Raw genomic sequence first — 57,018 nt, forward strand, 5'->3', positions numbered from 1 at the left:
GTTCGGCACCGACGTCGCTTTGTTGGTCAATGCCTGCCTCGGCGCGGTCGGCATGGGGCCTTGGTGGCGGTAGCATCGGCCGCCAAACGTCGGCCGGACGCTCTCACTCTTTGACGCCGCGCCATGCGATTGCCCGAGATGCGGACACTTATCGCGTGGTCTTGGCAATGCAGTCAGATGAGGGGTGCTGGAGTCCAGTCACCGTCTACCCAAGGAGGTCAGCTCTTGGGTAGACGGCATTTGGAAACGGTCTGGCAGGGTTCCTTCTCCGTATCCCGATGTTAGGTTTAGCAAGCTCACTTTGAGCCAGCTGCTCAGCAAGTTTACAAATATTCAAACTCCGCGGCTGTTTCGAAAACGTCCAGCGGACCAACACCGTTCCGCGCGCCGCCGGATGAAGTTAGACAACGATTCTCAGTGGCAGGAAAAACTCGGCCGGTCCGCAGGCAGAGGATCAGATTGCGGCCGGAAAGCTCACTGTGCAGACAAGCCCGGGAGAATTGTCGGACAGGACGACCTCCCCGCCATGCAGATCCGTAATGGCTCTTACCAGGCTCAGGCCCAATCCGGTTCCCGGTGAACCGCGCGTTTTGTCGAGCCGGTAAAACCGTCGGAAAACCTTCGTCCGTTCCGCAGGCGGTATGCCCGGGCCATTGTCCGAAACGATCAGCTTCACCCATTCCGCGTCGCGGGAAAGCGTGATTTCGACAGCCGTTCCGGGAGGAGTGTGGCGAAACGCGTTGGTGAGAAGATTGACGCAAAGCTGCTTCACCAGATCCGCATCGCCGAAGATGAAGCCGGAATCTTGGCAGTCCAACGACAATCCATATCCTCCCTCCTCGGATATCGGCTTGAATGCATCGAATACGTCCAGGAGCAAGACTTGCAGGTCGATGCGCCGGAAATTTGCTTTCCTGTCCCGGGACTGGATCTGCGCGATCCGCAGGAGGGCGTCGAAGGTGGCTGAAACGCTGGACAGTTCCGCCAAGGCGGCTTCGATGGCGGGGTGGCGGGTCTGCTGCTGGGAAGAATTCAGCACTTCGTCGAGCATCAGGAAAACGCGGCCGAGGGGAGTCTTCAAATCATGTGCAATATCGGTCGTGACCTGCTTCAGAGCCGTCACGCTTGATTCCAGTTGACCGATGGCGACGTTGAACTCTGTCGACAAATGGTCGATTTCGTCCATGTGAGGAGATACTGGCAGCCTTCGCGACAGCTCGCCGTTACCTATGGCATGCGCGATCTGGATCAGACGACTGACGCGTCGACGCAGGCGCACCGAGACCAGAATGGCTCCGCCCATCCCGAGGATAAACGTGATCCCGGTCGCCCATGCGAAGCTGGTCGTCACGGTTCTCGTAAGCTTTTCGGTGTCATTGTAGCTGACGCCCACCGTCAGGTCGTAGGGGCCGAGCTCCCGGCGATAAAGCTTGTAGGCGATTGCGTTCTTGTCTGCCTGGGAAGGGAGCAGGCCCGAAAAGCCCTTGGCGGGCGTAGGAAACTCCGTGTTTCCCGCCAAAAGCTTGCCGGCCCCGTCTCTTAGATTGTAGATAGTCTCCTGGCCCCGGATCGCCGGCCCGTGGTTTTTGATCATTGCCACGGCTGCATCGATGCCCCCGGCTTCGAAGGTCAGCGAGATCTCGCGAAATCTCTCCAGCACGCTCGCATTCAAGCGCTCGTCCAGGAAGTTCAGGACCATGCGGTGGGCAATGACGTTGGCGCTCAGATTGGCCAGCGTAAACAGCAGCATGTAAACTGCCGCATGCTTGAGGGCCGTGCTCCTGAGAAAAAAACTACTGCCTGGCATGAAGCGAGTATCCGGCACCTCGCAACGTGTGAAGGAGTGGCCTGCTGTACGGCTTGTCAATTTTCGCACGCAGGCGGCTGATGTGCGTCTCGACCACGGTGCTTTGCGGATCGAAGTTGAAGTTCCAGATCCGCTCCAGGAGCATCGTTTTGGTCAGAATTCTTCCCTCATTGCGCATCAGCAGTTCCAGCAAAGAGAACTCACGGGGGAGTAGTTCTATAGACTGCCCGCCCCTTTCCGCCGTGCGACGCACAAGATCGATCTCAAGATCGGCGACTTTCAAACGGGTCTTTTCCTGCGACAGCGGTGGCCGGCGCCTCAGTGCGCCGATACGCGCCATCAGCTCCGAGAATGCAAAGGGTTTGACGAGATAATCGTCCGCCCCGGCGTCAAGGCCCTCCACTCTGTCATCGATGCCGTTCATTGCGGTCAGGAACAACACGGGCACGGGGATACCGGCTGACCGCAGCGCCTTGACCAGACTAAGCCCGTCCAGGCCAGCGACCATCCTGTCGACGATCATCACCTCATAGGAGGAGTCCAGTCCGAGCGCGAACGCGTCACGGCCATCCGTTACGTGGTCCACCGCATGTCCCGCGGACGTGAGACCCGTCGTAATATAGGAGGCAGTTTTTCCGTCATCCTCAAGCAGAAGAATTTTCATATCAACTCTCTCGGTTGCGCAGCCGGCCCGCATGTAAGCTGCATTGCAGGACTATTCCATGATTGGTCGACAGTTATGGACATAAAAGCTGAGAAACTTCGTTCACAAATTTGTAATATGCGAGTGGAGCCGTTGAAAGCTGGCTGTCTTAACTATTGAACTGCCGCTTCACATTTACCTTTGATTTGGCGCCGCGCTGCAGCCTCCCGATCGTTTCCCGTGCGGTCGAATTTGGCGCTGGTCCGCATCGGGCGGACGAGCGACGGTAATTGAGGGGAAGAGGCGGCCCGGTCTGCAGCAGGGTGAAGACTGGGCGAGCAACTCGCCCAGTCTTTGGTTTAGAAGCTGCGTTGGAGGCGAAGCATACCCCCCCAGGAACTGCCCTTGTCCGGTGCGAAACCATCCGTGTAAACGAGTTCCGGTGTAAACTCGAGGTCTTCGACGATTTCGAACTCCACGTTCGCGACGGCGGCAAAATTCTTACGCTGGTCGTAAGAGAGCTGCGTGTTGAATGTCGACTTTTCCGACAGGGGCGCGGAGAAACCGCCCCAGATCGCGTAGTCGCCTTCCCAGGTGGCGTAGCGGTTCGAGCCGTACCGGGCCCTGACCTCCCTACGGTCACCGTCCGTGCTCCACCCTCCCATCAGGAAGGCGGAGAAGCCTCCGAACTCGCCGTCAAGCCGGGCCTTGATTGCGCCTTCGTTCATCGACTCGTCGTAGCCGCCTATGACTTTTATCCCAAACTGCCCCATCGTGTAGCCGGCACCGAGTACGAAGTCGGGGAGATAGCCTTTGCCGGTGCCGTTGTCGTCTTCGAGGGCAATGACGCCCGTCAGACCGTTGCCCCCATCGTAGTTGTAGGCGATGTAGTTGGTCTGGAACGGTCCGTATTTGGTGAACCAGTCGCTCATCACGTTGCCCGCATAGTCGCCGAAGACAGTGAAGTTCGACTCGCCCGCACCGAGTTGGAAGCCGGCGAAATCGATATACCCGAAATAGAACCACGTCTGAGGCGTCGAACCGGTGCCCGAGGAGGCGAAGTACGGACCGCCATAGCCGCCATGGTAATCGAAGCGGATTTCAGCATAGGTCTTCAAAGCGCCGTATTCGGTATCCGAAGCGGTTGAGAAGCCCAGGAGTGCGCGGGAGCGCGCGTCAAAGGAATCGCCGTAGCCATCACGATCGGAGTCGCGGCCGAGAGCTTCGCCGGCTCTAGTTTCGGCGCGGATGTAACCGCTGATACGGAGGCAAGTTTCCGTACCTGGGATATAGAAATAGCCTTTGCCGAATGCATCGCACACCCGGACATATTCCATTGGCTCCGGCTCAGCCGCGACGACGGCATCCGCTGCATATGCGTAAGTGGAAGTTGACGCTGCAAGGGCTGCTAGCGCGGCGAGTTGGATCGATTTCATTTTTCACCTCAATAGAACGACTCCCCGCGTTGCCGGGGCCGCCCCAATTGGCTCGCCTAGATTCTCAGCACGTTTTCATGAAATTTACAGCCGTGTAAGGTTATGATTGCCGATCCGAACGTTGCATTTCAGTCACACCGAAAAGAGGCGGTCACAGTTATGTAACGATCTCGCAATAATAGTTGATATCGCAATCTGTGCCGCTTATATGTGAGTATTAACTTGTCATATAATATTAGATGGACACGACTTTACTTATTTGTAATGATTGCGAAAGGCAGGAGATATTCTTGTGATTTAGCTTATCCCCGTTGCGATGACGCAATGTCACAACGAGGATAAAACGATGAAAGCTACGATCGCCATTGCGGCTGTTCTCATTACCGTTATCGGCACGCCTGCACTTGCAAGAAACGGAGTGACTTCAACGACTTTGCTCGGCAGAATCGTCGCCGGTCACGGCATGCCGGGCGATACGGCGCGATCCAAGTCCGACCCCGATGTAACCTTCCGTGTGCTCGACAATGGAAAGGTCGAGCGGACCAACAGCCGGCTTGGTACCGTCTTTATTACCAATCCCAGGGCGGAATGGAGCCGGACGTCGCTCAGCCGTTGAGCGTTCGGTTGCGTAGCAGGGGCAGCACCTGAGAGGGTGGGTGGTGCGATCATAAGCGCTGCTCACCCGGCGGGGCGAACGCTCTTGAAAAATGATGCGAGATCCGGCTCCTCCCAGATCGCTTCGGCCGGGTCTCGAATTGTCTGAGGAGGCGAAGATTCAGTCGGTGAACTCGGCGACCACCCCTGGCTTGACCATCGCCGCCAGTTCCTCCGCGTCCCAGTTCGTCAGGCGAACGCAGCCGTGTGACTGAGCTTTATCGATCAAGGACGGCTCGGGTGTCCCATGGATTCCATAGGTGGGCTCCGTCAGATCGATCCAGACGGTTCCCACCGGATTATTGGGCCCCTTGGGAAGGGTCAGCGCCTTGTCGTTGCCGCCCTGCTTGAAATTGACGTCGGGGTCGTATTCGTAAGGCGGCATGCGCGCGACCCCTTTGACCTTGTGGGTGCCCGTGGGGGAGGGGGACGCTTCGCTGCCGATGGAGGCGGGATACGCAGCGAGCGGCGAACCATCTTCGGCGAATGCCAGAACTTGCCCCGTTCGCTTGCGCACTTCTATCCTTTTGACCGCGCCTTCCTTCGCGACGCCGGGCTTTGCAACCCAAACCGTCTCCCCGACGGTAAATGACGACGCCGGATTCAACGTCTTGAGGAGGTCGATGTCCATGTGAAACCGCTCGGACAATCTCTCCTCGACGCTTGTGTAGCCGAGATGATCCATCTTGGCCTGCTCGGAATAGTCGTGGGGGATCGCATCGACGAGATCCTTGGCGTCGTCTTCCGTGATGACATAGGACTGAATGGCAGGCTGGTCCTGCGGGAGCCGGCTGACGACCTCGGGGTCCAGCTTTCCATCGACGGGAAGACGGTGCATGGCTTCGAAACCCGCAACGGCCTTGGAGACGTTCTCGCCGTAGTAGCCGTCGATCACCCCGGGAGAGGATCCCGCGCGGTCCAGGAGAACCTGGAGATGGATGATGGCGGGATCCGGGTGAGGCGGTTCCTTCGGCGGCCGTTCCGGCCCGATTGTGGCAATCGGAGCATTATTGATCGCTTGCGGCTGCAGTTCTTGAGCACTGGCGGTCGAGTGGAGGCCCAATGACAGGGCGGTTGCGATAAAGATGATGTTCTTCATGAACATCAAATGGACAGCCCGCCCGACTTGTTCCGCCGGTTGATTTCCTTGCTCTCGGAGGTGGATGCGGCGTGCGTGTTGCACGCCGCAAGGGCGCTAGGCCGTCAGAGCGCCGCTTTGATCTTCTCGGCGGCCTCAGGCGAGACCCACTTGATCCAGAGGTCCTCGTTCTCTTCGAGGAAGCGCTTCGCACCTTCTTCACCACTGGCCTGATTGTCGGTCATCCAGGCCATGAGCCGGCTGACGGTATCGTTGCTCCAGGAGCGCTTGGTCAGATAGTCCATGACCTCGGGGCCGACCCGCTCGGAGAAGGGCTTGGCGACCAGCGTCACGATCGTATCGACCGGCCATGCGTTCGGCTGGGGGTCGGGGCAATCGACCACGGTGTTGCAGCGCTTCCATTCGGCCGCGTCGTGCGGCACGCCGGGGTCCAGCTTGACCATCTTGTATTTGCCGAGCAGGGCGGTCGGAGACCAGTAATAGGTAAGAAGACCCTCCTTGCGTTCATAGGCCTTGGCGATGGCGCCATCCAGGCCGGCGGCAGAGCCGGTGTCAACCAGGGTGAAGCCCGCTTTCTCGCCGTCGAACGCGTTGAAAAGCTGCGTCGTCACCACCGTGCCGCCCCAGCCCTGCGGTCCGTTCAGGATCGCGCCCTTGCTGGGGTCTTCGGGGGCAGGAAAGAGCTCAGGCTGCTTCAGCGCGTCGCCGATCGTCTTGATGTCAGGGTGTGCGTCGGCGAGATACTGGGGGATCCACCATCCCTGGACGCCGCCGTCCGGCAGCGGGGAGCCGACTGTGATGATACGACCGTCGTCCTGGCCCTTCTTGACGACATCGGGCAGGAGGTCGATCCATGCTTCCGGCGCGATATCGGGTTGGCCCTTCTCGGCCATGGAGGTGATCGTCGGCACGGTGTCGCCGATCGTGATCTCGGCACTGCAGCCGTAGCCTTCGTTGAGAATGAACTTGTCCAGGTTGGAGAGGACCTCGGCACTCTGCCAGTTCATGCTGGCGATAGTGACGCTCCCGCACTCGGCCGCATTCGATACCGATGCACCTGCGATAAGGCCAAGCATCAGACATGTCGATGCAAGCAGCTTCGTCATTGCACTGTTCCCTCTTCTTTTGGCGGCGCGTTATCGAAAGAGCAGGGTGCCGCGTATCCCGCTCCTTACCCCTCGTTTCCCCGCCTTGCGCTATCCGGAGTAGCCATGCCGGGCGAAGAAGCGGTCAAGCTCTCTTTGCTCCGGCACCTGACCGGTGAAGATCTCGACATATTCCGGGATACGCTTCATCCGCACGGATATATCTTCCTTCGTCTGCATCGAGATATAGCCGATCTGCACGAGATAGATCGTGCGCGCACGCACATCGGCCCGCGCCTCGTCATGCCCGAACCGCAGGAACATGCGCGTGAGCGCATCGAGCCGCTGCTGATCGGCGCGCTGGACTTCCGCAAGAATTTCAGGCGACTGCAGGGCCCAGCTTCGCACCGCGAACTCGAACTGCGAGTCGAACAGGCTGCCATCAAGCCAGCAATCGAAAACGTTGAGCATCGCTTCGGCAATCGTCTCCGCATAGGCCTCGGACTGCCTTACCAGGTTGCCGGTATTCTTTTCGCGCCAGCGCGAGACGAGCCTGTCGAGCAGTTCCTCGCGGTCCTTAAAGAACCAGTAGAAGCTCGTCCGCGAAAGATTGAGCTTCTTCGCAAGCGGCTGGATCTTCACCGCGTCGATGCCAGACTCGAGCAGGGATTCGTAGGCCGCTCCAAGCCAGACATCCGGGGAACCGCGCCAGCCGCTGTCGCTCGTGATCTGCTCCATCGTCGCTGTTTAGCAAATCGAAGGATACCTCGCAAGAAAAATGTACATCAGTGTCTCTTGCCGTGACTGCAATGCCTGATTTGTTGACACATGTGTACATTTTCACCTACGCTGCCGACACATCCAAGCCGGAGCCCCGCAGATGCCGAACGATCCTCTCCTTCAACCATACCAGCTGAAGCACCTGACGCTGCGCAACCGCATCATCGTGACGGCACACGAGCCGGCCTATCCGGAGGACGGCATGCCGAAGGAGCGCTATCGCGCCTATACGGTGGAGCGCGCGCGGGGCGGCGTGGCAATGACGATGACCGCCGGTTCGGCGGCGGTCTCGAAGGACAGCCCGCCGGTCTTCAACAATCTGCTCGCCTACAGGGACGAGATCGTGCCGTGGATAAGAGAGATGACCGATGCCGTGCACGAGGAGGGGGCGGCGATCATGATCCAACTCACGCATCTCGGCCGGCGCACGCGGTGGGACAAGGGCGATTGGCTTCCGGTCGTCGCTCCCTCTCATCACCGCGAAGCGGCGCATCGCGCCTTCCCCAAGAAGATCGAAGACTGGGACATCGAAAGGATAATCAAGGATTTCGCCGATGCGGCCGAGCGCATGAAGGCCGGCGGCATGGACGGCGTCGAACTGGAGGCCTATGGCCACCTCATCGACCAGTTCGCCTCGCCATTGACCAACGAACTCGACGGCCCTTACGGAGGCTCGCTGGACAACCGCATGCGCTTCTGTTTCGACGTTCTGAGGGCGATCCGGGCGCGGGTCGGAGACGAGTTCATCCTGGGCGTGCGATACACAGCCGATGAATGCCTCCCCGGCGGGACGGACAAGGCGGAAGGCCTGGAAATCTCGAGACGCCTGAAGGAAAGCGGGCTTATCGACTATCTGAACGTCATCCGCGGCCATATCGATACCGACCCCGGCCTGACGGATGTGATCCCGATCCAGGGCATGGCCAATTCGCCGCATCTCGATTTCGCCGGCGAGATACGCGCAGCCACGAACTTCCCAACCTTCCACGCCGCGAAGATCCCGGACGTCGCGACCGCCCGCCACGCGATCGCATCCGGCAAGGTCGACATGGTCGGGATGACACGCGCCCACATGACCGATCCGCACATCGTCCGCAAGATCATCGAGAGGCGGGAGGACGACATTCGCCCCTGCGTCGGGGCGAACTACTGTCTCGACCGCATCTATCAAGGCGGTGCAGCCTACTGCATCCATAATGCCGCGACCGGACGCGAGCTGACGATGCCGCACACGATCGCCAAGGCAGACCGCCGCAGGAAGGTGGTCGTCATCGGGTCCGGCCCCGCCGGTCTCGAGGCGGCGCGCGTGGCCGGGGAGCGTGGCCACGAAGTGGTCGTTTTCGAGGCGGCCGGCGATCCCGGCGGCCAGATCCGCCTCACCGCACAGAGCCCGCGCCGCCGCGAAATGATCAGCATCATCGACTGGCGTATGAGCCAATGCGAAAAGCTGGGCGTCACCTTCCATTTCAATACATGGGCGGAAGCGGAGACCATTGAGGCGGAAAAACCCGACGTCGTCATCGTCGCCACAGGCGGTCTTCCGCATTCGGAGGTGCTGTCGAGGGGCAACGAACTCGTCGTCTCTGCCTGGGATATCATTTCGGGCGATGCCAAGCCGGGCAGCAACGTCCTGATCTTCGATGACGCCGGCGACCATGCCGCTCTGCAGGCTGCCGAATTTCTCGCCAATTCCGGTGCCAGGGTCGAAATCATGACGCCCGACCGCTCCTTCGCGCCGGAAGTCATGGCGATGAACCTCGTGCCCTACATGCGATCTTTGCAGAAACTGGATGTCACCTTTACCGTGACCTACCGGCTGGAAGCGGTCGAGAAGAGCGGCAATCAACTGATCGCTCATGTGGGCAGCGATTACGGCGGCGTCTCCAAACAGCGGACGTTCGACCAGGTGGTCGTCAATCACGGGACCATCCCGCTCGACGAACTCTATTTCGAGCTGAAGCCCTTCTCCAGCAACCTGGGTGAGATCGCGCACGACCAGCTGATCGCCGGGCAGCCGCAATCCGTCGTGCGCAACCCCGAGGGCAAGTTCCAGCTTTTCCGCATCGGCGATGCGGTTGCCGCGCGCAACACGCATGCAGCAATCTACGACGCGCTTCGGCTTCTCAAGGATATCTGACGCCGGGCAAGTTCGCAGGCCTTTCGGCCTTCCGCTTCGCCCTTGTCGCGTTGCCACGCCCAGAGATACCGGATAACGGAAGATAGAGCCGTTGGCAGGGATATCAGCCATCGGTGTCCGGTCCGTCTGCGATAAGGCGGTCCAGCTCGGGCAGGATGATATCGACCAGCTCCTTCGGGGCTTCGCCCGCAGCATAGACCCGCCGGGGATCGGCCCGGCTTTTCATTGCCTCGAACTCGTCGTAGGTCATGAGAACGTAGCGCGGTTTGCGGTGCTGCGTGATGGCGACCGGCTGACGGTCGGCCGCCATGGTGACGGTCTTGATGTTGCGCAGCAGGTCGACGGTGCTGAATTTCTGCATCGGCCGCCTCCTTGGTAAAGACGATTTATACGAATGATTTGACTATTTGTAAGCCTAACAGGACTTGAAGCTTCCTGGGTGGGCCGAAAGGGGGAGTGCCCCCTCTGCAAAGCCGGTATTTGGGTCGGGACGCCAATCGCACGGAATGACGGCGATCAAGTCTTCGTCGTCCTGACCGGGATAGCGACCGAGAGTCGCATTGAGCGCTGTTATGAGACCGTAGCCGTTGATCTGGCGCTCGTAGTCCGATGAAAATCGCATGCTTCATCTCCGCTACATATCATTCGCCGGCTCCCGGCTGATCTTGCGGGGCCCCGGCACGACCTTAACGTCACAGCGAATTTCGGCTTCCTTTCCAGTCTGTTAGCAGCCGCATCGGGGGGCTGCAATCTGTCCTGCCTCTCATCTCTGCGCTTGACACAGGGAGGAGAGGAGATCAGCGCCGCGTCCGCGGCGCGGGAAGAGTTCTTTAACCCAAGGACTTGGGCTGGCTGGATCCCTGCGGCGAGCACAGGAATGCGGTATCAGCAAGCTTGCCTGAGTATCTGGTCGACCCGGTCTTAAATTCGTCGCGAGCTAGTCCTTGTTCCGGAACGCCGCCTCTCCGGCGTCCGATACCTCGACCCACTTCTTGTCCGGCTCGGCGTCTTTGACGTAACTGTCGTGCCAGTTCCACCACTTGTAGGTGGGCGTCTGAGGGTAGCCTTCGGGTGAGTCTTCCCAGACTTCCTGGCGGCCGAGCGGCGTAATGTCGAGATAGTTCCACGTGCTGCCCATCTGCTCGTCGCCGCGATTGTTGATGAAATAGGTACGGAACACGCGGTCGCCGTCGCGATAGAACACGTTCGTGCCGTGCCACTCGTCCACTCCAAAGTCAGCGTCGAAGCTGTCTGTCACCGTGAACCAGGGCATCTGCCAGCCCATGCGCGCCTTCAGCCGGGCTATATCCGCCTGGGGTGCCCGCGAGACGAAAACGAGGGTTGTGTCACGGGCGTTCAGGTGGGCGAGGTGTGCCACCTGATCGGCCACCATGGAGCAGCCCCTGCATGCGTGGTCGGGCCAGCCGAATACGCCCGGTTCGAAGAAAGCGCGATAGACGATCAGCTGACGACGGTCATCGAACAGGTCGACGAGGGTGACCTTGCCCGCTGGTCCCTCGAACGCATACTCCTTCTCCACCGCCATCCACGGCATTCGCCGGCGCTCGGCGGCCAGCGCGTCGCGCGCTCGGGTCAGGGCCTTTTCCTTGATGAGCAGCTGCTGGCGCGCGGCCTCCCAAGCCTGTGGCGAGACGACGGGTGGCGTGTGCATTGGTTTCGTCATGGCTTGGCACCTCCAGTTTGTGCGCTTGACAATCTATGTGCATTGGCGCGCCCCTTTGACGCGAAACCCGACCGCGGCCCATTCTCTGGCTGTCGGGCACGAAGTAGTTTGGCACCGGAAAGCCGATGGCGGGAGTAACAAGTGTGGCGCCATTCGATTGGCGCTGGTGGTGGCCTGCGTGGCTTCCGACATATCGCGTGAGGTCGGCTGGGACGTGTCGCTCGAGCGGAACTGACCTAGATTACGCAGGTGCACTGGAAGAACGTGGCCGCGAATGATCGTATTCCTGGACTTCGAAGCATCGTCTCTGAGCAAGAAAAGCTTTCCCATAGAGGTCGCCTGGGTCTTCGAGGACGGCCGCTCGCGTTCCTATCTGATACGGCCGGCACCGGATTGGACAGACTGGTCCGCCGAGGCCGAGGCAGTCCACGGCATATCGAGGGATCTGCTTCGGGCAGACGGGCTCTCTGTCGCGTTCGTCGCCGAAGAGATGATCCGTGACCTAGCCGGGCACCAGCTTTATGCCAGCGCACCCTCCTGGGACGGAAAGTGGCTGAGCGTGCTGCTGAGAGCTGCCGGGCTGCCAAGGCATGCTCTACGACTGGCAAAGTCCGACGAAGCCTTCCTCGATGCGGCACGGCGCAGGATGGGCGAGAGGTTTTCGGATCAGGAGGTATCGGACCTGGTCCGCGGCGTCATCGGCGTAACCGGGCCGCCGCCCGTCCATAGAGCGCTCCCTGATGCGTGCCTGGAACTGGATCGGTTGAGACTGGTCAGCAAGGCGGCAGCGGAGCGTGCCGGATCGCCGTAGATCGTGGTCACGTTCCCAGTCTGCGGCGCCGCGGAGCGGCTTTACATTTCTTTACATTCGCCCGGAACGGTCGAAACGTTGCCCGCTTACCTTCCTCCATCGCAGCAGGTGCTGCGGAGCAAAGGAGACTGGCAATGGAAAACGAAGACAAGGACCTGTCGGGGTCGGGCGCCGGCAAGGCCGTTTCGAAAGGATGGGGACGGCACGCGGCGATCGGCGGCCTCGCAGCCGTCGCCGCCGTCAGCGCGGTCGGATTTGCAGCCGCGCGTAGCGACGATTTCGGCTTCGGCATGGGCCGTTTCGGCATGGGCGGCCATGTGATGCACGCGCATATGGGAGGTGGTGGCTTTATGGAACACCGGATCGGCAGCATCCTCGACGAGCTCGATGCGACACCCGAACAGGAAGACAAGCTTTGGGACATCATCGACAATGCCCGCGCCGAAATCAGACCGACTTTCCGGGACTTCCGCGAGACGCGCGAAGAGGTTATCGAACTCCTGGGCGCGCCGGGCATCGACCGGGCCGCCGCCGAGAAACTTCGCAGCGAACGCATTGCAGCCATTGACGAGGCCTCGCGCAAGATGACGGCCGCGCTGCTCGACGCGGCCGAAGTGCTGACGCCGGAGCAGCGCGTCAAGCTCGTCAAGCATTTGAAGGAGCGCAGGGGCCACGGCCGGTGGTAAATATGAGTCGGGCGGAAGATTGAACGGAGCGCATGGATGGCGGAAAGGGTCTTGATTGTTGACGATGACACGCGCCTCTCCGCCATGCTCTCCGATTATCTCTCCGGAAGCGGCTACACCGTCGATACTGCGGCGACGGCCACGGCGGGCATCGCCGAACTCGGGCGCCGCAACCCTGACGTCGTTATCCTCGACGTCATGCTGCCGGATTACGATGGCTTCGAGACCTGCCGACGCATACGTGCGGTATCGGACGTCCCCATATTGATGCTCACTGCCAAAGGCGAGGAGACGGATCGCATCGTCGGGCTGGAGCTCGGGGCCGACGATTATCTGCCCAAGCCCTTCAATCCGCGCGAGCTTCTGGCGCGGTTGAAGGCGATCCTGCGCCGCCGAAACGGGAGCGCCACGGTTACGCGGACCCTTCGCTTCGGACGGCTGGAGATCGATCCCGGTTCCCGCTCCGTCAGAATCGACGGCCGCGAATGTGCACTGACCAGCTACCAGTTCGACCTGCTTGTGACGCTCGCCGAAAATGCAGGCCGTACGCTCTCGCGCGAACAATTGATGGACGCGGTCAAGGGCGAGGAGCTGGACGCTTTCGACCGCTCCATCGATGTCCACATCTCGCGCATCAGGGCGGCCATCGAGAGCGACCCCAAACATCCGAGGCGCATCATTACCGTGCGCGGCGCCGGCTATGTCTTTGCCCGCTATCAGGACGATACGAGATAGAGCGATGCGCAGCCGGCTGTTTCTGAAAATCTATCTGACGCTGCTCGCGAGCCTTGCCGCGGTCGCCGTCGCGAGCGCCGCATTCGTATGGCTGGGGCAGGGCGAGGAGGAGTCCGGGTGGCAGAGCCAGCGTGCCCGGTTCGTCGCCGCGCTGATTCCGCCCGACATGGACAGCGGATCGGTCGAGGCGACGCTTGAGCGGTTTTCAAGGGCCTTCGGCGCTGACATCGCCGTATATGACCCGCGGGGCAGGCTGATCGCGAGCGCAGGCCGCCCGCTCCCGCGCGACATTCTCGACAAGTCCTGGCGCCACGGCAGAGGCAACTTTCACACCATGGTGACCGAACTGCCTGACGGCCGCGCCGTGGCTGCGCGTATGGAGCGGCCTTTGCGCCCGTCGGGCCGCAATCCGCTCGCCTACCTGGCACTGATCGCCGCCGTCATCGGGGTCGCCGCCTATCCGGTGGTGCGTCACCTTACCCGCCGCCTGGAGCGGTTGCGTGCGGGCGTGGATGCCTGGGGCAGGGGCGATTTCGTGGCTCGCGTGCCGGAAGACGGCAGCGACGAGGTGGCGGCGGTGGCCAAGAGCTTCAACAGGGCCGCCGACCATGTCGAGCGGCTGATCAAGTCACACCGGGCTCTGCTCGCAAATGCCAGTCATGAGTTGCGCTCTCCGCTCGCGCGGCTGCGCATGGCGATCGATCTCTACGAACAGGCACCGAACGCGAACCGAAAGGAGGAAGTCATCCGCAACCTTTCCGAGCTGGACGTGCTGATCGAGGAAATCCTGCTGGCGAGCAGGCTTGACCACGTCGAGGAACTCGATGCGCTGGAGTCTGTGGACCTTCTGGCTCTGGTCTCGGAAGAGGGCGCACGCAACGGTGTGGAGGTTTCCGGAACGCCTGCGACGGTCGAAGGCGATGCGCGGCTGCTCCGCAGACTTGTGCGCAATCTCCTGCAGAACGCGCTGCACCACGGCGGTCCACCTGTCACAGCCACCGTCGCGCAGGCCGACGGTGCTGCGATACTCCGGGTCCGCGATCACGGGACCGGTATAGCGAATAGCGAGGGCGACCGCGTTTTCGAGCCATTCTACCGCCCGTCGGGTCGCAGCGAGGCTGCGGGCGGCTGGGGCCTGGGGCTGGCGCTGGTGCGCCAGATCGCCGAACGCCACGGCGGCACCGTGCGTTACGAATCTCCGCCCGGCGGCGGCGCCTGTTTCGTCGTGACGCTGCCTGCGTACCAACGGACGCCTTTGAGAGCCGAGGGAGGGTAGCCTACCGCACCCAAGCGCGGGAGAAATCGTCAGGTTGTCATATCTAACATTACACAACCTAAAGATGTGAAAATCAGATAACGCAGGTTATGGAACTAGCGACCACGGTTTGCACAAACTCTTGCAGTCAGCCGATGGTTCTGGCTCCTCAATACATAACTGCATTGAGCGTGACGTAGACAGGCGAACCCGCCTTGAACTGTGTGCTGCCACGCGCGACCAGCCAGCCATCCGCACGCTCCAGGCGCGCAACGATCCGCAGCGTTGGCGAATCAGCCAGGCTAACGGACGGAGACAAGGAAAATGCTATCGACTTTGACCTGCCGTCGCTTTCGATCCGCGTTTCCGCAGCGCGTCGTCGCGCTTTGTCCTGAATGGCGGGATCCTCGAGGTAAATCTCAAGATAGCCTTCCGGGACCGCGCCGTCCTCGAACGTGACTGCGCCGCGAATCTCTCCCGGTTGCGCAACGACTGGTCCGGCGACCGCGGCGACAGCCGCAGCTCCGACGGTCATCAAAACTGTGCGGCGGTCGGTCGGGCGCTTCATCACACACTCTCCCTGGATGTCCAGCTGAACCTGTACGGCAGCGGCATTACCGCTCTGCTTGCGCGTCCGAAAGGACGCACCATGCTGCAGATGGGGCGCCTGAAAGCGCCCCATCTGCTATCGGGTCAGATAATAATGAAGTCCGCCGCCGAAAGCCTCAGGTTTGTGCTCAGCTGCGCATATTGAATCGCCGCGATCTCTCCGGTGCCGTCGGCGTCATAGGACAAGACGCCGCTATCGGCATCGTAGATGATGCGGTCGTCGGCATCATGAGCGACGCCTCCCGCACTCCCATAAAATGCACCCAGGGCGAGAGCGCCCTCGCCACCCACGCTCTCAAAGATGAGATTGTCCAGCAGGATCGTGTCGTCGATGACGTTGAAGTCCTTGATCCAGTCGATATTGCCGTTCCCAAGCGCCGTCGAGAAACGGAATGTATCCTCTCCCGCGCCGCCGATGAGGGTGTCGGCAGCCAGACCGCCATCCAGCAGATCGCTGCCTCCCCCGCCAATGAGCGTGTCCGATCCCGCAACACCCGGTTGGGCCGGCGCAGGGGGAAACTCGACCGATACGTTCAACTCATATGTCGAACCTGCGGGGACGGCTTCCGCCCAGCCATCGCCAGGCGCCGTAGGTGACCAGCTGCCTTCCAGTATGTAATAGGTTCCGGTCTCCTGAGTCACGAATACCAGGCTTGAATCCCGGTTGCTCGTGGAGCCGGGATCGCCGCCGCCGTCATCGTTCTGAGCAACGATGTTGCCGGCGCTGTCGAGCAGCCTGACCCAACTGTCATGGACATTCGGATCGGCAATGCCGTCAATGTCGATCGTAATGACCGTGCCGGCCGCCAGGTTGATTTTATAGTATCCGCCCTGGCCGTTGCCGGTGGCGTTGACGGTCGTATGAAGGATCGTCGTCGAATCGAAGATATCGCGGTCGCTGGTGAGGGAAAAGTTGTTTGAGATGTCGAACGCGGCTGCGATCGAGTTGTTCGCCGCATCCGGCCCCAGCGTGGCGTAGCCGCTTCCCATGCCCGGGCGAGGCGGCGCGTCTCCCTGATAGGCAAAATCGCCGAGCAGGGTGTCGTCACCCCGGCCGCCGTCGATCGTGTCGTTCCCCCCTTGGCCAGTCAACACATTGGCTGCGCCGTTGCCCGTCAGTCGGTCGCCAAATCCCGAACCGGCAAGATTTTCGATGGAGATATATGTATCTCCGCCGGACTTGCCTCCAGCGAGACTAAGCCTCACACCGCTCGTCGCGTCAGAGTAGTCCGCCGTGTCGCTGCCGGCGCCGCCGTTCAATCTGTCGGCGCCGCCGCCGCCGGTCATCGTATCGTCGCCGGCTCCCCCGGAGAGCTCATTGGCCAGCGCATTGCCGATGAGATGGTCATCGAATGACGAACCGACGGCATTTTCAAAGCCGACGAGAATATCGTGCCGGATAACTGCGCCTCGCCCGACGATTTGCGCAGGACCATCACCGTCGCCACCGTTGGCCGTGCCGTTGGCAAGATCGATCGTCACGCCGTCCGGGCTGCCCGCGTAGACGACCGTATCAATGCCGGAACCACCATCCAGGTAGTCCTGCCCGGAGCCACCGATGAGCGTGTCGTTGCCGGCTTCGCCATACAGGATGTCGCCATCGTTGCCGCCGTCCAGGATGTCATCGCCGCCGCCGCCATTGAAATAATCCCCGCCGCCCTGGCCCCAGAAATGATTTGCGGCGGATGTGCCGATGAAGCGGTCGATGCGGTCATCGGAACCGATCAGATTTTCGATGCTGTAGAAAGTGTCGCCCGAGGCGGTGCCGCCGCTGGCGACATTCGTTGCGAGGTTGACGAGCAGTTGGAAAGGGCTTTCCTTGCTAAAATCGACAGTATCGACGCCTGCACCGCCCCTGAATATATCCACTCCGTCCTGGCCGATCAGCGTATCGTCACCGGCGCCCCCGTCGAGAATATCGTTGCCTTGGCCGCCGAGGATGGTGTCATTGCCGCCACCGCCGTAGAGCGTGTCGTTGCCATCATCGCTTTCGGTCTGGTCCTCAAGATCCTCGACATCGATCGTGTTGTTGATGTCGCGGCTGGCGAGCGAGTCGCGGCCGCCGATGATCAGGTCGTCTCCTCCCTGGCCGAAAATCGTGTCGTCGCCGGCGCCGCCGTCGAGCGTATCATTTCCGTTGCCGCCGAAGATGATGCTGGTCATCGTGTTGTCGCCGGCGCTGGGCGGGGTCTCGCCGCCGCCGCCCGGCTGGGTCGTCGCCTCGTCGGCGTAGATGATGTTTTCGACGTTGGCGATTTTCCTGATTTTCAGGTGCCTGGATAGGAGGATGACCGTGTCGTTGCCGCCATTGGCCTCCTCACGAACGATGTCCCCCAGGGAATCGACGAAATAGATATCGTCGCCGCCGTTGCCGGCCATGCGGTCGCCGCCGCTGCGGCCGTCCAGGGTATTGGCGCCGTCATTGCCGATCAGGATGTCGTCAAACCTGCTGCCGATCCCGTTCTCGATGTAATAGTCGGCTCCATCCGCATTGTGTCCGGCGAAGATCGACACGTTATTGCTATGACCGTTGACACTCGAGAACTGTCCGGCGCGCAAGTCGAGGATCGTACCCGCGGTCGAGCCGGAGAAGTCGATCGTGTCGGTGCCGCCGGTGTCATGAATCGCGAAGCCGATGTCATGCTGCATGCCCGAGGAGGTCAACTGGTAGCCGTACTGGGTGCTCCCGAAGCCGTAGACATTGTCCCCTGTGTTAAGGTCTATGTGCTGATAGGTGCGCACTCCATTCTCGTCGACGGTTGAGAAAAAGCGGCGTATGACCGCCTCGATGTCGGCCATAAGCGGCGTCGAGGCAGACCAGCGGCTGGTTTCCCCGACGTCGATCCCATCGAAATAGGACATGACGCTGTATTGCTGGCGATCATAAGTCCAGGTCGCATTGTTCAGATAGTTGATCTGCACGCCGCCGGGACCGCTGTAGTTGTAGAGCCCAGGATGGTTCAGCCCGAACTCATGGCCGAACTCATGGATGAAGGAATCGAAGACATAACCGCCGATATCCGTCTTATTGGGTTCCGTGTCGTGGAAACGCTGACCGATGCTGACATAACGGTTGCTCGAATAGGCGCTGCCATCGTCCTCCTCGCCGAGCTCGGGGCTGACGACCTCCATCCAGTCCGTCGTGCCGTCGAACGGTGCGTCGTCGACGATCTCGAATTTTAGAGGGGTGACAGACGCCCACATCTGCAGGGCGCCGATTGCGGCGGCCTTGTACTCGGGGTGATCGTTGAGCTCGTAAACGTTGATCCTCAGCGTTCCCGCAGCCAGTTCTGGCGTGAGACTGCGGGGCAACGCCCCAAGGTAGTCAAGAAAGGACTCATAGTCCTCGCTCTTGCCATAAGGGTTATCCGGCGTCTGATCGTTGACCCACCAATTGTCGCTGGTCTGGCTAGGGTTCGGCATCGTAAGCTTCCCTCTCTGACGATTGTGCGCATTTACGGCTGTGCCGTTCTGCAGCTGCCAATTTTCCACCCGCACGCATGGCGTGCGCCTGCCCGTCAGCCCCACCCGAAATAGAGATTGGAAACTTCGACTTGTCACCCCCACAAAGACGGGGGTGACGTCAGGTTAGCTAGCCGGCTCGGCGGTCAGTGCAGACCGGTAGCCGCTGCACTCTGCGATGCACGCCGCCAGCCCTGTGTGCGGGCAAGAAGAAGTCGCGATGCAAACGCGTGAAGAAGTTTTGCCGCCACATTGGTGTAGAAGATCATCATCCCCATTGCGGCCGCCGGCGCTATGTCGCCCGCGTCGTCCATGTTCAGGATGGCAACCGAGGCAAGCTTGGTGTCCGTGGCATAGAGGAACACGACTGCCGAGACCGTCGTCATGGCATTGACGAAGAGATAGATCGCGATCTCCAGTACGGCGGGGAGGCAAACCGGCAATGTGACCCGGAAGAAGAGCTTGTAGAACGGTATCTTCAGAGAGTCCGCAACAGCTTCGAATTCCGGGTCCAACTGCTTCAGCGCAGTGAGCGCCGTCAGATGGGCGACGGTGTAAAAATGCGTAACCGTACAGAGCACCAGGATGGTCATCGTGCCGTAGATGCCGTGAAGCGGGTTCGTGGCGTTGTTGAAGAAGAAGATATAGGCAAGACCCAGCACCATGCCCGGCACGGCCATCGGGAGCATGGCGAGCATATGAAATGTCGCCCGGCCGAGTGCGAAGCCCTTGGTCTTTTCGACCATGTAGGCGCCGGTGAACACGATCAGCGAGCCGATCACGGCCGTCATGAGGGCGAGCCGGATCGAGTTGTAATAGGCGTCCCAGCCGCCGCCGTCCATGAGATCGAAGGCATAGTTTCGCAGCGACAGACTGAGATCATAGGGCCAGAACTTCACGAGCGCTGCGACCTGGCACATGCCGATCATGCCGAGCACGAAGACTGCGACCAGCGTGCAGAAAGCAAAGCATGCCGCATCGAAGCCGCGCCGCGGTTTCGGCTCATAGGGCACCGCGCGCGCAGAGAGCAAGGCCACCTGCCGGCGTTGTGTCATACGATCCACCGCGAAGGCCAGAAATGCCGGAACGAGCAGAATGACCGAGACGACGGCGCCCATCTCGAAATTCTGCTGGCCGATAACCTGTTTGTAGATGTCGACGGCAAGCATGCCATATTGACCACCGATGACCTTTGGCAGCCCGAAATCGGTTATGACCAGCGTGAAAACGACGAAAGCGGCGGAGATCAGTCCGTATCGGGCACCGGGCACGGTCACCGTCCGGAAGGTCCGCCACTTGCTTGCGCGAAGCGACGTCGCCGCCTCGTAATGACGGGCATCTGCGACCGAGAGAGCCGTGGAAATGATCAGAAAGGCGTGCGGCAGCGTGAAGAATACCGAGCCCACGACGATGCCGAGGGGGCCATAGATCGACTGGCCGAGCAACAGATCCTTGAAGACGCCCTGGTTGCCGAAGAGGTACACCAGCGCGATGCCGGGCAAGAGAGACGGTACGAGGATCGGGATCGTGACTATCAGCTTGAACAGCCCCTTCCCCGGCATCCGGCTCCTGTTCAGGGCATAGGCGAGCCCGAAGGCGACGACGAGCGTGACTGCGGTGCTGATGAGCGCCATCGTCACCGAATTCTTGATCGAACGGACGAGTGAAGGCGTTGAAAAATACTCGGCGAAGTTGGAAAGACCGATCGAGCGCGAGGGCCGCAACATCACCCGGCGGAAATTGTTGCTGTCATATTCCTGCCACTCGGTACCGCGCACCAGCTGCGAACCGGCAAGGAAGTGCGCCTCATCGCTCGTGCCGCGGATGCGATATCTGACCGGGCTGCGGAAGCTGAAATCAGGGAAAAGCTTCGCCGCCTGCAGCCGCCCATCGGCGCTGGCCTTGAGGTCGCTTTCCGGGAAGGCGCCGACCGTGGCATTGAGCGCCGCAGCGGTAACGGGATCGCTCCACTCCTGCCCGCTTTGGTCGCTCACCTGGAACTCGAACTGGTGAAGATCGAACGTGTAGGTGGAGAACGACTTCGACAGCATCACGAAAAGCGGTAGCGCAAGCGCAACAACCAGATAGACGCCGACGACGAGCATGACTGCGCGTTTGAGCCAGCCATCGCCGGAAATCTGCTGGCGAACGGCTCGGCCGGGCGGAAGAATATCGACAGCAAGCGTCATTCGCGTCAGGCCTTCGCAAAAAGGAGCAGGCGTTCCTGCGGGATTTCGACCTGGATGGCGCTGCCGATCTCGATGCTCAGCCGGCGAACGGCGTTTGTCGAGAAGTCCGCCACCAGCGCCTTCTCTTTCAGGCGCGGGGCTGAGAGCCGTGTGCGCCAGAACATGCCGAGAAATTCCATATCCTCCACATGCGCGTCGATGAGATTGTCCGCATTCCCCACGGCATCGAGCCCGGTCGCCCTATGGGCGGCGGCACCGTGCGGGATGATGTCGGCCGGCCGGACCGCGGCTACGGCCGCGGCACCTGGGGGCAGCCGGTGCTCGGCACAGGCAAATCGCGTGTGCCCGATCTCGACTTGCGCCCCCGTCACGACCGTTGCGGGGAACTGGTTGGTCTCGCCGATGAAATCGGCGACGAAGAGTGTCTTCGGGTGGCGATAGATCTCGGTCGGCGTACCTACCTGTTCGATGCCGCCATGGTTCATGACGACGATGCGGTCGGCCATGGAGAGGGCCTCTTCCTGATCATGCGTGACCATGATCGTTGTGACGCCGAGCTTGCGCTGCAGCTCCTTGATCTCGTGTCTCAGATGAACGCGTACCTTGGCGTCGAGCGCCGACAGGGGCTCATCGAGAAGCAGCAGCCCCGGCGAGATCGCCATGGCGCGGGCAAGTGCCACGCGCTGCTGCTGTCCGCCGGACAGCTGAGCCGGGTATTTCCGGCCCTGGCTGCTCAAACCGACGAGTTTCAGAAGCTCAGAGACTCGTGAGACGATTTCGCGCCGCGGGCGGCCGATATTCTCCAGCCCGAAGGCGATGTTCTTCTCGACGGTAAGATTCGGGAATAGCGCGTAGGACTGAAAGACGATGCCATAGTCGCGCTGCGCCGGCGGCAGCCTCGAAATATCCTGCCCGCCTTGGCAAATGGTGCCTCGAGACTGAATGTCCAGGCCGGCGATGGCCCTGAGCAGCGTGGTCTTTCCGCAGCCGGAAGGCCCGAGAAAACAGATGAATTCGCCCTCCTTCACCTGGAGGTCGATGTCGCGGAGCGCGACGAAATCGCCATAGGCTTTCCAGAGTCCGCCGATTTCAAGGAATGGCCGTCTTTCGATCCGACGGGTAGCGGATGCGGGCATGGCCGGCTCCGCGGGGGCTGTTGCATGTTTCATCCGCAAGCTCCTGGGCAATAAGCATTTGATGAGGCTTGACGGGAACGCTCGTGGCTAAGCGCCGAACGTTCCCGCGATATCCATGCGGATCAGGACTTGGGCTCGGATTTCGCGTCGTAGCGCTTCTGCCATTCCTTCAGAATGCGGGCGCGGTTGTTTGCGGCCCATTCGAAGTCGTTCTTGATCATCTTGTCGGCGACGTTGTCGGGAAGATTCTCGATCGGCTTGGCGACCCCGGGATAAGCCACGACGGCATAGCCGACATTGTACATCTCGTTGGCTTCCTTGCTAATCGACCAGTCGACCAGCGTTTTCGCCGCATCGAGATTGGCTGTCCCGGCGATGATCGCCGTGGCCTCGGCTTCCCAACCCGATCCCTCAGAAGGAAAAATGATATCGATGGGCGCGCCCGACGTTTTGGCCTTGGCGCCCGGGAACTCGAAGGACACGCCGATGACGGTTTCGCCTGATGCCGCCATCTTGCAAGGCTTTGAGCCCGAATGGGTATAGGCGGCGATGTTCTCGTGCAGGGCGTCCATGAAAGACCAGGCTTCCTCTTCGCCGAACGTCTGAAGCCAGGCGGAGACATCGAGGAAGCCAGTGCCGGAAGAATTGGGATTGGGCATAACGACGTGGCCCTTGTATTCGGGCTTCGTGAGATCCTTCCAGCTGGTTGGTGGCGTCAGGCCAAGCTTCTCGGCCTCCACCGTATTGTAACAGAGAGCCGCCACATAGGCGTCCATCCCCACCCAGCTCGGCGGCTTGTCGCTATCCACGAATCTCGGGTCGAGCGCCTCTACGTTCTTCGGAGAATAAGGTTCGAGCATGCCCTCTGACTTCAGCAGCAGCAGCGATGTCGCAGCCACTCCCCAGACCACGTCGGCCTGCGGATTGTCTTTCTCCGCCAGAAGCTTGGCCGTCATGACCCCGGTGGAGTCGCGGACCCAGTTGATCGTGATGTCGGGGTGGGCCTTCTCGAAGGTCTCCTTGTAACGGTCGAGGTCGACCGCTTCGATGGACGTGTAGACCGTTAGCTCGGTTTCGGCGTAGGCGGCGGAAGATGTGACGATGAGGGCAGTCGCTGCGCCCAGGAATATCTTTGAAAACGGCATGCTAATTCCCCTTTTTGTTGGCATTCGAATTGGCAAGCTCTTTTGGCGGTAACGGCGACTTGCGCGCCTGGAAATCCGCCTTGCCTGGGAAATCTGCGGGGGATAGATCGATAAGTAAAATCTATTTATTTTATAGAAGCATTGCCCCATCTTATATTGCGTCGCAATGCTCTCGAAATTGAAAAGAGCGGCCACAGGACCGCTCCTTCCTCTTTTATCGGAGCACCGGGTCCCTTACGGCCAGGGCAGCGAAAAAGTCTTGACGTTGGTGAAGCTTTTCATCGCCTCGATCACGCCTTCCTTATAGCCGTTTCCGGAGTCCTTGATCCCGCCGAAGGGCGACATTTCAATGCGATAGCCGGGCACTTCCCAGATGTTGACCGTTCCGACCTTCAGTCCGGCTATGTACTTCTGCATCCTGCGGTAATCATTGGTGCAGACACCGGAGGAGAGGCCGAAGGCCGTGGAGTTCGACAGGGCGATCGTTGCGTCGTCGTCGTCGGGAACCCGCACGACCGGTATGATCGGGCCGAAGGTCTCCTCCAGCACGAGGTCCGACTGATGCGGCACCCGATCGACGACGATCGGTGGCAGGAGTGCGCCGCTGCGCCCCGGGTGATAGAGAATGTCGGCCCCCTCCTCCGCCGCACGCATCACCCTCTGCTCGAAAAGTGCCGCCGCCTTTTTATGAATGACGGTCCCGAGGTCGGTAGAGCGATCCATCGGATCCCCGAAACGCAAGCGTTTCGCCCGTTCGAGGACCATCGGCACGAAACGGTCCGCAACGCTTTCCTGGCAGAGAATGCGCTTGACCGCCGTGCAGCGCTGGCCCGAGTTCTTCGTCGCCCCCGCGACCGCCAGGTCGGCCGCCATGGCGAGGTCGTCGTCGGACAGGTCGTTGAGGATGATCAACGGGTCGTTGCCGCCGAGTTCGAGTACCTGGCGCTTGTAGTGCGCGTTGGCGGCGATAAGTTTCCCGACAGGAACGCTGCCTGTGAAGGTGACGAGATCGACATGCGGATTGGTGATCATTTCCATGCCGATATCGGCAGGCCAGCCGGTGACGACCGAAAGCATTTCCGGCGGCAGGCCAGCTTCGTAAAGAATGTCGGCGAGCAGCAGCGCCGTCATCGGCGTGAGCTCGGTCGGCTTCACCACCACACAGTTGTTGGTGGCAATCGCCGGCGCGACCTTGTGCGCCACCATGTTCAACGGGTGATTGAACGGGGTGATCGCGGAAATTGCGGTCAGGGGCTCGCGCATCGTAAAAATCTTGCGCGCCTTTCCGTGGGGCGTGAGGTCGCAGGAGAAGATTTCGCCGTCGTCGCGGATGCACATCTGGCCGGCAAGCGTAAAGACGTCGAAGGCGCGCCCGACTTCATAGAGCGAGTCCGCTTTCGAGATGCCGAGTTCCAGCGTGATGACGTCGGAAATCTCCTCCTTGCGGGCGGCCAGCGCCTCCGCGGTCGCCAGCAGGATTTTCTGCCGCTCGTAACGCGTGAGCTTCGCCTGATAGGCGGCCGCGATCGCAAATGCTTCTCTTGCGTGCTCGGCGCGGCCGGCGGGCACGGTGCCGACGACAGTGTCGTTCCAGGGATAGCGGACTTCTATGCGGTCGTCCGTGTCGATAAGGCGCCCGGCTATTCGCATCGGTTCGTGGCGCACTGCGATTGTGACCTCCGCCTTCGTCATAGCGCTCCCTCCGCACCGGCCTCGGCCGCCGCCGTTACCGCATAGAAAAACGCATCGAAGTTGCGAAGACGGGGAGCATTCGGGACTTCGGGCAGAGCGCGGTTGACGATGAAGGGAACCTCCTGCTCGGTCAGCCCTCCATGGGAGCGCAACGGTTCGTCGAGGGCGGCCAGGTCGTGCCGGTGCTCGCTGGTGCCGAGCGTCTTGTTTTCGGATGAAACGAGGACGATGTCGCCGATGCGGTCTTCCGGCAGCTCGAAGCGCCGGCACGCTTCCTTGCGGTCGAGCACGACGTCGACGCCCTGGATCGCTTTCAGCCTTGCCATGACCTGGCTGCGGTCGCATGCGTCCGGAAGATAGGCGGTAGCGAAGGACCCGAGCGCGCCGTGATGCACGACATAGGGGTCGGTGATCGGCAGGATGACACGGGCCGCATCCTTGCCGAGCCATTCGTCGAGCAGGTCCTGAACATAGATGACGTCGGGTGAGCCGTCCTCCTTGTGCTTCGGTTTCATGCCGTGATCGGCGGTGACGACGATGGCTGCTCCGAGCCCGTCCAGTTCCGCGAGATATCGGTCGAACATTTCGTAGAAGGAATTGGCTTCCGGAACGCCGGGAGCATATTTGTGCTGAATATAGTCGGTCGTCGTCAGATACATGATGTCGGGACGAAACTCCCTGAGCAGCTTGACGCCCGCAGCGAAGACGAATTCCGAAAGCGCCGCCGAATAGACCTCGGGCACCGGCCGGCCGAGCCAGGCAGAAGCATCGTCGATACCGTGCTCCGCGCGGGTCGTCTTGTCCGATTTTTCGGACGAGAAGCAGACGGCGCGCTCTTCGTCGAAACGGAGCCCTTTTCCGAGCAGCGCCCGCAGCTTGTCCTTCGCGGTAACGACGACGACCCGGGCACCCGCATCATAGAACGCCTGGAAAATGGTGGGGGCGCGCAGGAACTTGGGATCATTCATCATCACCTCTTCGCCCGTCGCTGGCTCATAGAGGTAATTCCCGCAAATCCCGTGCACCGCCGGCGGGCTGCCGGTTGCGATCGAGAGATTGTTGGGATTGGTAAAGCTCGGGATGACGCTGTGCGCCAGCCGCACGGCGCCCCGTTCCCGGATGCGCGTCAGCGCGGGCATCAGCCCGGCGTCGATCGCCGCATCGAGATAGGCGGGCTCGCATCCGTCGAGGCAGATCGCAATTGCGGGCACGCGGGGCCACGGATAGCGGCGGCCATTCACCGTCACCGAAATCTTGGACATCTGGTTCATCTGCTGTGCTCCTGGAGGTGATCGTTCAGGCGGCGAGGCGGGCGCGCTCGGCAAGGGCGAGCGCCGGCGGGGTGGCGGTGTCGACCCCCATCTCCGCAAGGCTCGCGGCGGCGGCAGCCACCACCTTGCGCATCACATGGGCATCCATCTGGCCGATGCAGCCGATCCGGAAGCTGTCGACGACGGTGAGTTTTCCGGGATAGATGATGAAGCCCCTCACCTTCATCAATTCGTAGAAACGCGCGAAATTGAAGTTCGGATGGGCGGGGCTGAAGAAGGTCACGATAATGGGCGAGAGCCATTCGTCGCCGAGCAATGTCTCGAAGCCGAGCTGGCGCATGCCGGCGACCATGACGTCGCGGTTGCTCGCGTAGCGCGCGCCGCGTCCGGCAACACCGCCTTCCTTGCGATGCAGCCGCAGCGCCTCGAGAAAGGCGGCGACGACATGGGTCGGCGGAGTAAAGCGCCATTGGCCCGTCTTGTTCATGTAGGACCATTGCGCATGGACGTCGAGACTCAAGGAATGGCTGCGATCCTTCGCCGCCTCCAGTTCCGACTTGCGCGCGATGACGAAGCCGAAACCCGGAACGCCCTCGATGCATTTATTGGCGGAGGAAACGATCGCCTCGTAGCGGAAATCATCGACACCGGCGGGCACTGCTCCGAAGGCACTCATGCTGTCGACCAGCAGCTTGCGGTTGCGGCTGTAGACTGCCTCGGAAATTTCCTTGAGAGGATTGAGAATGCCCGAACTCGTCTCGCAATGGACGACCACAACATGGGTAATTGCCGGATCTGCATCGAGAGCGGCCGCTACCTCGCTGCCGCGCGGGGGCATATAGTCGCCCTTGTCGATCGCGACGTGAGCACGGCCGAGATATTTGAGCGTCTGGGCGATGCGCTGACCGTAGGCCCCGTTCATCAGCACGAGAACCTTGCCGTCGCGGGGAATGAAGCTGCCGAGCATGGCTTCCACTGAGAAGGAGCCGCTGCCCTGCATGGGGACGCAATCGTATTCGTCGCTCTCGGCTCCCGCGATCGCAAGCAGTTCACGGCGCAATTCGGCCGTCATGCCCCGGAAGTCAGCGTCCCAGGAACCCCAGTCGCGCAGCATCGCCTCCTTTACGGAAAAGGCGGTGGTCAGCGGCCCAGGCGTCAGCAGGTACGGCTCGCCCAACCTCGGCGCTTCGAGAGCGTCATTCGTCTTTGCATCTGCGGACATCTGGTTTCTCTCCTTTGAGAACTGCCGGGACATGGGCGAGGATGGCGATCCCCGATGTATCTGTAAAATCGATATTTCATATCCATTCATAGATTTGACTTATTATGCTTTGACGAGTGCGAGCCGGCTCTCGAGCAGATCCCCTCGCTGCTTCAAGATCGGGTAGGCAAGCGTGGCCAGGAGGGAGTTCACCTCCTTCAGCGCCCGCGCGACTTCGAGGTGCATGTTGCTGGACTCGACGCTTTCCGGGCGCCCGGCCCGCAATCTCGCCAGATGCCGCTCGTGACTTTCGCGTACGAGCGCGCGTACCCGCTCCTTCTCCCGGACGAGCTGCCGCGCCATCGCCGGGTCATCCGACACCAGCAGGTTGAATGCGAGACGCATGTTGTCGCGCACGCTGGCGTGAAGCAGCTTGAGCTCGGTCCAGCCCTCATCGGAGAACCTGTTGCCGTTCTCCAGCTTGTCGCGGGCGATTTCGACCAGCGTCTTGGATACGATGTCGCCGGCATGTTCGAGATTGATGGCGATGTCGATGAGTTCTACACCCCGCCGCGACTGACGCTCGTCGAGCACGCCGCGATGGATTGCGGCTAGATAGAGCTTGATGTCGCGGTGGGCGCGGTTGACATAGCCGTCGAGCCGGCGGATTTCCTCGATCTTCTCCGGTCTCGGATGTTCCAGAAGCTCCATCACCGGACAAAGCATCCGCTCGACCACCTCGCCCATGAACAGCACTTCGCGTGTTGCAGCAGCGAGTGCCGCGTCCGGGCTCGCGAGCAGAGTCTGGTCCAGCGCGCTGATTCTTCGGGCAAGTGTGTCGCTGTGTTCGGAGCTCCCGAATTCAGATTTGACGAGCGAAGTAACGGCGCCGGCGGCAAGCTGCGAAAGCGGCAGGCAAAAGATCAGTAGGCAGGCGTTGAAGGCCAGATGAAAGTGAACGAGCTGCTCCGCCGGCGTCGCGCCAAGATGTTGAAGCTGGGCTGACAAGGGGCCGATCAGCGGCAAGGCCATCGCGGCGCCGAAAGCCCGGAAAAGGAGGTTGCCTGTCGCGACGCGACGCGCCTCGGCCGAGAGCCCGCGCGTCAGCCACACCGCGATCATCCCGCTGCCGAGATTGGCGCCGAGGATCAGTGGCAGGCCAGCCTCGATCGGCAAAAGTCCCTGAGCGGCGAAACCCAGGATGAGGATCAGGACCGCGACGCTGGAATGCACGATCCAGGTGAAGAGCACCGCCGCCGCGAAGGCCGTCACCCGGTCTTGCGCGAGATAGCCGACGATGGCGGGCAATACGTCGCTCTGCTTCAACGGCAAGGTGGCTTCGCCGATCAGCTTCAGCGACATAAGGACGAGGGCGATGCCGAGCAGCATGCGGCCGAGTTCGCGAGGCTTGTCGTTTCTGCCCTTCAGGTAAAGCAGCCCGCCGGCCGCAAGCAGGAGCGGCGACAGCCAGCCCAGGTCGAAGGAGAGAATACGAACCACCAGCGCCGAGCCGAAATCCGCTCCCAGCAGGACGGCAAGGCTCGTGTTCAGCGTCAGGTAGCCGCCTGCCGAAAGACCGGAGGCAAGCATCGCCACGGCGGTCGAGCTTTGCAGCAGGACTGCAAGGGTCGTGCCGCCCGCGGCGGCATAAAGGCGGCGCTCACCTCCCCTTGCCAGCACACGCTTCAACGACGTGCCATAGGCGTTCTCGACGCCGCTGCGGACGAGATGCACCGCGTAAAGCAGCAGCACGGTCGCGCCGGCGAGATGCAGCGAGAGGGTAACAAGAGTCATTTTCAATCGCTCCGGAAACCAATCCGAAGACCGTCACTTTTCCCTTTACATAAATCAAATCGTTCGTTTCTATCGTTTAATCAGATCAGCTTATGATTGGGAGAGGCCATGCGTTACGTCCAGCTTCGCGCGTTCCACAATGTTGCGGTGTGCGGAGGCTTCTCCCGTGCGGCAGAGGCGCTGTTCCTCACGCAGCCGGCCGTGTCGGATCAGGTGCGCAAGCTGGAAGAGGAATATGACGTGCTCCTCTTCAACCGGAACAAGAAGCAGGTGACGCTGACCCAGGCGGGCCACCAGCTGCTGGAGATCACCCGGCGCATGTTCGACACCGAGCAGCAGGCGCTCGATCTGCTTTCGGAATCACGCGCATTGCGGGCCGGGACGCTTCGCATCGTCGCCGACGCCGCCCACCATCTGCTTCACATCCTCGCGGCCTTTCGTCAGAAATATCCATCGGTTCAAATCTCACTGAGGGCCGGCAATACGGAAACGGTCATCACCAGCCTTTATTCCTACGAGGCCGACATCGGCGTGCTCGGCGAGGTTCCCGAAAGCCGGGAGTTCGACATCGTCAAGCTGAACTCGACGCCGATCATTGCTTTCGCGTCGACCGAACATCCGATCGCCCGCAGAAGCACTGTCAGTCTCGAGGAACTCTCGGGCCAGCCGCTGGTGATGCGCGAGCGCGGTTCGAAGACGCGGCAGAAGCTCGAGGATTTCGCGGCCGCCGCTGGCGTCGTCCTGAAGCCGGCGATCGAAGCGGAAGGCCGGGAGGCCGTGAGGGAGATCGTCGCGGCCGGCGCCGGGGTAGGCTTCGTCTCAGCCGCGGAATTCGGCCGGGATGGACGTCTCGCGCCGATCGAGATCGTCGGCGCCGAAATGCTGATGGACGAGGCGTTGATCTGCCTGAAGGAGCGCAGCGGCGGAAAGCTCGTGCGCGCCTTCTTCGAGATTGCCCGCTCGCTGGCGGAGAGGTGAATGGAGCTGCCCGCTTCAGGCGGCGGCTCGCGGCTCCCCGGCATCCGCCCGCACGCGCTCGGACTTCGGATCGTAGGGGCACTTCAGGTGAGCGGTTGCCGGATGGCGTTCACCGGCAAGATCGATCTCGAAACGCCCGCTGTCGATGAACTCCCGGTCGACCCCTTCACGATCCTCGATGAGACCGAGTGCGACCGAGCGGCCAAGCGTGTGGCCATAGGCGGCCGAGCGGACTTCGCCGACAGGTTTGCCGTCACGCAGGATGAGTTCGCCGCCCCAAAGCATTGGCTCGGGATCATCCAAGGTGAACTGCACGACGCGCCTGACAGGGATGCCGACCTGCTTTGCCCGCATCAAAGCCTCGCGGCCGATGAAGCCGCCGGGCTTGTCGAACGATACGGCGAAGGCGAGCCCCGCTTCGTAAGGATTGATGTCGGGCGTCAATTCGCGGCTCCAGGCGCGAAAACCTTTCTCGATGCGGAGCGCCTCGAGAGCGTAATAGCCGCAATCGACAAGCCCGAGATCGCGCCCCGCCTGGTGCAGCGCCTCGTAGACGCCCACGGCAAATTCACTGGGCACGATCAGTTCCCAGCCGAGCTCGCCGACATAGGTCATTCGGTTGGCGAAAGCCGTCGCATAGCCGATATCGATCTCGCGGATGGTCGCAAAGGGAAAGCCTGCATTCGAGAGGTCGGCGGAGGTGATCCGCCCGAGTATGTCGCGCGCATTCGGTCCCATCAGCGCCAGCACCGCGTAAGCCGAGGTCACGTCCGTGAGGGTGACGTGCGCGTCCGGTGGTGTGTTCCTGCGGATCCAGTCGGCGTCGTGCACCGCCTGCGCGGATCCGGTAACGATGAGGAACCGGTCGACGGCGAGCCGCATCACGGTCAGGTCGCTTTCATAGCCGCCCCTTTCGTTGAGCATGCCCGTATAGACCGAGCGGCCGATCTCGACGTCGACGTTCGCGGCGCAGATGCGGTTGAGCGCCTTGGCTGCGTCGCGCCCCTGCACAAGCAATTTGGCAAATGAAGTTTGATCAAATATGCCAGCAGCTTGTCGCGTAGCGTTCATCTCCCGCTTGACCGCGTCATGCCAGTTCTGCCGACCGAAGGCATAGTCCGTTTCCGGTCTTTGGCCGGCCTCGGCAAACCAGTTCGCGCGCTCCCAACCCATCTTCGAACCGAAGCATGCACCCTTGGAGGCAAGCCGGTCGTAGAGCGGCGAGCGCCGGAATGGACGCGCTGTGTGCAGCTCGCGGTTCGGCCATGGCATGGCATAGTGCAGTCCGAGCGTTTCCTTCACCCGGTCGTGCAGCCAGCGCGGATTGTTGTTGAAGCTCGCGAAGCGGCGAATGTCGACCGGCCAGAGATCCATTGTCGGCGCACCGTTGACGATCCACTCGGCAAGAGCCCGCCCGGCGCCGCCGGCGCTGGCGATGCCCATGGAATTGAACCCTGCGCCGACATAGAAATTTCGCAGTTCCGGTGCTTCGCCGAGAATGAAATTATTGTCCGGCGTGAAGCTCTCCGGGCCGTTGTAGAATTTCCTGACCTCGGTCGTTTCGAGCTGCGGCACGCGCACGAGCGCGTTCTGCATCAGGATCTCGAACTGGTCCCAGTCATCGGCCAGCAAGGCGAATTCGAAATCGTCCGGAATGCCGTCCATGCCCCATGGCTTGGCTTCCGGCTCGAAGCCGCCCATGACGAGACCGCCGACTTCCTCCTTAAAATAGATGTAGCCGTCCGGGTCGCGCAGCACCGGCAGATCCGGATGCACCCCCTCGATCTTGCCGGTAACGATATACATGTGCTCGGCCGAGTGCAGAGGGACCGTCACGCCGCACATCAGCCCGACCTTGCGCGCCCACTGACCGGCGCAATTGACGACGATTTCGGCGGCGATATCCCCCCGATCGGTCTCGACGCCACGGACCGTTCCGTCCTTAACCGTGATGCCCGTCACGCGCACGCGCTCGATAATGCGGGCGCCGCGGTTGCGCGCCCCCTTCGCCAGCGACTGGGTGAGGTCCGTCGGATTGGCCTTGCCGTCGCCGGGGAGCCAGACGGCTCCTACGAGATCGTCAATCGCCATCACCGGCCAGAGATCGGCGGCTTCCCGCGGTGAGATCACCTCGACGGCAACCCCTTGCGCCCGCGCCGAGGCTGCGGTCCGCTTCAGCACGGTCATGCGATCGGTCGTGCGCGCCACGGCGAGCGAACCGCAATTCTTCCAGCCCGTCGCAAGGCCCGTCTCTGCCTCCAGTTCGCTGTAGAGCTGCGTCGAATATCGGATGAGGCCGGTCATGTTGGCATGGCTGCGCAACTGTCCGACGAGGCCGGCTGCATGCCAGGTGGTCCCGCCACTGAGTTGCCCCTGCTCCAGCAGGACCACGTCGGTCCAGCCGAGCTTTGTGAGATGATAGGCGACCGAGCAGCCTATGATGCCGCCGCCGACGATGACGACCTGCGCCTGTGTTGGAAATTCCTGCGTCATGAACCGACCTCCCAATGCACTGATGCCAGCATAGTCAGGAAGTCACAGAAAGCAACATTTTATGCAACAAAATGCAACATTATCCCGTGGCGACAACGACGCGCGGTCCCTTCCGCTCGAGTGCTTCCGAGATCGTCGGAGGTGGCGGCGCGTCCACGATTACACCGGCCGCCTGATGGAACCCGGGTATTCGAAGGGGCGTCAGCCGCCCGAATTTCGAGCTGTCGAGGACGAAGTAGGCCTTGCTGGCCATGGCGATCATGCGCGAGCGCTGCTCGGCGCCATTGCGGGTGAAGTCCGTAACCTCGCCGTCAGGAGAAAGCCCTCCCCCGCCGAGAAAGGCGACATCCACTCGGAAGCGGCCGATTGCTTCTAGCGCGTCGAGGCCGACGGCCGCCTCCTCGGCAGGGTCGATCTCGCCGCCCAGCATGTGCACACGGACTTGCGGCTGGCGGCACATGTGCAGCGCTATCGCGAGGCCGGTGGTGCAGACGGTCAGGTCACGCAGGCCGCTCAATGCATGCGCGACGGCCAGCGTCGTCGTGCCGGAGTCGAGGAAGACAACCATGCCGTCCTTCACCAGTTCGGCCGCTTTGCGCCCGATCGCCGCCTTTGCAGCAGCGTTTTCCCCGCTTCGCTGGACCAGCGCCGGCTCGGTTGCTTCGAACAGGGTGGCGCCGCCATGCACGACGTCGAGCTGGCCGCGATCCGCCAGCAGCTTCATGTCCCGGCGGATCGTTTCGCGCGAGACCTCGAAATAGGCGGCAAGCTCGGCAATGCTCACGGAGCCTTCGGAAGCGACGCGCCTCAGTATTTCTTCGTGGCGGCGGGGCGCGAGCGCCCGGGAGTTCGGCAGTTTGGACATGCGGACAATGTTGCAATATTTGTGTTGCGCCGCAAGAGATGTCGTGACGCGTGCGATGCAAAACGACTGAGCGCAGGTGAGCGATTTGCAATCTGCGAGGTTTTGTGGCTCCTTGAGCGGGCGCGGCGACTGGCGTTAGGCGGCCTGAACGACGGTCACGGCAATCATATGGAAGACGTCGGCCACGCTGCAGCCGCGCGAAAGGTCGTTGGCGGGCCGTGAAAGTCCTTGGAGGATCGGGCCGATCGCCGTCGCGCCGCCGATCCGCTGGGCGATCTTGTAGCCGATATTGGCCGCGTCCAGGTTCGGGAACACGAAGACGTTGGCCTCCCCGCGCAGCTCAGAATGCGGCGCCTTGGTCAGACAGACGGATTCTACGAAAGCGCTGTCGAACTGCAATTCGCCGTCGATGAGGAGATCGGGCTCGGCACGCCGCACCATGCCGGTCGCCTCGACGACTTTCGAAACACACTCGTGAGCGGCGCTGCCGCCTGTCGAGAAAGAAAGCATCGCGACTTTCGCCCGTGCTCCGGCAAGACTTTCAAAGGACTTGGCCGACATGCGCGCGATATCGGCGAGGCCGGCGGCGTCCGGGTCCACGACCAACCCGCAGTCGGCAAAGACGAAGGCGCCCTTCCTGGCGTGATGGGGCTCGCAGAGCATCATGAGAAAGAAGCTGGAGACGAGTCCGACGCCGGGCGCCCTGCCGATCACCTGCAAGGCGGCGCGAACCGTGTCGGCGGTCGTTGCGACCGCGCCGCCGACAGTTCCATCGGCCATTCCTTCGCGCACCATCATCGCGGCGAAGGTCAGCGGTGAGAGCACGGCCGCCCGGGCCGCGGCCGCATCGACGCCTTTGCTCCTTCTGAGCTCGATATAGGCGGCCTCGAAACGACCGGTAAGCGGAGAGGATGCCGGGTCCTCGATCCGGAATTCTTCCGGGCCGGCACCAAGGGCTGCGAGCCTCCGGACGATCACTTCGCGGTGTCCGACGAGCGTAATCTCCGCCAGGCCTTCCCGCCTCGCCTGCACGGCGCCGGCGACGATCCGCTGGTCCTCACCTTCGGGAAGAACGATATGCCGCGGCGCTTTCCTTGCGGCGTCGATGATGCGATCGAGAGGTTTCATCAACTGTGTCCCAGATAGTACATGCCCGCGAGAATGAAGACGGCGATGAACAGCGTTTCGGCGACAACCAGCGCGACCGCATCTCCGCCCACTTCCAGGACGCGGCGCAGCGACGTCTTCATGCCGACGGCGACGATCCCGGCCAGCAGCGCCCATCGCGAGACCTCCATGCCGATCTCGCTTGCGAGCACCGGCACCAGACCCGCGGAATTGAAGCCCGCCAGAACGAGGAACGCCAGGACGAACCCGGGCACGAGCGGCGCGCGCTTTCCGATTGATACGCCCTCCTGCGGGACGCCGCGCAGAATGAGGGAGAAGACGAGGACGACCGGCGCCAGCATCGACACGCGGATGAGCTTGACGAGCGTGGCGGTCTCGCCTGCCTCCGGCGAGACCGAAAAGCCGGCACCCACGACCTGGGCGACATCATGGATCGTGCCGCCGAAAAAGATGCCGGTGGCCTGCCCGCCAAGCCCGAGATGCTCGGCGACGATCGGATAACCGATCATCGCGAGCGTGCTGAGCACGGTCACGGACAGCACGGTAAAGATCAGGTTGCGCTCGGAAAACTCGTTGCGAGGCAGCACGGCGGCGATTGCCATTGCGGCCGAGGCGCCGCAAATGGCAACCGCCCCGCTGGTGAGAAGGGCGAGACGCCAGCCCCGGCCAAGCAGGCGGGCGACCGCAAGTCCGAAAACGATGGTTGCCGCGATCGCCGAGACGAGCAGCAGAATGGTGCCGGCGCCGAGGCCGATCAGAAGATCGACGCTGATGCGCATACCAAGCAGCGCCACACCGATCCTCAGAACCAGCTTTGCCGAAAGCTCGATGCCCGCGACGCAACGCCCTTCTTCCGCCAGGAAGTGGAAGGCGATCCCGAGCAGCAGCGCCATCAGCATCGCCGGTGCCCCGTAATGCTCCGACAGGAACTGGGCAGCCATGGCGACGGCGGCCGTCACCAGAAGACCGGGGCCATAGGTTGACAGGACGAGCGACAGGGATTGTTTCCGCCGCTCGGATTTGGAGATCGCATCCATCGTTTATTCCCGTTGAATGAGCCCGGCGGCGAGCGGCCGCCGAGCGGGTCGCGAGAGCTTCTTACATGGGTCGCTGGGAGCGCATGTCGGCGCGATCGATACCGGCCACAGCAACCGGCTTCTTCATCGCATCCCGACGGAAAGGCTCGCCGAGTTCCTGGTTTAGGATGACTTCGAGGAAGGTCGTGATCCCTTTGGCCTGGTCCTCGATCGCCTTGGCAAGGGCCTCGGTGAGTGCGGCCGGCGTCTTGACGGTCACGCCCTTGAGGCCGCAACCATCCGCCACCTTGGCGTAGCTCAGGTTCGGATTGAGCTCCGTACCGACGAAGTTGTTGTCGTACCAGAGCGTCGTGTTCCGCTTCTCCGCTCCCCACTGGTAGTTGCGGAATATCACCATGGTTATGGCCGGCCAACCCTCGCGGCCGATCGACGTCATCTCGTTCATGGAGATCCCGAAGGCGCCGTCGCCGGCAAAGCCGACCACCGGCACGTCCGGGCAGCCGATCTTGGCGCCGACGATCGACGGAAAACCGTAGCCGCAGGGACCGAACATGCCCGGCGCCAGATACTTGCGACCCTGTTCGAAGCTCGGATAGGCGTTGCCGATCGCGCAATTGTTGCCGATGTCGGTGGAGATGATCGCTTCCTTGGGGAGTACGGCCTGGATCGCCCGCCAGACCTGGCGGGGCGACATGCGATCGGGCTCGCGCTGACGTGCACCGACGTTCCATTCCGTGCCGGGGTCGTCGTCCTCGTGGTCCATCGATGAGAGCTGCTGCAGCCAGGCCGAGCGCGTCTGGTGGATCAGCGCCTTTCGCTCCTCACGGCTCGCATCGCCGGCGGTGGGCGCAAGCTGCTGAAGGATCTGCTGCGCCACCTGTTTCGCGTCGCCGCAAATGCCGACCGTCACCTTCTTGGTCAGGCCGATCCGGTCGGCGTTGATGTCGACCTGGATGATTGACGCATTCTTCGGCCAATAGTCGATTCCATAGGCCGGCAGCGTCGAGAACGGATTGAGCCGTGTACCCAGTGCCAGCACGACGTCCGCCTTGCTGATCAATTCCATTGCCGCCTTCGAACCGTTGTAGCCCAAGGGTCCGACTGACAGCCGATGGCTGCCGGGAAACGCGTCGTTGTGCTGATAGCCGCAGCATACCGGCGCATCCAGCCGCTCGGCGAGCGCCATGGATTCCTGGATGGCGTTGCCGATGACGACACCGGCACCGTTGAGAATGACCGGAAACTTCGCTTCCGAAAGCAGCCGGGCGGCTTGGGCGATGGCCGCAGGTCCGCCTGCCGGGCGCTCGAAGCGGACGATGCGCGGCAGATCCACGTCGATCACATGAGTCCAAAAATCCCGCGGGATGTTGATCTGCGCCGGTGCGCAACCCCGCCATGCCTTCTCGATGACCCGGTTCAGGACTTCGGGAATGCGGCTTGGATCGCGCACCTCCTCCTGATAGCAGACCATCTCCTCGAACATCGCCATCTGGTCGACTTCCTGGAAGCCGCCCTGCCCTATCGTCTTGTTGGCGGCCTGCGGCGTGACCATGAGCAGCGGCGTGTGATTCCAGTAGGCCGTCTTCATCGCGGTGATGAAACCGGTCACACCTGGTCCGTTCTGGCCGATCGCCATCGACATCGTGCCGGTCGCGCGGCTGAAGCCGTCGGCCATCATGCCGGCATTGGTCTCGTGGGCACAGTCCCAGAAGCGGATCCCCGCCTTCGGGAACAGGTCCGATACGGGCATCATCGCCGAACCGATGATCCCGAACGCATGCTCGATGCCGTGCATCTGCAGGACTTTGACGAAGGCTTCTTCTGTGGTCATTTTCATGGCTGTTTCCTTTAGCTTGTGTGAGCGGTTGATGTGCGCAACGGCTTGTGCGGCAGCACGGAACTCGTTTCCGAAACCGGACGTATGAGCATCGACGAAACCATTGAAACAAGAGCGGCAAACACGACGTAGGCGGCCAGTAACCAAGGCGCGCCGTTGCCGTAGCTGATGAGGTAGGTCGCGATGATCGGAGTGATGCCGCTGGCGAAGATGCCGGAGAACTGGTAGACGAAGGAAATTCCGGTATAGCGCACCTTCACGTCGAACAGATCCGAGAACAGTGCGGCTTCGGGGCCGTAGCACATTGCGTAGATGATGCCGAACGGGACGATCAGAGAGAGCGCAATCAGCGGCAGGCTCCCACTTTCCATCAGCATGAAGGCGGGGAACGTGACCAACGCCAGCAGCAGGCTGCCGACTGCATAGGTTTTCGGTCGGCCCCAACGATCCGACAACCTGCCGAAGAACGGAATTGCCACGACCATGACAAGTGCAGAAAGGCTGACGAGCCATAATGCTGTGGTGCGGTCCACCTGCACATATTTGGACAGATAGACGATCGAGAAGACGGCGAATACGTTGAAGAAAACTCCGTCAATGTAGCGCGCGCCCATGCCGAGCAGTATGTTGCGGGGATAGGTGCGAACGAGGTCCACAAACGGGATCTTGAGCTCCTGCTGCTCTTCCTTGACAGCGGCGAAATCCGGCGTTTCGGCTACCTTGAGCCGGATGTAGAGGCCCACGATGATAAGCACGACCGAGCCGACGAAAGCACTGCGCCAACCCCAGGACATGAAGGCTTCATCGGGGAGAAGGCTCAGGAGTGCGACGACCCCTGATGACAGGCACAAGCCGATTGCAAGACCGATTTGCGGGATCGACGCATAGTAGCCGCGCTTGTTTTCAGGCGCGAATTCATAAGCCATGAGAACCGCGCCGCCCCATTCGCCGCCGATGCCGATGCCTTGTGCGATCCGCAGGATGAGCAGCAGTATGGGAGCTGCTACGCCGATCTGATCGTAGGTCGGCAGCACGCCGATCAGAACGGTTGCGACCCCCATGATCAGAATGGTGAGCACGAGCATCTGTTTGCGGCCGAGTTTGTCTCCGAAATGCCCGAATATGATGCCGCCGAGCGGACGGGCAACGAAGCCGACTGCAAAGGTTGCATAGGCCAGCACTATTGAAACGATCGGGTCGTGCGCCGGGAAGTAAAGTTGATTGAAAACGATGCCGGCAATCACGCCGTACAAGAAGAAGTCATACCATTCGATCGTCGCGCCTATCAAAGATGCGAATACGACACGCCTCACTTCACGTTCCCTTACGTTCCTCGCGGTATTCAACATGGTCTCCTCCCCAATGTTGGATTCAGTTCAGAATTAAGTCGGACAGTTTTTCTCCGATCATGATTGCCGGCAGGTTCGTGTTTCCCGACACGATGCTCGGCATCACGGAACAGTCCGCGATCCAAAGACGGTCAAAGCCTCGCACCCGCAGGTCCGGGCCGACCACTGCGCCCTTGTCGTCGCCCTGACCCATTCGGCAGGTGCTCGTGGGATGGAAGATCGTCGCACCGCTCTGGCGCGCGAAATCGAGAATATCTTCCTCGCTCTCCAATGCCTCGCCCGGCAGTTCTTCGCTCGTCACGAACCGGTGCAGCGGACCTACACTCGCGATGCGGCGGGCCAGCCGGACGCCGCCGACCGCAACCTGACGATCGAGTTCGGTGTCGAGATAATTGGCGTATATGAGCGGCTGAACTCTCGGATCGGCAGACGCCAGCCGAATGGAGCCGCGGCTCTCCGGACGAAGTTGGCACACCGACAGGGTGAAGCCGGAGAAAGGATGGACCTTTCCTCCGGCCATGTCCGCGGAAAGGGTGGCCACATGGAATTGAACATCAGGCCGTGCCGCATCCGGCATGACTTTGGCGAAGAGTGCGCCTTGGTTGATTCCGACGGCGAGCGGACCCGTTCGCGTCAGCAGCCATTGCAGGCCGATCTTCACCTTGCCGATCAGGCTGTTCAGATCGTCGTTCGTCGTGATGGGCTTGCTGCAGCGGTAGATAAGTCTGAGTTGCAAATGATCCTGCAGGTTCGCGCCAACGCCCGGCATGTCTGCGACGACGTTGATGCCGTGTTCCCTGATATGATCGGCCGGACCGAGCCCGGACAACATCATCAGGTGCGGCGTATGCACAGCGCCTGCGCTCAGGATGACGCCTCGCCGCGCATCCATGCTCATCTTCCTGCCACCTCGAACGTAGTCGATGCCCTGCGCCCTGCACCCATCGAGGCGAACTTTCGTCACCAGCGCGTCGGTGACGATTTCGAGGTTGGCCCGTCCTTTTGCTGGACGGAGATAGCCCACTGCAGCACTGCTGCGCATGCCGTTACGTGTCGTCAGACTGTAGTAGCCCACGCCTTCCTGCGACGGTCCGTTGAAATCCTCATTGAAAGGTATGCCGAGCTGATTGGCCGAACCGATGAATGCGTCTATCAGCGGGTGTCTATGGCGGATCGGGTCGACGCTGATCGGCCCGTTTTTCCCGTGATATTCCGGGTTTGCCGCCCCTCGGAAGGATTCGGACTTGCGGAAGTAGGGCAGCACGTTGCGATAGTTCCACTGCTCACCGCCGTAGCGTGCCCAGCCGTCATAGTCCTCAGCCTGCCCCCTTATGGCAATCAGACCATTGATCGCTGAGCAGCCCCCCAGCACCTTGCCGCGCGGCCAGTAAATTCGTCGGCCGTTCATGTTGGATTCGGGCTCGGTGTAAAGCTTCCAATTGATGCGCTCGTCCCACATCGTCTTGCCGTAACCGAGCGGCAGATGGATCCAGGGACTGGTGTCCTTCGGTCCAGCTTCGATGAGAGCGACACGGAACTTTCCGTTCTCGGAGAGACGCGCGGCGACGGTGCAGCCCGAAGAGCCGGCGCCGACAACGATGTAATCAAACTGCACTTGGCTCACTCTCGGCTCCTCCCTGTTTCCACAAAGGCGGAAACGGCCCCAAAGAGTCAAACCTTTCGAGACAAAACATCTCACTACATGGGATTCTGTTTGAATTTGTGCCGCATTACTCCTATTGATACGGATATCAATCTCATTGACTGAGACGAGGACGATTCGATGGACATGCAAACCGAGGCGCCGAATTCGGCCGTAACGCGAAGCCTCAGCCTGATCGAAGTCGTCGGGCTTTCCGAAAAGCCGGTGACGCTGAGTGACCTTGCAGAGAGGATCGACATGCCAAGGGCCACGCTGCACAGACTGTGCCAACGTCTCGTGGAGGAGGGCTTTCTCTTTCGCGAACCGGACAGGCGCCACTACTCGGTCGGCCCGCGCCTCTTCAAGATGGGCCTGACCATTGTTGGTTCGGGCGTGGGAACCCAGCGGCACGCCATATTGAAGCAAGTGGTCGATGTAACGCGTGAGACATGCAATTTCGTGACACGTTCCGGTTGCGACGCCATATATCTCGCACGCGTCGAATCCGACTGGCCGCTGCGGGTTCATCTGGAGCCCGGCTCGCGCGTGCCGCTTCACTGCACCGCCAGCGGCAAATTGCTGCTGGCGCATATGGATGCGCAACAGAGGCAGAAGCTCCTGAACGCGATGACTTTCGAACGGTTCACGCCTGCAACGATCATCTCTGCGGACGCGCTGGAGGCGGAATTCGCCGAGATTTTGCGCGATGGTTTCAGCACCGATCGGGAGGAGTTCATGGCCGGGCTGATAGCCATCGCCGTTCCTGTTCTCGACAGGAATGGGCGGGTGGTTGCCTCGCTTGCCTGCCACGCACCAAAGGCCCGTATGACGCTCGAGGACGCCAAACGCTATGTGCCCGTGCTTCAGTCGGCGGCCCGCAAACTCGCGCAGACGTTCTAACCCGCGCACGTCTAAAGGATCTCGTCTTTGAGGTAGTACCAGCGATACATCCCCCACTGGCCAAGGCGTCTGAACGGCGTGAGCAGGCCGTGGCTCGGCAGCGGCGAGGTGAAGATCGGCAGATCGAGGGTGCCGCCCTTGCCCGCCACCATCTGGGCCATGCGGCGGCCGGCCTGGGCGGAATACATGACCCCGTTGCCGCCATAGCCCATGGCGTAGAACAGCGGCTGCTTCGGGTCGGGCCGGAAGACCCGCGGCATCATGTCGTGGCTGACATCGACCCAGCCCCACCAGGAGTAGTCGATCCGGATCCCCTTCAGGATCGGAAACTTTCGGTACAGTCCTTCGAGCAGCCGATCGAGATGTTTGGGATTCACCGCATCGCGGCCGGTGATGGCGCTGCGGCTGCCGATCTGCACGCGGCCGTCCGGCATCATCCGGTAATAGTGGCGCAGCGTGCGCGTATCGGTGAGCGGGATCCGCGTCTTGAAGTTCAGTTCGGTGCGTTCTTCCTCGGTCAGCGGGCGCGTGACGATCGAGTTGGAGAGGATCGGCATCAGCCGGTGCCGAGTCAGCATATGCAGGTCCGGCGAGGTATAGCCCGCCGTCGCGATGCAGACGGCGCGTGCACGAACGGTGCCGCCCGGCGTAGACAGATGATAGGCGCCGCTCTTCCATTCGCAGCCGATAACGGGGCTTGCCGTGTGGACCCGTGCACCGAGCTTGCGCGCCAGATTGAGGTAGCCGAAGGCGAGCTTGGCCGCGTGGATGCCCATGCCGTCCGGTTCGTACATCGCCCCCCTCGCCTCCTCGTCGCGTAGGAAGCCGCGGTGGACCTCGTCGCGGCCGACGATGCGCGAGCGGTAGCCGAAAACCTCGTTTAGAAGCCGCGACTCGGCTTCGAGCGCCGGCATCACCTTTTCGCGATGGGCGATATAGAGGTGGCCGCCGTCCTGAGGGTCGCAGTCGATCTCCGGCGAGCGGATCAGGTCTCGGAAGAGATCGAAGGCTTCGCTGATTTCGCCGTGCAGCCTTCTGGCGACATCGACGCCCCAGCGCTCTATCCACTGCGAACGCTTGAGCCGGCCGGCGGAGATCTGCGCCTGACCGCCATTGCGGGTGCTGCAGCCCCAGGCGACTCCATTGGCTTCGAGCACCGTCGCCTTTATGCCGTGTTCCTGGGCCAGATGGATCGCGCAGGAGAGCCCCGTATATCCGGAGCCGACGATAGCGACGTCGACGTCCGTATCGCGTGTAACCGGTCCGTCGTCGGCAGGCGGCGTGCCGGCAGTGCCGATCCAATAGGTCGGCGCATAGTCCTTGCCGTCGCCCGGATGGGGCGCGCGGATCGGGTCATAGGTCGGATCGAAGGGCTTCCGCGATGCGATCGGTCTGGCCAGCTGGTGTTCCATGTCGTGATCCTGCCCTGGAGGCTCTCAGTATCTCGGCTGCGGTTCGATGAGCGGTCGGTTCTTGCGGAATGCCTGCTTGCGGACGATCTTTCCGTCGCGAAGCGTGAAGAGATCGCAGCCTTCCGCGACGATCCGCGTCCCGTCCGCATTGGTCCCCGAGAAGGTCCACTCGGAGACGGCGCGATCGCCGTGGACGAAATGGCTGTGATGATCCCAATGGGCATCCCGCATTGCCGTCCATACGCCTGAGAAGGAATCGGCAATCGCCTCGGCGCCGGCGATGCGTTTGCCGCAGGCCTCCGGGCCGGCAACGGCGTTGAAGACGCAATCGGCAGCAAAAAACGCCATGACGTTGTCGATGTCGTGCCTGTTGAAGGCGTCGAAAAGCTTTGCAAGATCTTCGGCGGTCATGTCGAAATTCCTTTGTTCATGCCTGGGCATAGCTTCGCCGGGCGGGCGGCTGTACGCCCGTTGAAATGCTTGAGACGAGATTGTCCGGGGCGCCGACTACTTCCGATCGGCTGCCGTCACACTTTGCCCTTCCAGGGAATGAGCGCCTTTTCGAGGTAGCGGATCATGAGATCGAAGGCGAAGGCGAAGACGCCGATGACGACGATGCCCATGATGACCGTATCGCTGGCGAGGTATTCGGCGGCATTCAGCACCATGAAGCCGAGGCCACGATGGGCGGCCACCATTTCGGCGGCGACGAGCGTGGTCCAGCCGACGCCGATCCCGATGCGCATCCCCGTGAATATCTCCGGCAGGGCAGCCTTCAGGATCACATGCCTGATGACCTGAGCTCGCGTCGCGCCCATCGCGTAGGCCGCATGGATCTGTTCCGTCGAGACCGAGCGGACACCGGCCCTGGCGGCGATCGCCATCGGCGCAAAGATCGCCAGATAGATCAGGAATACTTTCGGAAATTCACCGATGCCGAGCCAGATGATGATCAGCGGCAGATAGGCGAGCGGCGGCAGTGGCCGGTAGAATTCGATGATCGGGTCGAAGAGACCGCGCACCACCCGGTTGACGCCCATGAGGATGCCGACGGGAACGGCGGTGACGAGAGCCAGCAGGAAAGCTCCGAGCACGCGGCCGAGACTTGCCAGCGTATGCTGCGCCAGAGTGGAATTCGACACCCCTTCCGTAAGCGCAATCACGAACTTGTCCCAGACGGCGAGCGGCGACGGCAGGAACAGCGGCTTGATCCAGCCCATTTCGGTCACGAGCAGCCAGAGTGAGATGAACGCCAGGGCGGTCAGCAGGCTGATATGCCCGCTCATGCCGTCGCCCGGCGCTCCGTAGATCCTGCCCGGGCGAACGGGTTTACTCTTGGCGACACCCTCAAGCATGGAGGAGCTCCGGGTTGCCGGACTGGCGCTCGTCGCCATAGATGATGCCGAGGATCTGTTCGCGCATGTCGATGAAGTCGCGGCTGGATTTGATTGCGCGTGCATTGCCGTTCTCCAGGAAGCGTTTGTTGAAGTCGAGCTCGTAGGTGTGGGTGATGCGGCCCGGACGGGGCGACATCACGATCAGCCTGGAGCCGAGGAACAGCGCCTCCTCGACGCTGTGGGTGATGAAGAAGAACATCTTGTTGGTGAGTTGCCAGACCTCCAGCAACAGTTCCTGAATGGTCTCGCGCGTCAGCGCATCGAGGGCTGCCATCGGCTCGTCCATGAGCAGCATCGAAGGATCGCAAGTGAGCGCGCGAGCGATGCCGACACGCTGCTGCATGCCGCCGGAGAGGTGATAGATCATGTGCCGGTGGAAATCCTGCAGCCCGACAAGGGCGAGATTCCTGGTCGCAAGGTCCCGCCGGGTCGCTTTGTCGACACCCCTGAGCTTCAATCCGAACTCGGTATTGTCGATGACGTTGAGCCACGGGAGCAGCGCGTGCTTCTGGAAGACGACGCCGCGGTCGGCGCCGGGGCCGGTGATGCGGCGGTCTCCCAGCATGATTTCCCCTGCGCTCGGCGCCATGAAACCGGCCATGAGGTTCAGGAGCGTGGTCTTGCCGCAGCCCGATGCGCCGAGGGCTACGACGAAATCGCCGCTGTTGATCTCGAGATTCACGCCCTTGAGCGCGATGACCGCCTGGTCCGAATAGAGACCGGGATAGGTCAGACTGACATTGCTGACGTTGAGCGTTTCCATGTCGCAGGCCTTCCTGGAACGTGCTGTGTCGAGGATATCAGCGGCGCTCCTGACCGCGCACGGCGCGCGGGCGGGAGCGCGCGTCTCTGCTACTTGGAGGCTTCTCTCGCATAGGCGCCGTTGACGAAGGGCGCGTAGTCGTCGAGCGCGGTGTCGATCTGTTTCTGATCGACCAGAAACCTGGCGCTCGCCTCCAGCGCCCGGACAGCGCCGCCGCCGAGCCACCTGTCGGAAACCTGCTCGTCGGCGGTCGGGAAGGACAGAAGGCTCAGAGCCTGCACGATGCCTTCAGGGTCGCCGCCGATCAGCTTGACCATGCCCTGAATCTGCGGCGAGTCAGCCGTCCAGCCGCTGCCATTCGCCTTGTAATCGGCATAGGCGTCCGCGAGCACCTTGGTGAAGGCGGCCATGAACTTGGGGTTCTCTTCGGCCCATTTCTTGTCGGCCACCAGTCCGTCGAAGGTCGGCACGCTCGCCGCTCCGATCTCCTCGGAATCGGAGATGGCCTTGCCGTTCTTCAAAAGTTCCGACAGCGCGGGTGGCCAGACATAGGCGGCATCGATGTCGCCGCGCTGCCAGGCAGCGACGATCTGCGGCGGCTTCATGTTGAGAATGTTCACTTCCCGGGGATCGGTTTTCCAGACCTGTTCAAGGCCGACCAACAGATGGAAGTGCGAAGTCGAGACGAAAGGCACACCGACATTCTTTCCCTTCAGGTCTTCCGGCTTTTCGATGCCGGACCCTTCTCGGACGACGAGCGCTTCCGACTTGCCGATATTGTCGAGGATCCAGAAGAGTTCGAGCCCCACGCCGCGGGTCGCCGCGGCCGTCGTACCGGTCGAGCCGATGACGCCGATCGGCACGTTGCCCGAGGCGAGCGCGGTCGAAATGTCGCCGCCGGAGCTGAACTGGCGCCAATCGATCGTATAGCCGGCCTCCTTCGCCGCGGCATCGAAACGACCGTCGGCAATTGCCGAGATGAACGGGCCGACGATCTGCTGGTAGCCCACGACGACGGTGGTTTCCGCCTGGACGGCGAAGGAGGTGAGGATGCCGGCGGCGATGGCCACGGCTCCGGATAAGTGCTTGAAACTTCTAAGATGGATCATGTCGTTACCCTCTTCGTTATGTCGCCCCGCTTCTTGCGGGGTCGCGCCGTGCATTGAGTGACGGTCTTTGCTTGCCGAATAGAAATAGGCTCACGCTTCGGATTGCCTTATATCCAGTTGGGAAGTTGGATGAGTCCAGTTGGACGAGGTGAGACAATGGCGGGCGCGACCGTCTCCGAAACGATCTTCTTCCTCGACCGGGCCAGCCAGACGGGGCTGCAGGCGCAGATCCGCGAAACGATCGTGTCTGCAGTGTTGTCCGGCCGACTGACGCCTGGCGCCCGGTTGCCCTCCAGCCGCAAGCTTGCGGCCTATCTGAATATTTCGCGGATCACCGTAACGCTCGCCTATCAGGAACTCGCTTCTCAGGGCTATGTGGAGGCGGCGAACCGGAGCGGCTACCGCGTCGCCGGCAAACCCCCGACGACAGCCATCGCGATGCAGGTCGCCCATGCTGCGGCCGATGCGGTCGACTGGTCGGCCAAGTTGCGCTCGACCTTCATCGTCGCCAAGCAAATGCGCAAGCCGCTCGACTGGCGAGCCTATCCCTACCCGTTCCTATATGGCCAGATGGACCCTTCGCTGTTCGATCTCACCGCCTGGCGCGACTGTGCGCGGCGGGCGCTGGCGCGCGAGGATTTCGAACTGATGGCGGGCGATTTCGCGGCGGCGGACGACATCCAGCTTGTCAACTATATCTGCTCGCGCACATTGCCGGGCCGCGGCATCCGTGCGAACCCCGACGAGATCCTGGTGACGGTGGGCGCGCAGAACGCCCTCTGGATCGTCATTCAGCTCCTGTTACGTCAGGGCGCCCAGGCGGTCTGCGAGAACCCCTGCCATCCCGACATGAGTGCATCGCTTCGCTTGAGCGGCGCCGCGATCACCTTCGTCGACGTCGACGGGGACGGCCTGCCGCCCGCCGCGCTTCCGGCAAAGGTCGATGCCGTGTTCGTCACGCCCAGCCATCATTCGCCGACCGGCGCGACGATGCCGATCGAGCGGCGGGCGGCCTTGCTCGAGGCGGCCGCCGCCAAGGACTTCATCATCGTCGAGGACGATTACGAGTTCGAGATGAGCTTTCTGGCGCCCCCCTCCCCGGCCCTCAAGGCCTTCGACCGCAGCAGCCGGGTCTTCTACATCGGCAGTTTCTCCAAGTCTCTGTTTCCCGGCCTGCGTCTCGGCTATCTGGTGGCGCCGGCTACCGTTATCCGGGAGGCGCGGGCACTGCGCGCCCTGATGCTGCGGCATCCGCCGGGACATCTCCAGAGAACGGCCGCCTATTTCCTGGCGCTCGGACACTATGATGCCGTGCTGCACCGCATGCGCGAGGAGTATCATCGCCGCCATATCACCATGGACGTTGCCCTTCGGGATGCCGGGTTGAAGATCGCCGGATCTGCGGCTTTCGGCGGCACGTCCTTCTGGATCGAGGGGCCGGAAGGTCTCGATGCGGACTTGCTGATGAACGCTTTGCGGAAGGACGGCGTGCTGATCGAATCCGGGTCGCCCTTCTTCCCGAAGGACGACGGTCCATGCCGCTTTTTCCGCATGGGCTACTCGTCGATCGCGCGCAACCGCATTGCCGACGGCGTGGCGCTGACTGCGGCACGGATCGCCGAGCGGGGTTAGAATGAAGTTTGCAGCTTCGGGGTGGCAGTTAGGGGGCCGAGACCGGCCCGACAACTTCTGGCGCCCAAACAGCGATAGCAGACCGTCAACCAAATGGGACCGAAGCGTCCGACCGATCAGGGCGGTCTTTTGATTGGTCGAACGTAAACGCCCGGCTATGGCGCTAATGAGCTGCCATTGATCGCCGCTGTCGGTCGTTAAAATGGTGGTGTCCCACGCGGAAGGCCGGCACGCTCCAGCATTTCAAGGAAGCGTGAATGATGCATATCCCTCACGTAGCGTGGCACGAAACCTGGGCAGACGTTGCCCACATTGAGATGTGGAAGCTGTGACAGGCAATGATGGACGGCCCGGGAAGCTTCCTCATTGTTGCCCGTGGCGGCCGCGGCCGCAGCCCAGTAGAGTGCGCCGCGGACGAAGTCGGGCTTCGTCCTGACGACCCTGCGGGCCGCCTCCAGAGCCCGCCGGTCGTCGCCGCCGGCAAACAGCGCCACGACCATGCTGTTGTGGCGCCAGAAGTCGATGACGTCGTGGGCTCCGAGCCGGACCGCCTCGTTGGCCTGGTGCAGCGCCTCGCTGACCTCGCCGCGCAGGGCGTAGAGTTCGGCGATGTCGCCGCGGGCGCTGGGATAGCTCGGGTTGAGGCTGATTGCGTGCCGGCATTCGACGACTGCTTCGTCGATCCGGCCTGCGGTTTCGAGCGCGAAGGACAGGATGACGCGCGCGATCTCGTCGTCCGGAACCGCGCGTACAGCGGCTACCGCAAGGGCCAAAGCGCGCTCGACATGGTCCGGGTGGGACGGAAGCGCGCCCCAGGCGAGCGCCATCGTGATGGCGACGGAAAGCGTCCGCTTGGCGCGGGCGTTGTCGGGCGCGATCGCCAGCGCCCGCTCGGCAAGATCGATCGCACGCGGCAGGGAGTCGCGCGTCATCGCGAAGTAGTTCACGAGAGATTCGTTCACCAACCTGCGCACTTCCGGCGGGCCGGGCGGGCTCTTGTCGCGAACCTTCCAGTTCGTCAGTTGAAGTTCGAGCGTGACGGCCAGCACGACGGATCGCGCGATCCGGTCCTGATATTCGAGCGCGTTCTCGGAGTGGCCGTCGAACCTCTCGGCCCAGACGTTGTGGCCGCCGGCGGCGTCGGCGAGATGAACATTCACCCGCAGGTCGCGGCCAGACCTCTGGATGCTGCCGCCGAGCACGTAGCGCGCACTCAATTGCCGCGGACGTTTCGCATCGTCGCCCGGAGCAAGCTTCTCCGCGGGGCCGACATTCGAGACGACCACATAGTCCGCCACCTCTGAGAGGGCCGTGATGATGTCCTGGACGAGCCCCTTGGCGAAATAGTCGTCGCGCCGCTCCGCTGTCAGATTGACGAAATCGGCGACGCTGATGGATGGCCGCCCCTGACGCTGACCTTCCCGAACGACATGTCCGGACGGCAGTGAGACGGAATTCGATGTTCCATTGGTGGGCGACACCAGGGATTGCCACAGCGCGCGCATCTCCGGGCCGATCTCCACGCCGAATTCCGCCTTCAGCATGCTCCTGCACGTCTCGAACGTGCGGATCGCCTTGTCGCGCTGGCCGCTCGCCGCCAGGAGTTCCATCTTCAGCCGATAGGACGCTTCCCGCGTCGGCTCCATCGCCAGCAGGCGGTCGGCCAAGACCAATCCCGCTTCACCGTCAACCAGACGCGCCAGCCTTTCGGTGGATTCGAGCGCGCGATCCAGGAGCCGGCCGCGCTCGTCAGCTGCCCAGTGCTCGAACGGATCGCTGCCCAGGTGGAAACCGTCGAGGAAAGGCCCGCGATAGAGAGCCAGGGCCGTCCCCAGATCCTCGGGCGAGCGGGCAGCCAACCCGGCTTCGAAGTCCTCGACATCGACCTCGACGGCGCCTGCCTTCAGGCCGATCAGGTCCTGCCGCGACTGGATGACGTCCACACCCGCTTTCAGAAGATCCCGGCGCAGGATGCTGATCGTTTGCCTGAGGCTGTTGCGCGCGTGGTCCTCGTCGCTATCGCTCCAGAGCAGGTCGGCCAGTTTCTCCCTTGGCGCCGCCATTCCCGCGCAGCGGGCGAGGTAGGCTAATAGGGCCGGGCCCCTCTTGCCGGTTAGCTGGATGTAATCGTGTCGTTCGCTCCTGACCAGGAAGGGGCCGAGCAACGAGATCCTGACCCTGGCAACACCGTCAACAGTGGTCATCGTTGGCACCTGTGCGTGCTGGGCCGCTTCATGACGCGACTCTAACGCAAAAATATCGCCGTGCAAGCTGGACCGCCGAAGCACGCAAGCGCTGTCATCACGGCTGATCAAGTAAGCGGAAGAATTGTGCATGACGGACCAGCGGGGGATCAATAATGGGAAAACTATTCTTGCAATTGGCAGCGGCGCTGGCCGCCTTGGTGTTATGGGGTCTCCATGCCCGGGCAGCCGACGTCGATACCGCCGTCGATACCGCCGTCGTGTTCGCGGTCGATTTCTCGTCCTCAATCGATCCTGACACCGCCGACCTGCAGCGCGAAGGACATGCTGCGGCGCTCACGTCTCCCGATGTTGCTGCGGCGATCGCCCGCAACTATCTCGGATGCATAGGCGTGGCCTATTTCGAATGGGCCAGTCCCGGGCGCACAAGTGTGGTGCTGCCCTGGACGAGGATCTGCGGCCCCGAGGACGCCGAAGCGGCCGCCCGGATCATCAGGGAGAAGGGCGATACCGGCTACAGCCGCCGGGGCCGAGGCGGGACATCCGTTTCTTCGGCCATCGGCGTCGCAAGCCTGCTTCTTGACCAGTTCCCAGGAAATGCCACCAAAAAGATCATCGACATCTCCGGCAACGGCGAGAACAATGACGGGCTTCCCGTTCAACCGATCAGGTTGGCGGCAATTGCCAAGGGATACACGATCAACGCGATCGCTGTCGCAGGAAACAATGAACCTATCTACCGGTTGGCATCCTATTTTTCCGACGAAGTCATTGGCGGGCCCGGGGCCTTCGTGATAACGCCGACAGATCCAGGCGACTACGCCGCGGCGCTGCGCCGCAAACTGGTAACCGAAGTGAGCTTGAACGTTCAGTCGCCGTACCCGCCGCAAGCGCGATCGGCTTGGAAGGGCCGAGGGCGACAGGAGTTGAATGAAGCTAGGAGAGAGTAGGCAAGCAACGGCAACTAAAATGGATATGTCAGTTCCACTGAGGTCCAACTCATTTTCAGCGGCTCTATGCCTGCGCGGCATAACGATGGCGATCGGCTCGAAACCGCACGCCGAGTCGATGCTGCGCTGATCAGGTGAGGTCGTTGGTGGAGCGTCCTCGAGACAGCGTCTCTTCTCACCGGATTGAATGCCATGATAGGAGCCCCCATGGGCATCAAGAACTATCTGATCGAAGGCGGTTCCGGCACTGGAAAGACATCTGTCGCTACCGAACTGGAGCGGCGGGGCTACCATGTCGTCCATGGTGACCGGGTCTTGGCCTATGTTGGCGACCCCGAGACAGGCCAGGAACTCGCAGGACCGCCCAAAGGCGCGGACCGCATAGTTTGGGGATACGCGCACTGGATCTGGCGGGTCGACAAGGTTCGGGCTATTGCTGCCGACACCACGCATCCTGCCACCTTCTTCTGTGGCGGCTCGCGCAATTTCCACAAATTCCTGGACCTATTCAACAAGGTTTTCGTACTCGACATCGACGTTGAGACGTTGACCCGACGATTAGATGGGCGGCCGAATGAGCCGGGCTTTGAGCCGGCCGAGCGGGCGCTGGTACTCCGCTACCATCACACTCGGGAACATCTTCCTGCCGGCATCATCATCGACACGGCGAAAACCGTCCCAGGTGTCGTCGACGATATCCTCGCTAAACTCACCTGAAGCCGTGCAGCTATGTGATGGAAGGGAAAGCCCCGATTTATACGGGAAAAGACTAGCCGTCTAGACGCCTCACTGGCGGCGGTATTTCCGCGTTCGTAGCCCACCGGCAGCTTCCAGAATGACGAACCTGGCGTCCCAACGACCGTCTTGCGGGCGCAAAAGAGACGTGGGCATATAGCAGCATTCGGGCCCTTTGCTGCCGTTCGAGGTCGATCCGAGGAACGTGCGGTATGTGCTAGAATGCAACTGAATGGCGGAACGCGACAGACGCACTGCGAGGGGCGGTGTGATCGAACCGGAATCGCGCGACCGAGAGCCGGCGTTGTGCTCTTGGAAGGGGAGACGAGGACGATGCCGACACCAGAGCGACCCAGTCTAATAGTTCGACAAAAATCCCCACAGAACATCGAGTTTCCGTTTGCGTCGCTCTCCGATTGGCTGATCCCAACCGAGCTGTTCTTCGTGCGAAACCATTTCGCGTCGCCGGACCTCGATGCGCGAGACTGGAGATTGCGCGTTGGCGGGGCGGTGGAGCGGCCAATCGAACTTGACCTCGACAGCATCAAGGCGATGCGGAGCACGACTTTCACCGCCGTCATCGAGTGCGCAGGGAACGGGCGCGTCTACTATGTGCCGCCGAAGGAGGGGTTGCAGTGGCAGAACGGAGCCGTCGGCAATGCCGCGTGGACAGGTGTTCTTCTGCGCGAGATTTTGGAAATGGCGGGCGTTAAGCGAACCGCACGTGAGGTTCTGCTCGTAGGCGCAGACAGCGGCGTCGTCGATACGAACAAGAAAACGGCTTCTCCCGGCCCCATCGCTTTTGCGCGCAGTTTACCGCTTGAGAAGGCAATGGCTCACAGCACGATCCTTGCCTATTCGATGAACGAGGAGGCGCTGACGCGCGATCACGGCTACCCGCTACGCGCGGTCGTGGGTGGCTGGTTCGGCATGGCTTGGGTCAAGTGGATCACGCATATCACGGTTGTGGAGCAACCGTTCCTTGGCTACTGGCAGGCGCGCGACTATTTCCGTTGGGAGCGCAGCCTCGGGGAACCCAGGCTGGTCCCGCTTGCGGAGATGGAGGTCAAAGCGCAGATCGCGCGTCCCGTGCAGGGCGCGCATCTCATCGCCGGCCAACCGTATCGGATTTTCGGAGCCGCCTGGAGCGGAGAGGCTGTTATCCGGCAGGTGCAGGTCTGCACCGGAGATGGCAGGGGCTGGCGCGAGGGAAGGCTCCTCGAAACAGAACGTCCCTTTGCATGGCGCTTGTGGGAGTACATGTGGACCCCTCAAGAAGTCGGGCGATATATACTGCGATGTCGCGCGATCGATGGGGCGGGGTGCGTGCAGCCCGAGCTCCCGCGTTCAGACTGCGAGAGCTACGCGGCCAATTGGATCGTTCCGGTGGAGGTTACGGTCGTTCCCGAGCCACAGACGTACGAGGAGGAATTCGTGATCTAATCACCCGCACGGGACGGAATGGCGACTTGGCGCAACTGCGACCCGCGTTGTCACTGCACTGCGTCATGTCCGCTTTGCGGCGACAGCGACCGGTGGCTCGATGACCATTATGGGGGCGCAAAGCGGCCGTGGGCGAACAGATATTTGACGTCCGCTTCGGGCACGGAAACCGTCACTCGGCGCATTCGTCGAGTTACCGTTGGTGCCGTTAGCTTTCCTCGATCGAATCCACCCGGTCCGGATAGAACGCCAGGTGGTCCTTGATTTCGCGGACCGCATCATGCGGATTCTCATAGGTCCAGACGGCATTCTTCGAGCGCTCGCCGCCGGCTGCGATACTGTAATAGGACGCATCGCCCTTGTAGGGGCAATAGGTCCCATGATCCGTGCGCGTAAGCAGCGACATGTCGACGTCGCTGCGGGGGATGTACTGCACGGGCGGATAGGACGCCTCGCGCAATGTGAGGGCGTCGCGCGTATCGGCCACGACGCGGCCATCGAGCTTGACGACGACGCGTCCGGGATTGCGTTCGACAGTGATCGGATGGTCGGGGCCTGGAATTCTGATCGGCTTGTCTGACATGAGCCTTCGCCTTCAGGTGGTTGCACCGCCTCTTAGATAGGGTCACGCCTCCCGGTTCCCAAGGGCCGCGTCGCCTCGACGGGCCGGATGCCTTCTTGTCCGGCCAAGCAAAGTCATGAAACATCGGAGATTTGAAAGAGTTGGAGCGGGATGCGGGCGGAAACGGGCATGCGCCTTTCCTTGATCCCGCTCGAAGTCGAACCAGATTGGAGATGCCGGCAGATGATTAGGAGAACAGGCGGATGCCTTTGCGGCGGGGTGCGATACGAGGTGAGCGGAGAACCCTTGCGGGTGGGACTTTGCCATTGTGCGGACTGCCGCAAGGAAAGCGGCTCTTCCTTCGTGACCTTCGCCGTCTGGCCCACCCGGGCTTTCAAAAGCTCCGGCGAAGTCAAGATATTCGCCGGCCGCGGCTTTTGCCCCGACTGCGGATCGCGGCTCTTCAACCCGGGAGAAGAGGAAACCGAAATTCGCGTCGGTTCACTGGACGATGCCCCCGCCGCTCTCAATCCCCAATACGAGATCTGGGTCGTCAGGCGCGAGAGCTGGTTGCCCCCCGTTCCGGTGCCGCAATATCAGGGCGATCGAGGTTAGCCGACGGGTTCGCACCTGTCGCGGCCAAGGGAAGCGATCGGGAATTTCGCCAGCCTAATATTTTCTCGTGACCTATTTTTTATTGATACGCGTATCTTTTAAAATTGACGCGCGAAAACTTTTATGGTGTTTACTCCCTGCCAAGGTCAGGGACGGGAGGGCCTGCCTGCCTGGTTGCAAACGTTGAAGGCCCGCCGTTTCCAAGGGAGGAAACCATGAACATGCCCCGCATTCTCAAAACTCTCGTCGCCGGCACCGCGCTCACCTTGCTGGCATCCGGCGCCTTCGCCGACGGCATTGGCGCATCGCTCCTGACCCAGCAGCACCCGTTCTACATCGAGCTTGCCTCGGCGATGAAAGCCGAAGCCAAGGAGAAGAACGTCGCTCTCGAAGTGGCGATCGCCAATCAGGACCTCAACAAACAGCTCGCCGACGTCGAGGACTTCATCGTCAAGGGCGTTGATGTCATCGTCATTTCGCCTGTCGACAGCCAGGGTGTACGCGCCGCCATCGCAAAGGCGGAAAAAGCCGGTATCAAGGTGATTACCGTCGACGTCCCGGCCAACGGCACGACGGTGACGTCGCATATCGGCACCGATAATTTCACCGGCGGCGTGAAGGCGGGCGAACTCATGGCCGAGGTTCTCGGAAACAAGGGCAAGGTCGCCATTATCGACTATCCGACGGTTCAGTCGGTCGTCAACCGCGTCAACGGCTTCAAGGAAGCGATCGCAAAGCATCCGGAGATGGAGATCGTCGCGACCCAGACCGGGATCACCCGCGCCGAGGCCCTCGCCGCCGCGCAGAACATGCTGCAGGCCAATCCGGACATTACCGGCATTTTCGGCTTCGGCGACGATGCGGCCCTTGCCGCGGCCGTTGCCGTCAAGGCCGCGGGACTGGAATCGCAGGTCAAGGTGATCGGTTTCGACGGCATGAAGGAAGCACGCGATGCCGTCGACGCCAATCCCGTCATGGTCGGCGTCATCCAGCAGTTCCCGGACCAAATGGGCAAGCAGGCGATCGACACCGCTGTCAAGGTCGTCGCCGGCGATACGGTACCGGCGGAGCAGCCGATCGTACCGGGCGTCTACACCGGCAAATAGGTCCCTCCCAGGACGGCTGCCGCCTCGCGGAGGCGGCATACCACGAGCGTATCCGGCGCATGATGCCGGATACGCTCCGGTCCGGCTGAAGGAGGCCCGCCATGCACGGTTCCGCTGCGGATACCATTCTCAAGATCACCGATGTCACCAAGTCCTTCGGGCAGGTCGCCGCCCTCAAGGGGATGCGGCTGGAAGTCCGTCGCGGCCGGGTGCACACACTGCTCGGCGAGAATGGCGCCGGCAAATCGACATTGATGAAGATTCTCGCCGGCGTGCACGGGGCGACGTCGGGAGAGATCGTTCTCGACGGACGGGCCTACCGGCCCGCCAACCCGCAGGAGGCCGCCTCGCTCGGCCTGGCGATCGTCTTCCAGGAATTGAGCCTCTGCAACAATCTGACGGTCGCCGAGAACATCCTCGCCACCCGCGAGCCGCGCCGCTTCGGCTTCATCAACGATAAGGCGCTCGTCGCAAAGGCTCGGCGGATCGTAGCCGACCTCGGACTTCCCGTCGACGTGACGGAGAAGGTCGGCAATCTCTCGATCGCCCAGCGACAGCTCGTCGAGATCGCGAAGGGCCTGAGCCATGAGGCCAAGGTCGTCATTCTGGACGAGCCGACTTCCTCGCTCAGCGAAAGCGAGGCCGAGATCCTCTTCGAGATCATCGGTCGGCTGAGGCAGCGCGGCGCCGCGATCATCTATATTTCGCACCGCATGGAAGAGATCATGCGGCTCAGCGACGACATCACCGTCATCAGAGACGGCGAATATGTCTCGACGCATGCGCGCGACGAGGTCACCATCGAGACGCTGATCGCGTTGATGGTCGGGCGCCGCATGGACGAAATATACCCGCCGCCGGTGCATAATGTGGCGGCGGACAAGGCCCCGGTCCTGGCAGTCGACCGGCTGACGCGCGAAGGCGAGTTTCACGACGTGTCCTTCGACGTGCGAGCCGGCGAGATCCTCGGCTTCTTCGGCCTTGTCGGTTCGGGCCGCTCGGAGGTGATGAACGCACTCTTCGGCATGAAGAGCGCCGCAGGCACCGTGCGCCTCGATGGCGAGGTCGTGCGGTTCCGTTCCCCGGACGAGGCCATCGCCCGCGGCGTCGGTTTCGTGACGGAGAACCGCAAGGAAGAGGGCCTCGTCCTCGGCCATAGCGTCGAGTGGAACATATCCATGGCGGCTCTCGCGGACTTCGCCGGAGGGTTGGGTTTCATCCGCAACGGCGCGGAACGGGCAGCCGCATCCGAACAGGTCGGGAAGCTCTCGATCAAGACGAACTCGCTGGAAACGCCGGCGGGGGCGCTCAGCGGCGGCAATCAGCAGAAGATCGTGCTCGCCAAATGGTTGCTCACGCGACCCAAGGTGCTGATCCTCGACGAGCCGACGCGCGGCGTCGACGTCGGCGCGAAATTCGAAATCTACAAGATCATCCGCCAGCTGGCGGCCGAGGGAACGGCAATTCTGCTGATCTCCTCCGACTTGCCCGAAGTCCTGGGAATGAGCGACCGCGTGGTCGTCATGCATGAGGGCGCGCCCGGCGCCACG

48 protein-coding genes (2 of these 48 cut by a window edge) are annotated in these 57,018 nt (G+C 61.8%); 16 read left to right on the top strand and 32 right to left on the bottom strand.

Annotated elements, in window-relative coordinates; all coding sequences use genetic code 11:
- A protein-coding gene (locus SINAR_RS1000000138415) for a hypothetical protein (RefSeq protein ID WP_234710559.1) crosses the window boundary here: on the top strand, positions 1-73 show its end. The gene continues 131 nt to the left of window position 1, outside the view; 73 of the gene's 204 nt are visible here — the last part of the coding sequence; its start codon lies off the left edge, out of view; it ends in the stop codon at positions 71-73.
- A gap of 381 nt (positions 74-454) precedes the next feature.
- Here the strand turns inward: SINAR_RS1000000138415 and SINAR_RS1000000137295 are convergent, their stop codons facing one another.
- The 3 genes from SINAR_RS1000000137295 to SINAR_RS0102595 form a co-directional block, all read right to left on the bottom strand.
- Positions 455-1,807 (bottom strand): sensor histidine kinase, encoded by a 1,353-nt coding sequence (locus tag SINAR_RS1000000137295; protein ID WP_027997593.1) that lies wholly within the window; start codon positions 1,805-1,807, stop codon positions 455-457.
- Positions 1,794-2,471, bottom strand: a complete 678-nt coding sequence (locus tag SINAR_RS0102590) for a winged helix-turn-helix domain-containing protein (RefSeq protein ID WP_027997594.1) — start codon at positions 2,469-2,471, stop codon at positions 1,794-1,796. Before SINAR_RS0102590 ends, SINAR_RS1000000137295 begins: the two co-directional genes overlap by 14 nt.
- A gap of 338 nt (positions 2,472-2,809) precedes the next feature.
- Positions 2,810-3,886 (bottom strand): porin, encoded by a 1,077-nt coding sequence (locus SINAR_RS0102595; RefSeq protein ID WP_027997595.1) that lies wholly within the window; start codon positions 3,884-3,886, stop codon positions 2,810-2,812.
- Positions 3,887-4,232: 346 nt separating this feature from the next.
- Between SINAR_RS0102595 and SINAR_RS01000000132980 the strand changes: the two genes are divergently transcribed.
- Positions 4,233-4,502 (top strand): hypothetical protein, encoded by a 270-nt coding sequence (locus SINAR_RS01000000132980; protein ID WP_084616958.1) that lies wholly within the window; start codon positions 4,233-4,235, stop codon positions 4,500-4,502.
- Positions 4,503-4,661: 159 nt separating this feature from the next.
- Here the strand turns inward: SINAR_RS01000000132980 and SINAR_RS0102605 are convergent, their stop codons facing one another.
- From SINAR_RS0102605 to SINAR_RS0102615, 3 genes are all read right to left on the bottom strand, one after another.
- Complete coding sequence (locus tag SINAR_RS0102605; protein WP_027997596.1) at positions 4,662-5,645, bottom strand: L,D-transpeptidase family protein; 984 nt, start codon at positions 5,643-5,645, stop codon at positions 4,662-4,664.
- A gap of 98 nt (positions 5,646-5,743) precedes the next feature.
- Positions 5,744-6,745, bottom strand: a complete 1,002-nt coding sequence (locus tag SINAR_RS0102610) for an ABC transporter substrate-binding protein (protein ID WP_027997597.1) — start codon at positions 6,743-6,745, stop codon at positions 5,744-5,746.
- A gap of 90 nt (positions 6,746-6,835) precedes the next feature.
- Positions 6,836-7,462, bottom strand: coding sequence for a TetR/AcrR family transcriptional regulator (locus tag SINAR_RS0102615; protein WP_027997598.1), 627 nt, complete (start codon positions 7,460-7,462; stop codon positions 6,836-6,838).
- A 142-nt stretch (positions 7,463-7,604) separates the two neighbouring features.
- Here SINAR_RS0102615 and SINAR_RS0102620 point away from each other — a divergent pair, with 142 nt between their 5' ends.
- Entirely contained in the window at positions 7,605-9,641 is a 2,037-nt protein-coding gene (locus SINAR_RS0102620) for an NADH:flavin oxidoreductase (RefSeq protein ID WP_027997599.1), read from the top strand.
- 103 nt (positions 9,642-9,744) lie between these two features.
- Here the strand turns inward: SINAR_RS0102620 and SINAR_RS0102625 are convergent, their stop codons facing one another.
- From SINAR_RS0102625 to SINAR_RS0102635, 3 genes are all read right to left on the bottom strand, one after another.
- Positions 9,745-10,002, bottom strand: a complete 258-nt coding sequence (locus SINAR_RS0102625; RefSeq protein WP_027997600.1) for a type II toxin-antitoxin system Phd/YefM family antitoxin — start codon at positions 10,000-10,002, stop codon at positions 9,745-9,747.
- Positions 10,003-10,056: 54 nt separating this feature from the next.
- The gene (locus tag SINAR_RS0102630) at positions 10,057-10,263 is read right to left on the bottom strand and encodes a hypothetical protein (RefSeq protein WP_027997601.1); all 207 of its coding nucleotides are present in this window, start codon (positions 10,261-10,263) and stop codon (positions 10,057-10,059) included.
- 315 nt (positions 10,264-10,578) lie between these two features.
- Positions 10,579-11,325 (bottom strand): DUF899 domain-containing protein, encoded by a 747-nt coding sequence (locus SINAR_RS0102635; protein ID WP_027997602.1) that lies wholly within the window; start codon positions 11,323-11,325, stop codon positions 10,579-10,581.
- Between the two features lie 274 nt (positions 11,326-11,599).
- Between SINAR_RS0102635 and SINAR_RS0102640 the strand changes: the two genes are divergently transcribed.
- The 4 genes from SINAR_RS0102640 to SINAR_RS0102655 all read left to right on the top strand — a co-directional run bounded on the left by SINAR_RS0102640 (position 11,600) and on the right by SINAR_RS0102655 (position 14,833).
- Positions 11,600-12,136 carry a 3'-5' exonuclease gene (locus SINAR_RS0102640; RefSeq protein ID WP_027997603.1) on the top strand — a complete coding sequence of 179 codons (537 nt, stop codon included), beginning with the start codon at positions 11,600-11,602 and terminating at the stop codon, positions 12,134-12,136.
- Positions 12,137-12,270: 134 nt separating this feature from the next.
- Positions 12,271-12,822, top strand: a complete 552-nt coding sequence (locus tag SINAR_RS0102645) for a Spy/CpxP family protein refolding chaperone (RefSeq protein WP_027997604.1) — start codon at positions 12,271-12,273, stop codon at positions 12,820-12,822.
- Between the two features lie 36 nt (positions 12,823-12,858).
- Positions 12,859-13,557 (top strand): response regulator, encoded by a 699-nt coding sequence (locus tag SINAR_RS0102650; protein WP_027997605.1) that lies wholly within the window; start codon positions 12,859-12,861, stop codon positions 13,555-13,557.
- A gap of 4 nt (positions 13,558-13,561) precedes the next feature.
- Positions 13,562-14,833 carry a sensor histidine kinase gene (locus SINAR_RS0102655; RefSeq protein WP_027997606.1) on the top strand — a complete coding sequence of 424 codons (1,272 nt, stop codon included), beginning with the start codon at positions 13,562-13,564 and terminating at the stop codon, positions 14,831-14,833.
- A 148-nt stretch (positions 14,834-14,981) separates the two neighbouring features.
- On the opposite strand, the gene SINAR_RS0102660 is transcribed toward SINAR_RS0102655, so the two are convergent.
- The 9 genes from SINAR_RS0102660 to SINAR_RS0102700 form a co-directional block, all read right to left on the bottom strand.
- Positions 14,982-15,380 (bottom strand): hypothetical protein, encoded by a 399-nt coding sequence (locus SINAR_RS0102660; protein WP_027997607.1) that lies wholly within the window; start codon positions 15,378-15,380, stop codon positions 14,982-14,984.
- Positions 15,381-15,505: 125 nt separating this feature from the next.
- Positions 15,506-18,844: a M10 family metallopeptidase C-terminal domain-containing protein gene (locus SINAR_RS0102665; RefSeq protein WP_027997608.1), complete on the bottom strand. Its 3,339-nt coding sequence runs from the start codon at positions 18,842-18,844 to the stop codon at positions 15,506-15,508.
- Positions 18,845-19,029: 185 nt separating this feature from the next.
- Entirely contained in the window at positions 19,030-21,072 is a 2,043-nt protein-coding gene (locus SINAR_RS0102670; protein WP_027997609.1) for a putative 2-aminoethylphosphonate ABC transporter permease subunit, read from the bottom strand.
- A 5-nt stretch (positions 21,073-21,077) separates the two neighbouring features.
- Positions 21,078-22,241 (bottom strand): putative 2-aminoethylphosphonate ABC transporter ATP-binding protein, encoded by a 1,164-nt coding sequence (locus SINAR_RS0102675; RefSeq protein ID WP_027997610.1) that lies wholly within the window; start codon positions 22,239-22,241, stop codon positions 21,078-21,080.
- An 89-nt stretch (positions 22,242-22,330) separates the two neighbouring features.
- A complete protein-coding gene (locus SINAR_RS0102680; RefSeq protein WP_027997611.1) occupies positions 22,331-23,353 on the bottom strand; it encodes a putative 2-aminoethylphosphonate ABC transporter substrate-binding protein in 1,023 nt (340 codons plus the stop codon).
- Positions 23,354-23,587: 234 nt separating this feature from the next.
- Positions 23,588-25,045: a phosphonoacetaldehyde dehydrogenase gene (gene phnY / locus SINAR_RS0102685; protein WP_027997612.1), complete on the bottom strand. Its 1,458-nt coding sequence runs from the start codon at positions 25,043-25,045 to the stop codon at positions 23,588-23,590.
- On the bottom strand, positions 25,042-26,316 hold the full coding sequence (phnA, locus tag SINAR_RS0102690; RefSeq protein WP_027997613.1) for a phosphonoacetate hydrolase: 1,275 nt from the start codon (positions 26,314-26,316) through the stop codon (positions 25,042-25,044). Before phnA ends, phnY begins: the two co-directional genes overlap by 4 nt.
- 25 nt (positions 26,317-26,341) lie before the next feature.
- Positions 26,342-27,538 (bottom strand): 2-aminoethylphosphonate--pyruvate transaminase, encoded by a 1,197-nt coding sequence (locus SINAR_RS0102695; RefSeq protein ID WP_027997614.1) that lies wholly within the window; start codon positions 27,536-27,538, stop codon positions 26,342-26,344.
- Between the two features lie 102 nt (positions 27,539-27,640).
- Positions 27,641-29,311, bottom strand: coding sequence for a Na/Pi cotransporter family protein (locus SINAR_RS0102700; RefSeq protein ID WP_027997615.1), 1,671 nt, complete (start codon positions 29,309-29,311; stop codon positions 27,641-27,643).
- A gap of 108 nt (positions 29,312-29,419) precedes the next feature.
- Between SINAR_RS0102700 and SINAR_RS0102705 the strand changes: the two genes are divergently transcribed.
- Positions 29,420-30,289: a LysR family transcriptional regulator gene (locus tag SINAR_RS0102705; protein ID WP_027997616.1), complete on the top strand. Its 870-nt coding sequence runs from the start codon at positions 29,420-29,422 to the stop codon at positions 30,287-30,289.
- Between the two features lie 15 nt (positions 30,290-30,304).
- On the opposite strand, the gene SINAR_RS0102710 is transcribed toward SINAR_RS0102705, so the two are convergent.
- The 7 genes from SINAR_RS0102710 to SINAR_RS0102740 form a co-directional block, all read right to left on the bottom strand.
- Positions 30,305-32,782, bottom strand: coding sequence for a GcvT family protein (locus SINAR_RS0102710; RefSeq protein ID WP_027997617.1), 2,478 nt, complete (start codon positions 32,780-32,782; stop codon positions 30,305-30,307).
- 79 nt (positions 32,783-32,861) lie between these two features.
- Positions 32,862-33,647 (bottom strand): DeoR/GlpR family DNA-binding transcription regulator, encoded by a 786-nt coding sequence (locus SINAR_RS0102715; protein ID WP_027997618.1) that lies wholly within the window; start codon positions 33,645-33,647, stop codon positions 32,862-32,864.
- A 135-nt stretch (positions 33,648-33,782) separates the two neighbouring features.
- Entirely contained in the window at positions 33,783-34,775 is a 993-nt protein-coding gene (gene pta, locus SINAR_RS0102720; protein WP_027997619.1) for a phosphate acetyltransferase, read from the bottom strand.
- Positions 34,775-35,812: a YeiH family protein gene (locus SINAR_RS0102725; RefSeq protein WP_027997620.1), complete on the bottom strand. Its 1,038-nt coding sequence runs from the start codon at positions 35,810-35,812 to the stop codon at positions 34,775-34,777. Before SINAR_RS0102725 ends, pta begins: the two co-directional genes overlap by 1 nt.
- 61 nt (positions 35,813-35,873) lie before the next feature.
- On the bottom strand, positions 35,874-37,649 hold the full coding sequence (xsc, locus tag SINAR_RS0102730) for a sulfoacetaldehyde acetyltransferase (RefSeq protein ID WP_027997621.1): 1,776 nt from the start codon (positions 37,647-37,649) through the stop codon (positions 35,874-35,876).
- Between the two features lie 11 nt (positions 37,650-37,660).
- On the bottom strand, positions 37,661-38,998 hold the full coding sequence (locus tag SINAR_RS0102735) for an MFS transporter (protein ID WP_027997622.1): 1,338 nt from the start codon (positions 38,996-38,998) through the stop codon (positions 37,661-37,663).
- 22 nt (positions 38,999-39,020) lie between these two features.
- Positions 39,021-40,622 (bottom strand): GMC family oxidoreductase, encoded by a 1,602-nt coding sequence (locus SINAR_RS0102740; RefSeq protein ID WP_027997623.1) that lies wholly within the window; start codon positions 40,620-40,622, stop codon positions 39,021-39,023.
- 159 nt (positions 40,623-40,781) lie between these two features.
- Between SINAR_RS0102740 and SINAR_RS0102745 the strand changes: the two genes are divergently transcribed.
- Complete coding sequence (locus SINAR_RS0102745) at positions 40,782-41,540, top strand: IclR family transcriptional regulator (protein WP_027997624.1); 759 nt, start codon at positions 40,782-40,784, stop codon at positions 41,538-41,540.
- An 11-nt stretch (positions 41,541-41,551) separates the two neighbouring features.
- Here SINAR_RS0102745 and SINAR_RS0102750 read toward each other — a convergent pair whose 3' ends face one another.
- The 5 genes from SINAR_RS0102750 to tauA form a co-directional block, all read right to left on the bottom strand.
- Positions 41,552-42,952 (bottom strand): NAD(P)/FAD-dependent oxidoreductase, encoded by a 1,401-nt coding sequence (locus SINAR_RS0102750; RefSeq protein WP_027997625.1) that lies wholly within the window; start codon positions 42,950-42,952, stop codon positions 41,552-41,554.
- 24 nt (positions 42,953-42,976) lie between these two features.
- Positions 42,977-43,363, bottom strand: coding sequence for a nuclear transport factor 2 family protein (locus SINAR_RS0102755; protein ID WP_027997626.1), 387 nt, complete (start codon positions 43,361-43,363; stop codon positions 42,977-42,979).
- Positions 43,364-43,479: 116 nt separating this feature from the next.
- A complete protein-coding gene (locus tag SINAR_RS0102760; protein WP_027997627.1) occupies positions 43,480-44,307 on the bottom strand; it encodes an ABC transporter permease subunit in 828 nt (275 codons plus the stop codon).
- On the bottom strand, positions 44,300-45,112 hold the full coding sequence (locus SINAR_RS0102765; protein ID WP_027997628.1) for a taurine ABC transporter ATP-binding protein: 813 nt from the start codon (positions 45,110-45,112) through the stop codon (positions 44,300-44,302). Before SINAR_RS0102765 ends, SINAR_RS0102760 begins: the two co-directional genes overlap by 8 nt.
- A gap of 89 nt (positions 45,113-45,201) precedes the next feature.
- Positions 45,202-46,221: a taurine ABC transporter substrate-binding protein gene (gene tauA / locus SINAR_RS0102770; RefSeq protein WP_027997629.1), complete on the bottom strand. Its 1,020-nt coding sequence runs from the start codon at positions 46,219-46,221 to the stop codon at positions 45,202-45,204.
- 156 nt (positions 46,222-46,377) lie between these two features.
- On the opposite strand from tauA, the gene pdxR reads away from it, so the two are divergent.
- On the top strand, positions 46,378-47,853 hold the full coding sequence (pdxR, locus tag SINAR_RS0102775) for a MocR-like pyridoxine biosynthesis transcription factor PdxR (protein ID WP_027997630.1): 1,476 nt from the start codon (positions 46,378-46,380) through the stop codon (positions 47,851-47,853).
- Between the two features lie 197 nt (positions 47,854-48,050).
- Here the strand turns inward: pdxR and SINAR_RS0102780 are convergent, their stop codons facing one another.
- Entirely contained in the window at positions 48,051-50,057 is a 2,007-nt protein-coding gene (locus tag SINAR_RS0102780; protein WP_027997631.1) for a BTAD domain-containing putative transcriptional regulator, read from the bottom strand.
- A 155-nt stretch (positions 50,058-50,212) separates the two neighbouring features.
- Between SINAR_RS0102780 and SINAR_RS01000000132985 the strand changes: the two genes are divergently transcribed.
- The 3 genes from SINAR_RS01000000132985 (at position 50,213) to SINAR_RS0102795 (ending at position 53,185) form a co-directional block, all read left to right on the top strand.
- Positions 50,213-51,007 (top strand): DUF1194 domain-containing protein, encoded by a 795-nt coding sequence (locus SINAR_RS01000000132985; RefSeq protein ID WP_050577416.1) that lies wholly within the window; start codon positions 50,213-50,215, stop codon positions 51,005-51,007.
- Positions 51,008-51,214: 207 nt separating this feature from the next.
- The gene (locus SINAR_RS0102790; protein ID WP_027997632.1) at positions 51,215-51,724 is read left to right on the top strand and encodes an adenylate kinase family protein; all 510 of its coding nucleotides are present in this window, start codon (positions 51,215-51,217) and stop codon (positions 51,722-51,724) included.
- Between the two features lie 351 nt (positions 51,725-52,075).
- Positions 52,076-53,185, top strand: coding sequence for a sulfite oxidase (locus SINAR_RS0102795; protein ID WP_033056956.1), 1,110 nt, complete (start codon positions 52,076-52,078; stop codon positions 53,183-53,185).
- Between the two features lie 208 nt (positions 53,186-53,393).
- Here the strand turns inward: SINAR_RS0102795 and SINAR_RS0102800 are convergent, their stop codons facing one another.
- Entirely contained in the window at positions 53,394-53,768 is a 375-nt protein-coding gene (locus SINAR_RS0102800; protein WP_027997634.1) for a DUF427 domain-containing protein, read from the bottom strand.
- Between the two features lie 222 nt (positions 53,769-53,990).
- On the opposite strand from SINAR_RS0102800, the gene SINAR_RS01000000132990 reads away from it, so the two are divergent.
- From SINAR_RS01000000132990 to SINAR_RS0102815, 3 genes are all read left to right on the top strand, one after another.
- Entirely contained in the window at positions 53,991-54,362 is a 372-nt protein-coding gene (locus SINAR_RS01000000132990) for a GFA family protein (protein ID WP_033057081.1), read from the top strand.
- A gap of 215 nt (positions 54,363-54,577) precedes the next feature.
- Positions 54,578-55,468 carry a substrate-binding domain-containing protein gene (locus SINAR_RS0102810; protein WP_027997635.1) on the top strand — a complete coding sequence of 297 codons (891 nt, stop codon included), beginning with the start codon at positions 54,578-54,580 and terminating at the stop codon, positions 55,466-55,468.
- 101 nt (positions 55,469-55,569) lie between these two features.
- Positions 55,570-57,018: the 5' portion of a sugar ABC transporter ATP-binding protein gene (locus SINAR_RS0102815; RefSeq protein WP_027997636.1), read on the top strand. 63 nt of this gene lie beyond the right edge of the window; 1,449 of the gene's 1,512 nt are visible here — the first part of the coding sequence; the start codon lies at positions 55,570-55,572; its stop codon lies beyond the right edge, outside the window.

The sequence above is a fragment of the Sinorhizobium arboris LMG 14919 genome (assembly GCF_000427465.1).
Lineage (GTDB): Bacteria > Pseudomonadota > Alphaproteobacteria > Rhizobiales > Rhizobiaceae > Sinorhizobium > Sinorhizobium arboris.

What these genes read in the sequence shown, in the direction of transcription:
- SINAR_RS1000000137295 (WP_027997593.1), bottom strand. Translation starts at nt 1,807, where the DNA reads ATGCCAGGCAGTAGTTTTTTTCTCAGGAGCACGGCCCTCAAGCATGCG.
- SINAR_RS0102590 (WP_027997594.1), bottom strand. Translation starts at nt 2,471, where the DNA reads ATGAAAATTCTTCTGCTTGAGGATGACGGAAAAACTGCCTCCTATATT.
- SINAR_RS0102595 (WP_027997595.1), bottom strand. Translation starts at nt 3,886, where the DNA reads ATGAAATCGATCCAACTCGCCGCGCTAGCAGCCCTTGCAGCGTCAACT.
- SINAR_RS01000000132980 (WP_084616958.1), top strand. Translation starts at nt 4,233, where the DNA reads ATGAAAGCTACGATCGCCATTGCGGCTGTTCTCATTACCGTTATCGGC.
- SINAR_RS0102605 (WP_027997596.1), bottom strand. Translation starts at nt 5,645, where the DNA reads ATGTTCATGAAGAACATCATCTTTATCGCAACCGCCCTGTCATTGGGC.
- SINAR_RS0102610 (WP_027997597.1), bottom strand. Translation starts at nt 6,745, where the DNA reads ATGACGAAGCTGCTTGCATCGACATGTCTGATGCTTGGCCTTATCGCA.
- SINAR_RS0102615 (WP_027997598.1), bottom strand. Translation starts at nt 7,462, where the DNA reads ATGGAGCAGATCACGAGCGACAGCGGCTGGCGCGGTTCCCCGGATGTC.
- SINAR_RS0102620 (WP_027997599.1), top strand. Translation starts at nt 7,605, where the DNA reads ATGCCGAACGATCCTCTCCTTCAACCATACCAGCTGAAGCACCTGACG.
- SINAR_RS0102625 (WP_027997600.1), bottom strand. Translation starts at nt 10,002, where the DNA reads ATGCAGAAATTCAGCACCGTCGACCTGCTGCGCAACATCAAGACCGTC.
- SINAR_RS0102630 (WP_027997601.1), bottom strand. Translation starts at nt 10,263, where the DNA reads ATGCGATTTTCATCGGACTACGAGCGCCAGATCAACGGCTACGGTCTC.
- SINAR_RS0102635 (WP_027997602.1), bottom strand. Translation starts at nt 11,325, where the DNA reads ATGACGAAACCAATGCACACGCCACCCGTCGTCTCGCCACAGGCTTGG.
- SINAR_RS0102640 (WP_027997603.1), top strand. Translation starts at nt 11,600, where the DNA reads ATGATCGTATTCCTGGACTTCGAAGCATCGTCTCTGAGCAAGAAAAGC.
- SINAR_RS0102645 (WP_027997604.1), top strand. Translation starts at nt 12,271, where the DNA reads ATGGAAAACGAAGACAAGGACCTGTCGGGGTCGGGCGCCGGCAAGGCC.
- SINAR_RS0102650 (WP_027997605.1), top strand. Translation starts at nt 12,859, where the DNA reads ATGGCGGAAAGGGTCTTGATTGTTGACGATGACACGCGCCTCTCCGCC.
- SINAR_RS0102655 (WP_027997606.1), top strand. Translation starts at nt 13,562, where the DNA reads ATGCGCAGCCGGCTGTTTCTGAAAATCTATCTGACGCTGCTCGCGAGC.
- SINAR_RS0102660 (WP_027997607.1), bottom strand. Translation starts at nt 15,380, where the DNA reads ATGAAGCGCCCGACCGACCGCCGCACAGTTTTGATGACCGTCGGAGCT.
- SINAR_RS0102665 (WP_027997608.1), bottom strand. Translation starts at nt 18,844, where the DNA reads ATGCCGAACCCTAGCCAGACCAGCGACAATTGGTGGGTCAACGATCAG.
- SINAR_RS0102670 (WP_027997609.1), bottom strand. Translation starts at nt 21,072, where the DNA reads ATGACGCTTGCTGTCGATATTCTTCCGCCCGGCCGAGCCGTTCGCCAG.
- SINAR_RS0102675 (WP_027997610.1), bottom strand. Translation starts at nt 22,241, where the DNA reads ATGAAACATGCAACAGCCCCCGCGGAGCCGGCCATGCCCGCATCCGCT.
- SINAR_RS0102680 (WP_027997611.1), bottom strand. Translation starts at nt 23,353, where the DNA reads ATGCCGTTTTCAAAGATATTCCTGGGCGCAGCGACTGCCCTCATCGTC.
- phnY (WP_027997612.1), bottom strand. Translation starts at nt 25,045, where the DNA reads ATGACGAAGGCGGAGGTCACAATCGCAGTGCGCCACGAACCGATGCGA.
- phnA (WP_027997613.1), bottom strand. Translation starts at nt 26,316, where the DNA reads ATGAACCAGATGTCCAAGATTTCGGTGACGGTGAATGGCCGCCGCTAT.
- SINAR_RS0102695 (WP_027997614.1), bottom strand. Translation starts at nt 27,538, where the DNA reads ATGTCCGCAGATGCAAAGACGAATGACGCTCTCGAAGCGCCGAGGTTG.
- SINAR_RS0102700 (WP_027997615.1), bottom strand. Translation starts at nt 29,311, where the DNA reads ATGACTCTTGTTACCCTCTCGCTGCATCTCGCCGGCGCGACCGTGCTG.
- SINAR_RS0102705 (WP_027997616.1), top strand. Translation starts at nt 29,420, where the DNA reads ATGCGTTACGTCCAGCTTCGCGCGTTCCACAATGTTGCGGTGTGCGGA.
- SINAR_RS0102710 (WP_027997617.1), bottom strand. Translation starts at nt 32,782, where the DNA reads ATGACGCAGGAATTTCCAACACAGGCGCAGGTCGTCATCGTCGGCGGC.
- SINAR_RS0102715 (WP_027997618.1), bottom strand. Translation starts at nt 33,647, where the DNA reads ATGTCCAAACTGCCGAACTCCCGGGCGCTCGCGCCCCGCCGCCACGAA.
- pta (WP_027997619.1), bottom strand. Translation starts at nt 34,775, where the DNA reads ATGAAACCTCTCGATCGCATCATCGACGCCGCAAGGAAAGCGCCGCGG.
- SINAR_RS0102725 (WP_027997620.1), bottom strand. Translation starts at nt 35,812, where the DNA reads ATGGATGCGATCTCCAAATCCGAGCGGCGGAAACAATCCCTGTCGCTC.
- xsc (WP_027997621.1), bottom strand. Translation starts at nt 37,649, where the DNA reads ATGAAAATGACCACAGAAGAAGCCTTCGTCAAAGTCCTGCAGATGCAC.
- SINAR_RS0102735 (WP_027997622.1), bottom strand. Translation starts at nt 38,998, where the DNA reads ATGTTGAATACCGCGAGGAACGTAAGGGAACGTGAAGTGAGGCGTGTC.
- SINAR_RS0102745 (WP_027997624.1), top strand. Translation starts at nt 40,782, where the DNA reads ATGGACATGCAAACCGAGGCGCCGAATTCGGCCGTAACGCGAAGCCTC.
- SINAR_RS0102750 (WP_027997625.1), bottom strand. Translation starts at nt 42,952, where the DNA reads ATGGAACACCAGCTGGCCAGACCGATCGCATCGCGGAAGCCCTTCGAT.
- SINAR_RS0102755 (WP_027997626.1), bottom strand. Translation starts at nt 43,363, where the DNA reads ATGACCGCCGAAGATCTTGCAAAGCTTTTCGACGCCTTCAACAGGCAC.
- SINAR_RS0102760 (WP_027997627.1), bottom strand. Translation starts at nt 44,307, where the DNA reads ATGCTTGAGGGTGTCGCCAAGAGTAAACCCGTTCGCCCGGGCAGGATC.
- SINAR_RS0102765 (WP_027997628.1), bottom strand. Translation starts at nt 45,112, where the DNA reads ATGGAAACGCTCAACGTCAGCAATGTCAGTCTGACCTATCCCGGTCTC.
- tauA (WP_027997629.1), bottom strand. Translation starts at nt 46,221, where the DNA reads ATGATCCATCTTAGAAGTTTCAAGCACTTATCCGGAGCCGTGGCCATC.
- pdxR (WP_027997630.1), top strand. Translation starts at nt 46,378, where the DNA reads ATGGCGGGCGCGACCGTCTCCGAAACGATCTTCTTCCTCGACCGGGCC.
- SINAR_RS0102780 (WP_027997631.1), bottom strand. Translation starts at nt 50,057, where the DNA reads ATGACCACTGTTGACGGTGTTGCCAGGGTCAGGATCTCGTTGCTCGGC.
- SINAR_RS01000000132985 (WP_050577416.1), top strand. Translation starts at nt 50,213, where the DNA reads ATGGGAAAACTATTCTTGCAATTGGCAGCGGCGCTGGCCGCCTTGGTG.
- SINAR_RS0102790 (WP_027997632.1), top strand. Translation starts at nt 51,215, where the DNA reads ATGGGCATCAAGAACTATCTGATCGAAGGCGGTTCCGGCACTGGAAAG.
- SINAR_RS0102795 (WP_033056956.1), top strand. Translation starts at nt 52,076, where the DNA reads ATGCCGACACCAGAGCGACCCAGTCTAATAGTTCGACAAAAATCCCCA.
- SINAR_RS0102800 (WP_027997634.1), bottom strand. Translation starts at nt 53,768, where the DNA reads ATGTCAGACAAGCCGATCAGAATTCCAGGCCCCGACCATCCGATCACT.
- SINAR_RS01000000132990 (WP_033057081.1), top strand. Translation starts at nt 53,991, where the DNA reads ATGATTAGGAGAACAGGCGGATGCCTTTGCGGCGGGGTGCGATACGAG.
- SINAR_RS0102810 (WP_027997635.1), top strand. Translation starts at nt 54,578, where the DNA reads ATGAACATGCCCCGCATTCTCAAAACTCTCGTCGCCGGCACCGCGCTC.